The following is a 40,775-nucleotide window of genomic DNA, read 5'->3' as shown; positions in this document are numbered from 1 at the left end:
CCTGGCACTCGCCGTGGCACTGGCGGTGCTGTTACCGCGTAGCCAGTTAAACAGCAGTGTACTGGCCTTGTTGCCTCAGCAAAATCTCGGGCAGGCTCCGGCTGAGATTCAGCAGGGCTTTATGCAGCGCCTTGACCGCCAACTGGTGTGGCTGGTCAGTGCTAAAGCGCAAGACGGTGATGCAGTGGCGGCATGGTGGCAAAGCCAGTTGCAGGCATTGCCGATGCTCAGGCAGGTGAGCGGTGCGCTGGATGATGACCAGATGCAGCGCTGGGGCGCATATGCGTTTCAGCATCGCAATGGATTAATTGATCCCCTGACTCGCGCGCGCTTGCAAAACGGCGGTGGTGTGCAAGCGGACTGGATTTTGGCGCAGCTGTTTTCGGCCTTTGCCGGTGTAGGCAGCAAAGAGATCCACAATGATCCCCTGTTGCTGGTGCGCGGTGCGCAGTTGGCGCTGCAACAAAACGCCAGCAAAATGGTGCTGCATAACGGCTGGTTAACGATGAATGACGCCGAGCCACGCCGCTGGTATTTCCTGCACGGTGAGCTGGCCAGCAACGCCTTTAGCATCCAGCAAAGTCATCAGTTGGTGACGGCGTTGAATCAGATAGAGCAGCAGTTGAAAACCCGCTGGCCGGATGCACGCGTGTTAACACGTGGCACGGTGTTGTTCAGTGATGACGCCAGCCAACGCGCCCAGCACGATGTGGAGACCCTTGGCAGTGTCACGCTGGGCGGTTTACTGGTACTGGTTTGGCTGGTGTTTCGATCGCTACGACCGTTGGCGCTGTGTGCGCTATCGGTGGCGATAGGTGCCATGGCGGGAACGGTACTGACCTTAATCTGTTTTGGTGAGCTGCATCTCACTACGCTGGTGATGAGCCTCAGTATTGTCGGTATCTCTGCCGATTATACGCTGTACTACCTGACGGAGCGGATGGTGCATGGCGAGCAATCTTCGCCGTGGCAAAGTCTGCACAAAGTCCGCGCAACGCTGTTGCTGGCGCTCGGTACCACCGCCATCGCGTGGTTGTTGATGTTATTAGCGCCATTCCCCGGCTTGCGTCAGCTGGCGGTGTTCGCCGCCAGCGGGTTGAGCGCATCTTGCCTGACGGTGATCTGTTTTTATCCTTGGCTGGTGCGAGGGCTTCCAGTGCGTCCGATCCCGGCCATGGTGTGGCTGGCGCGCTGGTTAGCCGCCTGGCGTCGTAATAATTTACTGAAATTTGGTTTGCCGCTGCTGGTGGCCGTTTATGCCATTAGCGGTATGGTCCAGCTACGCATCGATGATGATATTGCCCATTTACAGAGTGCTCCCGCCAGATTACTGGCCCAGGACCGCCATCTGGCGCAACTGACCGGCCAGCAGGCGGATCAAACCTGGTTTGTCGTCTGGGGGGAGAATGAGCAGCAGGCGTTGCAGCGCTTAAGTGCGCTGGCGCCCAAATTACAACAGGCGCAGCAGCAGGGCTGGTTAGCAGGCTACCGTGTTTTGCCGCTGAACTCCCTGAAGCAGCAACAACATGATATGCAACTGTTGCAACAGGCGACGCCTACGATCCTTGAACGCTTAAAGCAGGCGGGGATCACCGCAGCCAATGCTGATCTTAATGCTATGCCAGTAAAAGCCAGTGACTGGTTGGCGAGCCCGCTCAGTGAAGGCTGGCGTTTACTGTGGTTGTCGTTGCCCGATGGGCGCAGCAGCGTACTGGTCCCGGTGAACGGGGTGAAAAACAGTCTGGCGCTGCAAGAGTTGGCGACACAGCAGCCCGGTGTGAGTTGGGTCGATCGTAAGGCCAGCTATGATGAATTGTTCCGTTTTTGGCGCACCTTGTTGAGTGGGTTACTGGCACTGGCGCTGTTACTGATCACGGTCAGTTACACCGTGCGTCTCGGTTTGCAGGCGGGTTTACGCAGTGCTTTGCCGTCATGGTTATCACTGGCGGCGGCACTGGCCACGCTGGGCTGGATCGGTGCCAGCCTGAACTTGTTTGCACTGCTGGCGCTGATCCTGGTGCTCGGGATTGGGATTAATTACACGCTGTTCTTCAGTAACCCGCGCGGGACGCCGCTAACATCGATGCTGGCCGTGACGCTGGCGATGATGACCACGCTGCTCACGTTGGGCATGCTGGTGTTCAGTAGCACGGCGGCAATCAGTGGCTTTGGTACGGTGCTGTGCAGCGGGATTTTTTGTGCATTTTTGCTGGCGCCGATGGCGTTGGCTCCGGGGAAAAGGAAGCAACGATGAAAACGGGTGCCTTATTGCTGGTGTTCAGCCTGCTGTTGAGTGGCTGTGCCCAACAGGATAGCCAATCGAACCGGCCCACTGCATGGCTGAAACCGGGGGTGCGTGTCACTTTGCCTGCTCCGGGGATTTCGCCGGCTTTTCAGCAGCAACAATTGTTGACCGGTCACGCGAAAGGGAAAACCCAGTCTCTGCTGGTGTTGCTGAATGCGGATGCACAGCAGATTAGCCTGGCGGGTTTGTCATCGCTGGGTATTCGCCTGTTCCGCGTGACCTATGATAAAACCGGCATTCATACGCAACAGATGATGGCGCTGCCAGAAATGCCCCCCGCCAGCCAGGTATTGGCGGATGTGATGCTCAGCCACTGGCCGATCAGTGCCTGGCAGCCGCAGTTGCCGCCGGGTTGGCAACTGGTGGACAGCGGCGATCGTCGCGAACTGCGCGATCCTGCTGGTCAGGTCGTGACACTGATTCGTTATCTGCAACGCGGGAACGTGCGCGAGCCGATTAGCATCGATCAACGCGCCTTCGGTTATCAAATCCAAATCCAGCATCTGGATGCTTCTTCATGATGTATATTTCAGCGTTCGGCATGGTGAATGCGCTGGGCAACAGCCTCGCGGAAATTGCTACCCAGCTCACCTTAGGGTGCGCGCCAGGCATGCAGCCGCGAGAAGGGTGGTTGCAGCACGGCAAAGGCTGCTGGCTGGGGGAAGTGCAGGGCACGTTGCCAGCGATCCCCACTGAACTGGCGGCGCATAACACCCGCAATAACCAACTGTTGCTGGCGGCACTGGATCAGATGCGCCCAGCGGTGGAGGCGGCGATTGCGCAGTTTGGCCGTGAGCGGGTTGCCATTGTACTCGGCACCAGCACCTCCGGCGTGGATGAGGGCGATCGTCAGCGAGATATGGGTTTACCCGGTTACGACTATCGCATGCAGGAGTTGGGCGATCCTTCACGCTTTCTCGCGCACTATCTTGGCCTGGATGGTCCGGCTTATACCATTTCAACCGCCTGTTCCTCCAGCGCACGTGCGCTGATCAGCGGCCAACGTTTGATCGATGCTGGCCTGGCCGATGTGGCGCTGGTCGGCGGCGCGGATTCATTGAGCCGTATGCCCATCAATGGCTTTGCCAGTCTGGATTCGTTATCGGAACATCACTGTGCACCGTTCAGCGCCGAGCGTGACGGCATCTCGATAGGCGAAGCCGCTGCGCTGTTATTGCTAACGCGTGAACCCCAGCCGCTGGCGCTACTCGGTTCGGGAGAGTCATCGGATGCCTGGCATATGTCAGCACCTCATCCGGAAGGGGTGGGCGCTGAGCACGCGATGCAGATGGCGTTGCAGCAGGCCGGATTGCAGCCGCAGGATATTGGTTACATTAATCTGCATGGCACCGCGACACCGCTGAACGATCAGGTAGAGGCCGGGGTGATACATCGATTGTTTGGCGATCGCGTGCCCTGCAGTTCGACCAAACATCTTACCGGTCATACTCTGGGCGCAGCGGGTGCTACAGAAGCGGCGCTGGCGGCGCTAATTTTGCAGTACAACTTGCCGTTACCGGCGCAGGATTTTAGCGCGACCACGCTGGATAGTAGCTTGCCTGCGTGTGGAGTACTGACGTCGCCACAACCGCTGTTGCGTCCGATGATTGCGTCAAACTCTTTTGCTTTTGGTGGGAACAATACCTGCCTGATTGTAGGAAGGCCTCATGACTGATTTTCTGCCGGTGAGCCATTATCTGCCGCACCGGGCACCGATGTTGTTACTGGACCGCGTGATTCTGGTCAGCGAAGACAGCGTGGTGTGTGAAGTCACCCTCAATCACTCAGGTGTGCTGGCTCCGTTTCTCAACCCGCAAGGCGAATTACCCGCGTGGTTTGGCGTTGAAATCATGGCGCAAACGGTAGGCGTCTGGTCAGGATTTCATGCGCACCAGCGCGGCGACACGGAGATTCGTCCAGGCATGCTGCTGGGGGGACGCGGTTATCGTGCGACGTCACCGAGCTTTGCAGCGAACAGCACCTTACGTGTTGAGATGCACCTGTTGATGCGTGATGACAAACTCGGCAGTTTTGAAGGCGAAATCCGCTGCAATGACGTAGTGATCGCCAGTGGCCGTCTGAATACCTATCAGCCGGATGAACAAGAATTAACCCAATTAGCACAACAAGGAACTCAGCCATGACACGCAGCGTATTAGTGACCGGTGCCAGTAAAGGGATTGGCCGCGCCATCGCACTGCGTCTGGCGCAGGATGGATTTGAGGTGGTGGTTCACTATCATCGTGATGAGCAGGGCGCAGAACAGACACTGGCGTTGATGGCCGCAGCAGGCGGCAGCGGGCGTAAACTGCAGTTCGATGTCGCACAACGCGATGCCACACGAACCGCCATCGAACAGGATATCGAGGCTCACGGCGCTTATTATGGCGTGGTCAATAACGCGGGAATCACGCGTGACGGCGCTTTCCCGGCGTTAACAGAAGATGAGTGGGACAGCGTGATCCACACCAACCTCGACAGCTTCTATAACGTGATTCATCCGTGCGTGATGCCAATGATTGGCCTGCGCAAAGGCGGCCGCATCATAACCTTGTCATCGGTGTCTGGCCTGATGGGGAATCGTGGGCAGGTCAATTACAGTGCTGCAAAAGCAGGCATTATCGGTGCCACTAAGGCGCTGGCTATCGAACTGGCAAAACGCAAAATCACCGTGAACTGTATCGCGCCGGGTTTGATCGATACCGGCATGACCGATCTTGAACCGCTGGTGATCGATGAAGCGCTGAAAATGATCCCGATGAAGCGGATGGGGGCAGCGGAAGAGGTGGCCGGGCTCGCCAGCTACCTGATGTCAGATATCGCGGGCTACGTGACACGCCAGGTGATTTCAATCAACGGAGGTATGCTGTGATTCAGCGTGTAGTGGTAACCGGCATGGGGGGCGTCACCGCCTTTGGCGAAAACTGGCCAGCCGTGGCGGCTCGTTTGAAACAGGGTCAAAATGCAGTGCGTAAAATGCCTGAATGGCAGATTTATGACGGGCTGCATACACTGCTCGGCGCACCAGTGGATAACTTCGAGCTGCCTGCGCACTACACGCGAAAACGCATTCGCGCCATGGGCCGTGTGTCACTGATGGCCACCCGTGCCACTGAACTGGCGTTAGAACACGCGGGATTGATAGACCATCCAGTGCTGACCAACGGTGAAACCGGCATTGCTTATGGTTCGTCAACCGGCAGTACCGGACCGGTGAGCGAATTCGCCACCATGTTGACCGAAAAGCATACCAACAACATTACCGGCACCACCTATGTACAGATGATGCCACACACCACCGCCGTCAATGCCGGACTGTTTTTTGGCCTGCGCGGCCGCGTCATTCCCACATCAAGCGCTTGTACGTCAGGTAGCCAGGCGATTGGCTATGCATGGGAAGCGATTCGTCACGGTTATCAGACGGTGATGGTGGCGGGCGGCGCCGAAGAGCTGTGTCCATCTGAAGCGGCGGTGTTTGATACGCTGTTTGCCACCAGCCAACGCAACGATGCTCCCCAGACCTCTCCTGCGCCGTTTGACCAGCAGCGCGATGGTTTAGTGATTGGTGAAGGTGCGGGCACCTTGATACTTGAATCACTGGAGCATGCGCAAGCGCGCGGTGCGACGATTTATGCCGAGCTGGTGGGTTTCCACACCAACTGCGATGCGGCACATATCACCCAACCTCAGCGTGAAACCATGCAGATCTGTATCGAGCGGGCATTGAAGAGCGCAGGCGTGACGGCGGATCAGATTGGTTATATTAACGCGCACGGTACCGCTACCGATCGCGGCGATATCGCTGAGAGCCAAGCCACGGCAGCGATTTTCGGCAACAGCACGCCGATTTCGTCATTGAAAAGCTACTTTGGACATACCCTGGGCGCCTGTGGTGCACTTGAAGCCTGGATGAGCATTGAGATGATGCGTGAAGGCTGGTTTGCACCCACGCTGAATTTGACCCAGCCCGCTGCAGAGTGCGGCGATCTGGATTACATCATCGGCGAACCGCGTCATCTTGAAACCGATTATATCCAGTCCAACAATTTCGCGTTTGGCGGCATCAATACCTCATTGGTGTTTAAACGCTGGCGCGATGCCTGATACACCTTTGCGTCACGGCCTCATTCACCGAAGCCGTGACTATTTCAATTTTATCCGGCCTTAAATCCCTACTTAAAATGCGTGAAAATGGCTGAATTGATACGCTATCTCCGCAATCTTTACCCTTTCTTAACGCTTCTCCCTGCCAGACCACTCCTGACTAAGAAAGTTCAGCGATTTTTCTTGCTTTCCTTTTAGCAGAACGCATAATCGCAAACCGCAATAATAATGATTATCACTTTACTTCTTATCAGGGGTTTTCCATGCGCATGACGCCTTTCAATCCCGGACTGAAACCGACGCTGCTCGCTGTTATGGTCAGTGCCGGTTGTTTGCCAGTGATGGCTGCCACCACCAACACCACAACCTCAACGGCTGATGCGAAAAAAGATCAGCCGACCCTCACCGTCACGGCGACACCACAAGCGGATTTCAAGCCAGGCGGCAATGATTTAGTGCCTGCCTATCTTGATGGGCAGATTGCCCACGGTGGTCGCTTAGGCATGCTGGGTGAACAAAATGCCATGGACGTGCCGTTTAACGTCATCGGTTTCACCTCGAAGATGATTCAGGATCAGCAGGCTAAAACCATTGCTGATGTGGTGAAGAATGACGCAGGCGTGCAGAACGTGAAGGGTTACGGTAACTTCGCGGAAGCCTATCGCATTCGCGGGTTTGAACTGGATGGCGACGATATGACATTTGGCGGTTTGCCAGGTGTGGTGCCTCGTCAGGTCATGGATGCCTCACTGATTGACCGTGTTGAGATCTTTAAAGGCGCGAACAGCCTGGTGAACGGTGCGGCATCATCGGGCGTCGGCGGGATGATTAACCTTGAACCTAAACATGCGGAGGATACGCCGATCACTCGCGTGGGTGTGGATTATACGTCCTCTTCTCAGGTGGGCGGCACGCTGGATGTCGGACGTCGTTTCGGTGATAACAATCAATTTGGCGTACGCTTTAATGCCGTGCATCGTGAGGGTGAAACCGGTGTCGATGGTGAGAAGAAACGCACCACGGCCGCCTCGCTGGGCCTCGATTATCGCGGCGATCGTCTGCGTACATCGCTGGATGTTGGCTACCAGAAAAAGACCTATCACGATGCGCTGCAAGGCGTGAAATTCGGTAGCTTCATCCCAGAAGTCCCTTCCAATTCGCACAACTACAGCCAGAAATGGGTGTACAGCGATATGGAGTCGGAATTCGGTATCGCAAAAGCCGAATATGACATCACCGATAGCTGGACCGCCTATGCGGGTTTGGGTGCGCAGCACGCGCATGAAACCGGTAACTATGGTTCACCAACGGTCACTGACACCAACGGTGATGGCACCATTAGTAGCTTCTACTCCAACCGTATTCAGGACAACATGAGCGGCATGGTGGGGCTGCGTGGTGACTTCCATACGGGCTTTGTCAGCCATAAAGTGAATGTGGGCTATTCAGCATTAACCACCAATGCGAAGAACGCCTATAACATGTCGCTGGTGGGCACGCCGTTCAATATTTACAACAGTGGTGACGTTACTGAACCTGCTGCGACCTTCGCAGGCGGTAAGTTCTCAGACCCTCTGACCACGGCACGCACCCGTACTCAGGGTTATTTGCTCAGTGATACCCTGGGCGTATTTGACGATACGCTGCTGTTTACCGTAGGTGCCCGTCATCAGAAAGTGGTGGTGCGTAACTATGCTTATGGCACAGGTGCAGAGGACGTCAGCTCTCGTTACACCAATGACCGTTGGATGCCAACCTACGGCGTGGTGTATAAGCCGTGGAAAGAGGTTTCCTTCTACGCAAACCATACCGAAGCGTTGCAACCCGGCGATGTAGCACCGAATACTGCCACCAACTACGGTAGCGTGACGGGCGTTGCACACTCTAAACAGAACGAAATTGGCGTGAAGACCGACTTTGGTCGTGTTGGCGGGTCACTGGGGCTGTTTGAAATCAAGAAACCATCCGGTTTGCTGAATAGCGACGGCGCGTATGTGATGGACGGAGAACAACGCCATCGCGGTCTGGAAGCGAACGTCTTTGGTGAACCTGTACTGGGCCTGCGTTTGAACGCCAGTGCCACCTGGATCGATCCAGTCATGGTGAAAACCTCGGGTGGGACTTACGATGGCAAACAGGCGATTGGGGTGCCGCGTTACAACTATGTGCTGGGTGCGGAATACGACATCAAACCTGTTGAGGGTCTGACTGCTACGGCGATGTTGAATCACTCCGGTTCACAGTATGCCAACTCTGCCAATACGCTGAAGCTGGACAGCTACACTACCCTGGATTTGGGTGTGCGCTACCGCATGAAGGTGAGCCAGAACGATTTGGTATGGCGTGTCGGTGTGGATAACGTGACGAATGAGAAGTACTGGGCCAACGTCGATGGTACCGGCACTTATCTGGTGCAGGGCGACCCACGTACCCTGAAAGTCTCTATGAGCTACGATTTCTAATCTGCTGTTTACGGGGCGCAATCGCGCCCCGTTGTCATTTCATGCTGAAATAATCCTGTACCTTATCCTGCATTTCATTACACTCAGTGCGGCAATCCTGCGCTTAAAACGTCTTCTTGTTATTGAGTCAACATGAGTTCACCCGCGCCACCTGACGATCACGATGAACCGTTAAGACAGTCGCTCGACGACGCACACTTCGCCATTGTGGTACTTGCAGTGACCTCTGTTACCCTTATAATCTTCGTCCTGATGGTGACGTTATGGATGAGCTAAGGTCAGCAACGGTTCATGGAAGCCTGCAAGGAGATGTCGATGGAAGCCCGAGATGACAAACTGATCGCCATAATTGGCCTGCTTTCCGCCTGTTTAATTGGCGTGGTATTCCTGTTCACCATGACCTGGCTGACTGATGTACGCCATCCCGCCGATCCCACACTCGATGTGCAAACCTGCCCGCCCAAGACCGTGCCAACGCAACACTCTTAAGGCTGCTTTTCCCGGTTTTGCCATTTAATCTGTTGACTGCGTAATTCCAGCGCCAGCGCTTCATGCAGCGTGCGATTGCCATTCGGATCCCCCAAGCCAAACAGGGCGCCCGGTGAACGACGGTCGTCGGCCCATGCTGGATACTCCACCACCGGATAGAGCGATATCCCTTCCAGCGCGACCCCTTCATCCAGTGCTAACCGTGCCTCTTCTGTGACATGCCGCAGCCAGGATGCGCGTGCATCGCCCTCCGCTCCGGTTTCTGCCAGCAGCAACGGCCGCTGGTAGCGTTGCCAGCATTGCAACATCAAACGATGCAGCGGCTGATACGCGCTATGATCGGCCGGGATGGTGTCTCCTGAGAAGAACCAGTGATTGTCGGGATAGTAGTTCAGCCCAAGGATATCGAGAAAATCCTCGCGTCCGCCCAGTTCCGGCGCATCCCGTCCGGCGATCCAATCCCAGGCTTCAAATTGCGCCTGATGCTGTGCATCGGCGTAAGGTTTGCTGTCAGGGTTCTCAGGATCGGTCGCGATCTGTACCAGCGGATCGGTCAACACAAAACGTGCATCGGGATAGACATCACGGATGGCGTGCATGGCCGCTAACGAGGCGCGCACCAGTTGCCGTTTAAGTTCACGCCCGCGCTCACTGGCGTAAGGATCGAGCCAGGAAACGTCCGCGCCCGCCCATGACCAAAAGGAAATCTGGTTGATGGGGGTAAAAAAGGGGTGCTGTACGCCCTCATCGCGCATCAGTTGTGCCATCGCGCGCGCAAAACGCTCGAAGTGGTCGATAAAGGAGGCGCGCCAGATATCCAGATGGTCGGGATAGCCAAAGTGCGCCAGTTCCCAGATGACCTGTATATCATTGCGCGCCGCCGCGTGAACCATGGGCAAGAAGCTGCGCCAGTCGTACTCATTGGGCGTAGCTTCGATAAGGTGCCAGCGCGCGCCGTCACGGGCGGTGAGCAAACCTTCCTGTGCCAGCGAGGCGTAATCTTTTTCCAGTAGCATGTCATGCCCGCTGCTGATCACCATATCCATGCGGCGCCCGCCGCTGCGACGGGCGGTAGAGCAGGGGAAGCTTCCCTGGAAGAAACTGCGGAAAAGTTGCGGGTGATGGCGCGGGGATTGCTGAGTCATAATCCTCTCCTCACGGTAAACGCCGGATGCAGAACGCAAGCCTAAGTCTAGACTTTAAATGCATGTCGCGTTAGCGGGCGGATGCAGAAGCCTCTGATTGCCGTGAGGCGCGGTCATACCAACAATAATAGATCCAGCGAATTCAGGGATTCGATATGAGTGAAGCAGCACCTGTGCAATACCCATCGCCGGCAGGAGAGGGGTTACGAGAAATTATTGATGCGCGCTGTGCGCTGCATCCGGATATGAGCGGTATTCATCCGCTCAACGATGGGCTGGATGCTTTTGCTGCGCGATACCTGGTGATGGGCATGGCGCAGCACACTATCGATGTGCAGTACTACATCTGGCACAACGATATGTCGGGTCGATTGCTGTTTAGCGCATTGTTGGATGCCGCTGAACGTGGCGTTAAAGTACGTTTGCTGCTGGATGATAACAACACGCCAGGCCTCGATAACACGCTGGCCGAGCTTGATCGCCATCCCAATATTGCCGTGCGGCTATTCAACCCCTTTTCCTTTCGCACATTGCGTGCGCTGGGTTATTTAACCGATTTCGCTCGTCTTAATCGCCGTATGCATAATAAGAGCCTGACGGTAGATGGCGCGGTGACGCTGGTGGGGGGCCGCAATATCGGCGATGAATATTTTGGTACCGGTGACGAGCCGCTGTTCACTGACCTGGACGTGCTGGCAATAGGGCCGGTGGTGCAACAGGTGGCGCACGATTTTGAGCGGTACTGGAACAGTAAAGCGGTTTCGCCATTGCGCAGCGTGGTCGATGTCTCTGGCGATGCGCATCAAGCGGTGCGTTTGCCGGCGGAATGGCAGCAGAGCGAGGCAGTGCAGCGCTATCTTGCCAGGCTGGAACACTCATCTTTTGTCAGCCAGATGGAGCAGGGCTCTATGCAGATGACCTGGGCGGAATCGCGGTTGTTAAGCGACGACCCGCGCAAAGGGTTAGGTAAGGCCAAGCGCTCCAGCCTGCTACCGCAGCGTATGCTGGAGGTGATCGGCACTCCACAGCAGCAATTCGACATTATTTCAGCCTATTTTGTGCCGACGCGCGCGGGTGTGGCTCAATTGCTCGCCTTAAAAAGGCGTGGTGTAAAAATTGCAGTCCTGACCAACTCGCTGGCGGCAAACGATGTCTCGGTCGTCCACGCCGGTTATGCGCGCTGGCGCAAAAAATTACTGCGCCACGGCATTGCGCTGTATGAGATGAAGCCTCAAGACAATGCCAGCGAAGCGCCGCACGACCGCGGTTTGACCGGTAACTCAGGTTCAAGTTTGCACGCCAAAACGTTCACCGTGGATAACCGAAAGGTGTTTATTGGCTCGTTTAATTTTGATCCGCGATCGGCGGTGTTAAATACCGAAATGGGGTTGGTGATTGAAAGTGAAACCTTGGCGCAGCAAACCCATCAGCGCTTTATTGCCGGGATGCGCGATCGTGCCTGGACTCTTCGGCTGGATAGCTGGGGGCGCGTGAACTGGGTGGAGTACGAAGGGGAGTCGGGCGAAGTGGTGCACAAACACGAACCACAGTGCACCTTGATGCAACGACTGTTGGTGCGATTGGTCTGGCGCTTACCGGTAGAGTGGTTGCTGTAGCGGCGAGATTCTTCGCGCATCACTCATGTACTGCGTAATGCTCGTCAGTTAAGAACTCAGGCTGCTTATTGATAAGTGGCCTTTCTTTTCAGTGCGGGCTCTGCCGCCACTACTGCCCCCTCAGCGCTGCGGATAGCCCTGAGGGGGCAGCAGAGGCGTCAGAGCTTCAGGCAATGTGCCCTTTTTTACAACTCGCACTGAAGCTCATGAGCAGGCTGGGCAGTGGGTGATTTAACTCACCAAGTCACTATTTACGTTGCGGCTTACCCGAAAACAGGAAGCGCAGTAGCGGGATACGTAGATGGATTTCGTACAGGCTAAAGGCGATACCAAACACCATAGCCAAACCGACAAAGAAGCCCAGCGTGTTGCTGCTGATGTGCGGCACAACGTAAATACCGTACAAAATGGTCAGTGGATGGTGCACCAGGTAGATAAACAGCGAGGCATTGACCAGATACATAATGCGCGGTGAATGGCTGTTCAGCAGCTTGTGACCAAAGCAAAAACAGACATTCAACATGCACAACCCCATAAGGGTTGAGACAATGGCATCAATTTCATATAACCAACCGTCGCCGCTGCTGTAGCGCTGATTCAAGCTGTAAGCAATAAACACGGCGATAGCACCAAAGCACATCACCGGGTTGAAACGTACAAACAGCGCTTTCAGTGCCTGATGCTTCCAGGCCAATGCACCCAGCATAAAGAACGGCAAGAACGTCAGAGTTTGCATCACGGCTACGCTAAACAAACCGTCGGCGAAAACCGCGGGTACGGTATAAAACAGGGCGCGGCGGAACAGGCACCATAGCAGCGCATAAGCCAAAAAGGCCAGCGTCAATTTCCCCCAGCCAACCTGCTGATAATCAATGCGGCGTTGCTGGGTACGTAACCAACGGAACGTCAACATTCCCAATGCTGTCAGGATCACCAGTACCAGCAAAAACCACAGGTGAGAAATCAGTTCCCAGGCCAGGGTGTTGTACTTGTCATACAGCGAAAAGCTATCCCAATTCCCTACCTTATCCGTGAGGTTTTTTAGCATAAAAAACTGCGGCAACGTAATCAGCGGAATGGCGGTCAAAAGGGGGATGCCAACACGCTCCATGCGCACCTTCAACCAGCGTTGCGGCTTATAGCGCAGATAGAGCATGTAAGAAAAATAACCGGATATAACGAAGAAGACCTGCATGCGGAACGCGTGAATAAAATCATTCAACACCGTCAACCACATAGAGGCATCCTGGCTGTTAACAGCCCAGCGCTGAGTGGAGTAAATCAGAGAGACGTGAAAGGGTACGCCTAATAACATCAAATATGCTCGGATGGAGTCGAGAAAATATTCGCGTTCGGGTTTTGCTGAACTCATAAGCTTCCAATTTGTCAGTTTACTTGCCGGTTTCGCCCTGAAACCAGATTATGCTGGATGAAAATTCTACCGCCTGTAAACAGCGTATACTATCAGGTGATTCTGTATCTTAACCTGAAGGGTTTAATTATCCGAAAAGCACGCTTTTAGCTTACAAATCAGCGGAACAATCTTATGCATATGCTGTCGGAAAACCGAATAATCCTTTAAGATAAACAGGTTTGATTTGAGCGCACGAAAGGGGGGGATGTGCTAAATAAAGTGAATAATAAAGTGGGACTGGTAAAAATGCGCTGGGTAGGCGCGGCAGTTCTGCTGGCGTTGTACGCCAACAATAGCTGGGCGTTCAACATTGATGATGTGGCAAAACAAGCCAAGGCGTTGGCAGGGAAAGGTTACGAAGCGCCGAAGAGCAATTTACCCTCTCAGTTTCGTGATATGAAATTTGCGGATTATCAGCAAATCCAGTTTAACCACGACAAAGCATACTGGGGCAAACTGCGTACGCCGTTTAAGCTCGAATTTTATCATCAGGGCATGTATTTCGATACGCCAGTGAAAATTAATGAAGTCACGGCGTCTTCTGTTCGCGAAATCAAATACAACCCCGACTATTTCAACTTCGGCAACGTGAAACACGATGCTGATTCGGTTAAAAATCTCGGCTTTGCCGGTTTCAAGGTGCTGTACCCGCTGAACAAAAAGGGTAAAGACGACGAGATTGCCAGTTTCCTCGGCGCCAGCTACTTCCGTGTGATTGGTGAAGGCCAGGTTTATGGTCTTTCAGCGCGTGGTTTAGCCATTGATACGGCGTTGCCGTCAGGTGAAGAGTTCCCGCGCTTTAAAGAGTTCTGGATTGAACGTCCAAAACCGCAGGACAAACAGCTGGTGATCTATGCACTGCTGGATTCACCGCGTGCCGCCGGTGCCTATCGCTTTATCATCAAGCCGGGCAAAGAATCGACGGTTGATGTGCAGTCGAAAGTCTACCTGCGTGACAACGTCGGCAAACTGGGTGTAGCACCGCTGACCAGCATGTTCCTGTTTGGCGCTAATCAGCCATCGCCAGTCACCAATTTCCGTAATGAATTGCATGACTCCAATGGCCTGTCGATTCACGCGGGTAACGGTGAGTGGATTTGGCGCCCGCTGAATAACCCGAAACATTTAGCGGTGAGCACCTTCACCATCGAAAACCCGAAAGGTTTCGGTCTGCTGCAACGTGGTCGTGACTTCAGCCACTATCAGGATCTCGACGATCGCTACGACCTGCGCCCAAGTGGCTGGGTTGAGCCAATGGGTGACTGGGGCAAAGGCCGTGTTGAGCTGGTTGAAATCCCGACCGCCGATGAAACCAACGACAACATCGTTGCGTTCTGGACGCCGGAAAAACTGCCTGATCCAGGCAAAGAGATGAACTTCCAGTATCGCCTGCACTTCACGCGTGATGAAAACCTGTTGCATCAAGATGATGTGGCATGGGTGAAAAACACGCTGCGTTCAGCAGGTGATGTTAAACAGTCTAATCTGGTGCGTCAGCCAGATGGCTCCATCGCCTTTACCATCGATTTCGTCGGTAAAGCGATGAGCAAGCTGCCTGACAATACGCAAGTCGCGCCGCAGGTCAGTGTGGGCAATAACGCCGATGTGGTTGAGCAAAGCGTACGCTACAACCCGGTCACCAAAGGCTGGCGTTTAGTGTTGCGTCTGCGCGTGAAAGATAACAAGCAGCCGACCGAAATGCGTGCGGCGCTGGTGAGCGGCGACAAGACATTGACGGAAACCTGGAGCTATCAGTTACCTGCCAATGAATAAATCGATATTTCTACCTCAATCTTACGTGGAAGCTCTGCCGCTAGATGCGGCAGGGCGGGCTCGTCTGAGCGATTCGCTTCAGCATGCTCAGGCGTTCCACGCTATTCATACGTCGCTAGGGCAGGATAACGCCGCCAGCGAGCGCCCGGACGATGCGCCGCTCAAATCGGTGTCATCCCGCGTGCAAATGGCCTGGCCGGATTCGCTGGCAGATGGCCAACAGCTCAGCAAGGATTATCTTGACCGCACCACACTGAAGGCGATGCCAAAAGTGAAGCGATCGCTGATGTTCCCGGAAATCTGGCGGACTAACCCGATTGCCCGCGCCTGGGATTCACTGCGTGGTCAGAAATCCACCCCGCGCTATGCCACGGCAGAAGAACAGAAGACGGAAGACAAATGGCGCCATGTGGGTTCTATGCGTCGTTACGTGCTGCTGATCCTGACGCTGTTGCAGACTGTGGTTGCCACCTGGTACATGAAGACCATTCTGCCTTATCAGGGCTGGACACTGCTCGATCCGATCGAGTTGTTTAACCAGAACTGGTTGCAGTCGGTTGAGCTGATCCTGCCGTACATATTACAAACCGGAATCTTGTTCCTGTTTGCGATTCTGTTCTGCTGGGTCTCCGCCGGTTTCTGGACTGCCTTAATGGGGTTCCTGCAACTGCTGATTGGCCGCGATAAGTACAGCATCTCCTATTCCACCACCGGTGATGAACCACTCAATCCTGAACACCGTACTGCGTTGATCATGCCTATCTGTAATGAGGATGTTGAGCGTGTGTTCGCCGGACTGCGTGCCACCTGGGAATCGGTGCAGCGTACCGGTAATGCCGAGCACTTCGATGTTTATATCCTGAGCGACAGCTACGATGCCGATATTGCCATCGCCGAGCAGAAAGCGTGGATGGAGCTGGTGCGTGATGTCGGTGGGGCAGGGAAGATTTTCTACCGCCGTCGCCGTCGCCGTGTGAAGCGTAAAAGTGGCAACATCGATGACTTCTGCCGTCGCTGGGGAAGCAACTACAGCTACATGGTGGTGCTGGATGCCGATAGCGTAATGAGCGGTGAGTGCCTGTGCGGTCTGGTGCGCATGATGGAAGCGAACCCGAACGCCGGTATCATCCAGTCGTCACCTAAAGCGTCCGGTATGGATACCCTGTATGCTCGCTGTCAGCAGTTTGCCACGCGTGTATATGGTCCGCTGTTTACGGCCGGTCTGCACTTCTGGCAGTTAGGGGAGTCGCACTACTGGGGCCATAACGCCATCATCCGTGTTCAGCCGTTTATCGAACACTGTGCGCTGGCACCGCTACCGGGTGAAGGTTCCTTCGCGGGCTCGATCCTGTCGCATGACTTCGTTGAAGCGGCCTTAATGCGCCGTGCCGGTTGGGGAGTGTGGATCGCCTATGATCTGCCTGGCTCTTATGAAGAGTTGCCGCCGAACTTGCTGGATGAACTGAAGCGTGACCGTCGCTGGTGTCACGGTAACCTGATGAACTTCCGCCTGTTCCTGGTGAAAGGTATGCACCCGGTGCACCGTGCGGTGTTCCTGACCGGGGTGATGTCTTACCTGTCAGCGCCGTTGTGGTTTATGTTCCTCGCCTTGTCCACCGCTTTGCAGGTGGTGCATACGCTCATGGAGCCGACCTACTTCCTGCAACCGCGCCAGCTGTTCCCGGTGTGGCCGCAGTGGCGTCCTGATCTGGCAATTGCGCTGTTCTCTACCACTTTGGTGCTGCTGTTCCTGCCGAAACTGCTCAGTGTCGTGCTGATCTGGTGTAAAGGGGCAAAACCTTATGGTGGCGCCATCCGCTTATTCTGCTCACTGATACTGGAAATGTTGTTCTCGGTGCTGTTAGCGCCGGTGCGTATGCTGTTCCACACGGTGTTTGTGGTCAGCGCCTTCCTGGGTTGGGAAGTGGTCTGGAACTCACCGCAGCGTGACGACGATGCCACGCCATGGGGTGAAGCTTTCCGTCGCCATGGTTCGCAAATGCTGTTAGGTATTGTCTGGGCAGTGGGGATGGGCGTGCTGGATCTCAATTTCCTGTGGTGGTTGGCGCCGATTGTGTTCTCACTGATTCTGTCACCCTTTGTCTCGGTGATGTCGAGCCGTGCCACTGTGGGGCAGAAAAGTAAGAACGCCAAACTGTTCCTGATTCCGGAAGAGTATGAGCCGCCGAAAGAGCTGGTCGATACCGATCACTACTTACAGGTGAACCGCCAGCGCGCGCTGAAGAATGGCTTTATGCATGCACTGTTTAACCCGGCGTTTAACGCGCTGGCGACAGCCATGGCGACCTCACGTCATAAGCAAAGTACCTTGCTGGATCATGCACGTGATCGTCGCGTCGATCAGGCCTTGAGCGATGCACCAGAAAAACTGAACCGCGAGCAACGCTTGCAGTTAATCAGTGACCCGGTGGTGCTGGCACGCGTGCATTCACGTTTGTGGGAAAGTGCGGATAAATACCATCAGTGGGTGGAGAGCTATCAAAAGCTGAAACTCAATCCTGAGGCATTGCCTCAGCGTTAAGATGGGAAATCGAAAAAGCGGCAGAAATGCCGCTTTTTTTGGTCATGATTCTGACTAACGTAATCTTTACGCATTGAGATATAGTTGTTTGCCTATGCAGGCGGTTAAACTGGCGTCAGTTCATTGTGAGTAAATGTTGTGAAAGATTTCCTGAAAATAACCGCGCTCAGTGCCGCCATTCTGCTGTTGAGCGGTTGCGGCAGTATTATCAGCCGCACCATTCCTGGCCAAGGGCACGGTAGCCAATATTATCCCGGCGTACAGTGGGATGTCCGTGACGGGCCCTGGCGCGTACTGACCATATTAGACTTGCCGCTGTCGCTGGTGATGGACACCCTGCTATTACCGGTTGATGCCCATCATGGCCCGTACGAATAAGCTTAGGCCCAGTTGTCTGAGGGGCTATCATCATCTTCCCACTCTTCCGCGGCAGCCTCGCCTTCTTCGAGGTCACGCGGAGGTTCAAGCTGGAACTCGCCTTCATCCCACTCATGCAAGGTATTTTCTGACTGCCACTCCTGTCGCAGTTCAACCTCGTCGAAATCACCGTCAAACACCGCCTGTGCTGCATCGCCGTTGCAGATGGGCAGGCATTCTCCCTGGCCTTCTTCGTCGGCAAAAAACTCGGCCTGCCACATAGTGTCGCCATCTTGCATGACATACTTTTGCAGCGCGAACTGACTCAAACTGGCATCGTCTGCTGTGATATCAGATTGGCTGGCAAGAAACTCTTCACGTGCAGCTTCAATGGCTTCTTCGAGGGTGCTAAACAGATTCATGGTGAACTCCTTGTCGCTTGAAAGAGGATTTCACAGAAGAATAGACAAAAAAATGGCAGCGTGCAGAGCGGCGAGAAAATAACGGTGGGTGGTTGAGGAAAATTCAACCACCCATACCGTTTATATCATCTTTTGCGGGAAGTGCAGTACAGGACGTACAGACTCGCGAATAATTGGGGCAGAATAACGGATGCAGCATTTAATACAGGGTTTCACCTTTTTAAAATTAATTCTCGCGGTCGATAAAGCCTGATTTAAATTATAGAGCGTACCGATAAAAACCATATCCTCCTTTACGGGTAGACGTTTACACTCTTTCCGATGCAGAAGGTGATAGCCTTCCTGATCGGTACTGATCGTTACGTAGTAATAGATGCCTTTATTCATATTATAAGTACCTGCGATATATTTGCTGTGTGTAATCTTTTTATATTTTTAGAAGGGCAGTTATTGAACTAACTGTCACGGTTGAAACTAACTGGAATCGATTTCGCGGACAAATTCCAGAATGGAATAAGGATAGTTATAAATGCATCAAAGTGGCATATAGTGGCCAGGCACTAAGACAATACCTTGTTAAGTAAGTTAATTTTACTGCATTGATAAGCGGAGCCAAAGCATTCAGCAATATTAAATAGGAATAGGCCTGGAATTGATGAAAATCAGATCCGTGCGAGCATATTTCAATCAGTAAATGGCGTTGATGCTGATAGAGCTAATTTCAATAAGTTGCGTGGTTGGATGTTCACATTTTGTTAACAAAGATTAAGATTCTGCATCGCTACTGATGCTTTATCACATCGAATAAAGTTAAAACTGGTACCAACGAAACATTCAGCCTGAGTTCCGACTGGTCCAGTTTTACCTAATTTGAGCGGATATCATCGTGATATAAGGCAAATTCACACGGAAAACAGTGGAACACAAAGTGTGCTCCACATCACATTAATACAGAGATGGTTGACCTTCGGGGCGGGTTTTGAAACGACGATGCAGCCACATGTATTGTTCTGGTGCGAGTAGAACGGACTCTTCCACCACTTTATTCATCACAACTGCTGTATCAAGCTCGCTTTCCAGTGAGAACTTCGCACGAATGTCGGGCATCATCTTTAATTCATAGCCGCGTCCATTGGGCAGGCGGCGCGCCAGAAAAGGCACCACGCTGGGATTGCCCAGGCGAATCAGCATATGCGTGCCAGTGGTGGTTGCGGCATCCTGCACGGCGAAGAACGGCGCAAACACGCTGCTGCGTGGACCATAATCATGGTCGGGTGCATACCAGATGATGTCATTGTTCTTCATGGCGCGAATCATGCCTTTAAGATCCTTACGATCAAGCATGCTTTTATTGGAGCGCATTCTTCCCCACGTCTGCAGCCAGTCAATCAACTTGTTGTCGTTAGGGCGGTAAACACCGATGCCCGGATTGTGCATGCCAAACACGCGCGCGCCCAGTTCAAGGGTGAGAAAATGCATGCCAATCAGTAAAATGCCGCGCTTCTCGGCCAAGGCATTAGCCACATGCTCAAGCCCAGTGGTCTTCACCCATTTCTGGATGCGCCAGTCTGGCCAGAACCACGCCATACCTGTTTCAATCAGCCCCATTCCCACCGATTCAAAATTATGCTTTACCATCGCCTCACGTTCGTTGGTGGGCATGTCAGGGAAACAGAGTTCAAGGTTACGTTGCGCTACTTCAACACGCCGTTTCATGAAGCGCATCGCTACACGACCCAGACCACAGCCAAACGCGTGCAAAACCGGGTAGGGGAGTAATACCAACAGGTAGAGGAAACCAATGCCAATCCAGGTAAACCAGTAACGTGGATGAAGAAGCTCACGAGTAAATTGGGGAAGTTGAGTCATTGAAATGTCAGTATCCTGCGTCTTGTGCCAGAGAGTCCGGTTTCTGTTATTTGCCGCGATTATGCCATTTTTTCTTGCTGACTGAAATCAAGCATAGCTTGCACGTTGGTGAAAGGCAGCAGCTTTGCGCATTAAATAGCAATGGCAGCGCAGAACTGCGCCCGTAATCACGGCTATCAGGATAATCCTTCCTGGGGCTTTGCTTCAGGGTGAATTCAGGTATCATGTGCGCGCTAAATTTCTCTGATTGCTAACAGGAAGAACACCATGCCAGTGTTACACAACCTCGTTTCCAATAAAGAGCTGAAAGAACGTATGTTGGCGGAAACCGAACCACGTACCACAGTCTCTTTTTATAAATACTTCCAGATTGCCGACCCTAAAGCATTCCGTGACGCCCTCTATGTTGAGATGACCAGGCTCAAGGTGTTTGGCCGCGTGTACGTGGCGCACGAAGGGATCAACGCGCAAATCAGTGTGCCCGCCAGCCAGTATGAAGCTATGAAGGCTGCGCTGTATGCGTTTGACCCGGCGTTCAACAATCTGCGTATGAACATTGCGTTAGACGATGACGGTAAATCATTCTGGGTGTTACGTCTTAAAGTGCGCGAACGTATTGTCGCGGACGGGATAGAAGACACGAGTTTTGATGCCAGCGATGTCGGCGCCTATTTGAAAGCCGCGGACGTGAATGCCTTGCTCGACGACCCGGAAGTGGTTTTTGTCGATATGCGTAATCACTACGAATTTGAAGTGGGGCATTTCGATAATGCCATTGAAGTCCCGGCTGATACGTTCCGCGATCAACTGCCGATGGCAGTGGATATGCTGCAAGACCAGAAAGACAAAAAAATTGTCATGTACTGCACCGGCGGCATTCGCTGTGAAAAAGCCAGCGCGTGGATGAAACACAACGGCTTCAACGATGTGTCACACATTGAGGGCGGCATTATTGAATATACCCGTCGTGCCCGTGAGCAAGGGTTACCGGTGCGTTTCAAAGGCAAAAACTTTGTCTTTGATGAACGCATGGGGGAGCGTATTTCCGACGATATTCTTTCCAGCTGCCACCAGTGTGGCGCGCCTTGCGATAGCCATACTAACTGCGTCAATGACGGCTGCCATCTGCTGTTTATTCAGTGCCCAAGCTGCGCAGAGAAGTACCATAACTGCTGCAGCCCTATCTGCATGGAAGAGTCAAAACTGGAACCTGAAGAGCAGCGCGCACGCCGTGCTGGTCGGGAAAATGGCAATAAAGTGTTCAATAAATCTCGCGGATTACTGAACATGACCATGGCCATCCCTGTACCCGAGAAGAAGTAATCGCTTAACAGCCTGAGGTCACCTGACTTCAGGCTATATACCCGTCATACTTCAAGCCGCAGGTGCGTTGGCTGCCTTCACTCACCCCAGTCACATACTGGTGTATGCTCCCGGGGATTCGTTCAGTTGCTGCCTTCCTGCACCAAGAGTAGGCCCCATGAGGGGACTCGAAGTATTTAGGGTATATATATGTTACTGACGCACGCCTTCCACCGAAATGATCAGTTCTGCCGTTTGCGATGCGGGTCCGAGATCTTTACTGATATTAAACTCTTTCAGGACGACATTGCCGCTGGCTTCAAATCCTGCACGATAACCGCCCCATGGATCTTTGCCCTCGCCGATTAATTTGGCATCCAGCGTGATCGGTTTCGTCACGCCATTCAGCGTGAGATCGCCGGTGATCTTATAATCCTGCCCCTCTTTTTTCACCGCTGTAGAGGCAAAAGTGGCCTGCGGGAATTTTGCGGTATTCAGGAAGTCGGCACTGCGGAGGTGTTTGTCACGTTCAGCATGATTGGTATCAAGGCTGGCAGTATTGAGGGTGACATTAACTTTATCTGCGGCTGGATTCGCTTCGTCAAAGGTAAAAGTACCGTCAAAGTCTTTAAAGCTGCCGTACAACCAACTGTAACCCAGGTGCTGGATGCGGAACTGCACAAAGGCATGCTGGCCTTCTTTATCAAATTTATACTCCGCAGCGTTAGCCATAAAACCGGTGCTCAGTAAACCGGCGGCGCTCAACGCCAATATCGTTTTCTTTAACATGTTACTTTTCCTTTTCAGAGGTTAAGGGGATGCGGTAACCCAGCATCCTTTTTAGGGTCACATCTCGATCGATAAAATGGTGTTTCAATGCGGCAAGCGCATGCAGAGTGGAAAGCAGCACCAAACTCCATGCCAGCCATAAATGCACATCCCCCGCCAGGTCAGCTTGAACACCGGCTCCACTGAACAGGGCAGGGACATTGAACCAGCCAAAAACAGAAATAGGTTTGCCATCGGCCGTAGAGATGAGGTAGCCGCTCAATAAGAGAACCAGCAACAGCCCATACAGCAGCCAGTGCGCGGCGCTGGCGGCACGGCGCACCTGCGGTGAGTACTGTTTGAGCGGCGCAGGAGGAGGGGAGATCACACGCCAGCACAGGCGCAGCAGGAGTGCGGCAAACAACAGGATACCGATGCCTTTGTGTATTTCCGGAGCGTTGTGGTACCAGCCATCGTAATACCCTAAGCCAACCATCCATAAACCCAATGCAAACATGCCGTAAATAGCCAGCGCCATTAGCCAGTGGAATAGAATGGAGACGAGCCCGAAGTGTCGGGATGAATTACGCCACATGTTCGTGAACCAGAGATGGAAATAAGTAGCAATGAGCATCCACATTTTGAAATGTGAAAGCAATCAGGCTTACTCTTCTATAACTTATGAAAAGATCTTCGGAATAAATGAGTGATTATTTAAAAGTTAATCAGGATTATTGAATGCAGAGTGTTATCGGTGAGGATAAAAATGAATAAAGGAGCAATTACTACACCAAATGCGTCATCGCTTGCGGCAAAGCTTAATGAAATAACAATTAACGTCAGTTTATGTCAATCAGGCTGGCGCGTCACTGCGCCAGCACCAGGAAAATTTACGCGAATCGATCCAATGAAAATGGAGTAAGGTCGAAAGAGAACGGTTTTTCCTGCGCAAATTCGCTGGCAAGCTCACCCAGCACGCTGGCAAATTTAAAACCGTGTCCACTCAACCCGGTGATGATCAAACGATTGGGTTCGCCCGGCAGCGTATCAATAATGAAGTCTTCATCGGGCGTGTTGTCATAGCTGCACGCTTCACCATGTAAACAAACTCCCACACCGGGCAGGAACTGGCGCAGGAAACTAAAGGCTTCATTACCATCCGCCGCGATGCTGCCAAAAGGCTTGCGGTCCTCAGGTTTTTGCATTGGCTGCCCGCCATCATGGCGACCCACTTTTAAGGCGTTGTTATCCGCAGGGAAGCCATAAAAATGAGTACCGTCTGGCATCTCAACGGTGAAACCAGGGAATTGGTTGTTCTCACTGTAACGACCGTCAGCCTGATACCAGGCGAAGACTTTACGCACCGGTGTGACTGGCAAATCTTTCACTAACTGGCTGACCCAGGTTCCGGCGCTGATAAGCAGCTTACGTGCGCGAAACACGCCGTCACGCGTCGTGACCTGCTGAAGATCACCATCGCGGCCAATTTCACTCACTGGACAGTTAAACAGCTGGGCACAGCCAGCATGCTCAGCCAATTGCACCCAACTGCGCACGGCCTGTTCACATTTGAGGAAGCCGGAATGAGGTTCAAATACGCCAATGTATCCGTCTGGTACGCTAACCTGCGGCCAGCGCTTGCGCACCTCATCAGCCTGCAACACTTTCACGTCCAGTTGAAACGCTTTTGCGCTGTCGATGACGTTCTGGATAAACGAAGAAGTGATGGGCGCGAGGTTAAGAATACCGCTGCGATGCATAATGCGTTCACCGCTCTGCTGTTCCAGCTCGTCCCACAAGGTTTGTGCACGTAACACCAAGGGTACATAACGTTCACCTTCACCATATGCATGACGGATCAAGCGGGTTTCACCATGGTGCGTGCCTTGGTTGTGTGGCGGGTGGGCACTATCAATCATCAATACGGATAAGCCAGCCTGGGTGGCATAAAAACCGGCGGCTGCCCCGACCGATCCACTGCCCACCACAATCAGATCATAAACCATAACCCCATCACTCCTGCAAAACGGCGAAAATTTTCAACAGCATACCAAAAGAGAGCGCCCATGAAAAAGGCACCCTGTTGGGTGCCCTTTCACGCGAAGATAAGAAGTTAGTGCTTTTGATTATCGCGTAGGTATTGCTCTGTGGACTCTATCTTTGCAATGCCAGCTTCGAGTATCGAGATGAACTGTCTGGCTACATCGGTAGTCAGCCAGTAGGTGGGTCCCACGTCAGCTTCTTCTTCTTTCTGATCCTGCGATGATAGCGAGTGCAGGCGGATCATCATGGCGTCATAACTGTCTACAGTACTGATGTCCCATCCTACCAGCGGATGAGTCTGAATGACGTCTTTATTTCTGTCCATTATAACCTCCATATTACTCGTTAAACGAAGTGCTTCTTGAGGTTCAATGCGGCTTTTCTTGCACTAGCGGGACAATTATAACATGAAACAGGCGGTACAATAGTTAAAAAGTGGGGTGTTCTAAATCTGAGCTAAAATAATTGCGTTTAGAATGCGACTTTCGTCGAATAATAGCATGCCCAGTGAGACGGGCGTTTATTCGATAAACTTAGGCGAATCAGTAACAGCATTATCGGCGAACCTAACCAGAAACTTTAGGCTCTCTCAGCACGAGAGAAAGTGCTGGTCTCAGGCGTGAGGTTCTGCGGGCGACTGGCCATTGCGCTTCTGAATCTCTTCCGCTAACCGGGTAAAATGCTGCTGTAACTGTGCGTCATGGTTCTGGTTTTGTGCTTCGAGCGACAGATTGTGCACCAGTAACTGACTGGCACGATCGTCAAGACAGAACGTTAAACTGGCGAATGCGTTTTCCAGCACGGTTAAACGGCGCTGTTGTTCGGCAATTAAAGCCAGCAACTCACCAAAGGTCATCGCCTCTTCTGGTTTTTCAGTAGTCATGTAAAACACCTCCTGTAAGCATGACGAGGCAAGAATAGGGGATCGTTTGATCAGAGTCTAGATGCAGCGAGTTTATCTGGCGAGGGGGAAATAAAAACAAAAAAACCGGGTGGCGAAACCCGGTAAAACGGCACTGCGGCAGTTAATCAGTAATAAACCAGTCGTCTGCACTTTCCCACGTTTCTTGTAAAATATCGCTAATACGCTCCCGCGTGTCTTTGCCGCCGCCGAATACGCTGAGCTGGTTGCCACCGGCATAGCGGACTTTGACATGGTGATCGTCATCGGGGAAATCACGAGAAATACGGCGGGTCAGTTCTGCACTGAGTGCATCCAGTGCGCCTGGGGGAAGGGGCTGAGTTTTCGCAACGGTAATTTCAACACGCATAAAAGCCTCCGGGATAATATACTGTTTATTTGTACAGTATAATTATGCCGAAGGCAACAGATGCAACGTTATTCTTTTATGCGCCAGTTGAGGGTCTCACCGGCCAGGAAGGGGACCAGTGTATCGTCGGCGACCTGAACGCTTTCCTGCACTACCCAGGATTCACGCACCAGGGTTAAGGTGCCTTCGTTAAGTGGCAAGCCATAGAAGTTGGGACCATTCTCTGAACAGAACGCCTCAAAGTGTTCCAGCGCATTCAAATCTTCAAACACCGTGGCGTAGGCCGGCAGAGAGGTCGGTGCGTTAAACACGCCCGCGCAGCCGCAGCTGGCTTCTTTCAAATGGCGCAAATGTGGTGCGGTATCCGTGCCAAGGAACACGCGACGGTTGCCACTGGCGACCAATTTACGCAGCGCTTCCTGATGGATATTTCGTTTTAGAATCGGCAGGCAATAAAGATGCGGGCGCACGCCGCCCACCAGCATGTGGTTCCGGTTGAACATCAGGTGTTGAGGCGTGATGGTGGCACCAAGCAATTCGTTACCTGCCGCGAGGTACTCCGCAGCTTCTTTGGTCGTAATGTGTTCCATGACGACTTTTAATGCCGGGAAGCGCTGACGCAGCGGCTCCAGCACGGTTTCAATAAAGCGTGCTTCGCGGTCAAAAATATCGATATGGGAATCCGTGACTTCACCATGAACCAGCATCGGCATACCGAGCTGCTGCATACGCTCTAACACCTTGGCAATGGAATCAATATTGGTGACGCCATGGCTGGAGTTCGTGGTGGCATGAGCGGGATAAAGCTTAGCGGCGGTGAACGTGCCGTTGCGGAAGCCGCGTTCAATTTCATCCGGATCTAATGAATCCGTGAGGTAGCAGGTCATCAGCGGCGTGAAAGCGTGTTCTGCTGGCAGCGCGGCAAGAATGCGTTCGCGATAAGCAACAGCGGCTTCAACGCTGGTGACTGGCGGAACCAGGTTTGGCATGACAATCGCACGACCGTTCACCGCACTGGTATAAGGCAGTACTGCATTGAGCATCGCGCCATCGCGCAGATGGATGTGCCAGTCGTCAGGGCGGCGAATGGTGATTTTCTGAGGTTGGGCTGTCATTCAAAAGGCTCCGGCTAAGAAAAAAACGAAAGGGCACGTTTAGGCCGGGGAGTAATCATAAGGGTGTGAGCAACCGTTTGCACGGGATTTTGTTGCCGCCATGAAAAACCGCACCAGAAGGTGCGGTTTTGCCGGTTAATCCGTAAACGGAATCACCAGTTGTCCGGGTTTTACCTCAATGCCTTTGGCAAATTTCTTCGCCAAAGCTTCACCTTTACTGCGATCTTCACTCAGCACATAGGCCGGTTTTTCATTGAAATAGCGCTTCAGCGACTCATTCAGGTAGGGGGTCAAGGTCTTCATTATTGAGGCCATTTTTTCCGGCTGCACCTGGGCATCGACGATCTCCATGTCATGCAGGTAAATTGCCCCTTCCTGCGCATTGAACACCGGCTGTGCCTTCATCTTCAGCTGCATTTCTGCTTGCTGTGGGCCAAACAGTGAGCTGACATTGATGTTGGCTTTACCGGAAAGGGTGATCTTGCCCGGTTCTTCGCGGCCAATCTGGCTATTCAGATCGCTTAGCACAATATGCGCATTCACCAGCCCGGAAACGCCGACGTCTTTTTCGAAGTTATTGCGCTTTTGCAGCGCCTGATTCACTTCTTGTTCGCTGATGGTGTATTGCGTCAATTGGTTACAGCCGCTCAATAGCACGGCTAAAAACAGGGCCAGTAGCCCGTACATCGCCTTTTTCATCTTTCCTCTTCCTGAATGATATGGCAAACCCGGCATAGCCTGCCTGAAAGCGGGCCAGGAGTCACCAGGAGAGGGACGAGAAACGCGGATGCGTTTCTCGTAAAGCACAGATTATGCAGCGATAGAAGAGAGCAGGTTAATCTGCGTTTGCTTTGCCATGTTGTCACGATAATCGGCGACGCGGCTGGGCCAGTCGATACCGGCAACCAGCGTCAGGGAGCGTAACAGCGGGAAGAGATTGATGTCGTCTTCAGACAGTTCGCCATTAACCGCATTGGGTTTGACGATCAACTTATCGAGCTGGCGCAAATCATCACTGATATTTTTAATCAGTCCCGGCGCGTGTTTGCGCAGTTCGCCAAAGTCACCGAGGCTGGCTTGCTTTTTATCACGGAAATAGTTGCGCGCTTCAGGCGTGGCAAACTCGGCAAAGGCGGCGTCAGCAATACGGGGAATCAGCAGTTTATTAATGTAGCCGTTGACACGGCGCAGCCAGTCACTGATAGCCGGGTTATTTTTGCCGTTAAGCAGCGGCTCGCGGTCTTGCTTATCCACCAGTCGCACAATATCCATGCTTTCCGGCATCGCACTGCCATCGGCCTTTTGCAGTATCGGGGCCATCTTCTGACCAATCAGTTTCTTTGGCATCTGCTCGTCGTCATTGAGCATGACGATCAGCTCGACCGGCAGATTTTTTAAACCAAAAATCATGCGCGCTTTGACGCAGAAAGGGCAGTGATCGTAGATGTAGAGTTTCATCCCGCTTCTCCTGTGATGATAAGGGTGACAAGCGTCACCCTTTTTCCGGACGTGCGGGAAGTATGGAAGAGATTATCAACAGGGGCAAACTAGCTGCTGAAGATGGCCGGTGCCACCGGGCGTGGCTGGAACTGCCACCACAAGGCCAAAAGCGTGACCATGCCAACGCTGCTCAATAACATCCATGGCAGTTCAGGCAGTGCCATCTGCTGCCCAACATCAAACATCCAGCCGCCACCGGAGTAGCCAATCAACCCTCCAATGGCGAGCCCTAAGCGGCTAAAGCCCATGTAACTTCCGCGAGCGCGTGAACTGGCCAGCGAAGCGCTGAGCGTTTCTCGCGCCGGTTCGGCAATAATGGAACCGAGATAAAACACGCCAATGAGCATAAACAGAGAGGGCAATGAATCGGTCATGCCTACTGGCAGCAGGCTGAAGGTCATCAGGAACAAACCGGCCATCAGACGCGTTTCTAAACGAAAACGTTTTTCGCTCCAGCGTGCCAGCGGATAGAGCAGGCTCAATGACAACATGGCTTCGATGGCATACATCCATTTCACCGCAGCCGGCGCGCCAGCCACCTGGTTGACCATCACGGGCAGCATCAGCATCACTTGCACCGCCAGGATGTAATAGCCGGTCAGCGTCAGCACATAGAGGCGAAAACGCTTATCTTGCCAGACCCGCTGCATGCCTTCGCGCATGGCAATCCGTTCGGTCGAAATGCGCCATGCCGGTAACCATACGGCATTAAAGATGGCCGCCGCGACAAACACCGCTGCACCCACCCAGCACACCAGACGGAAATCCCACGCCAGCAGCCAACTGCCGACCAGCGCGCCCAATACCGCACCGGCACTGTCTTGCATCATCAGAAGGGAGAAAAAACGTCCGCGCTCGCGAGCACGCACCAGCTTAACCACCATGGCACTGCGGGGGGGATCAAACAAGGTGCCTCCCAGCCCCGAGAGCAGGCAGGCCAGCCACAGCAGCCAGGGTTGGTGTGCCAGCGCCATGCAGGCAAACCCGGCGGCGCGCATCAACATGCCTGTCACAATCAAAGGACGCGCACCAAAGCGGTCAGCAATAGCACCGCCAAAAATGCCCAATCCTTGCTGCACAAATTGACGCAGACCCAGCGCGATGCCGACCATTAATGCCGCCCAGCCGAGTTGCTCAACAAAGTGAATGGAAATCAGGGGGAATACCACGAAAAACCCTAACACCACCAGCATGTTATCCACTAACAAAAATGTTTTACCGAGGCGTCGTGCCCGCGCTACCCGAGACATGCTTTATCCTGAGCAAGAGAGAAGAGAAAGAGACCAGTTGGTCTATTTTCCGCCTGCCAACAGGGGAAAAACAGGGTTATCAGGATGATATTTTTTAATCGCATGAGCAGGAATATTAATCCTGAATCGGGAAGAATCACTTTGCCCTATGGCAAGGGTTTTACCGCAGCCAAGGTGGCGGTTATAGTGAGAAGTATCGCCGCTGGCGTACATCTTTCTTAAAGTTATGGATTTCAGGAGTCATGATGTTTGGCTATCGTTCTGCTGGCCCACGCGTGCGCCTCACGACCGACCGTTTAGTGGTTCGTTTAGTGCACGAACGCGATGCCTGGCGACTGGCGGATTATTACGCCGAAAATCGCGTTTTTCTCAAACCCTGGGAGCCGGTGCGTGATGAAAGCCACTGCTATCCCTCCGGCTGGCAGGCGCGTTTAGGATTGATCGCTGATATGCATAAACAGGGGTCTGCCTACTATTTTGTGTTGATGGACCAGGAAGAACATGAAATACGCGGCGTCGCGAATTTCAGTAATGTGCTGCGTGGTTCCTTTCACGCCTGTTATCTCGGCTATTCGCTGGGCGAAAAGTGGCAGGGGCAGGGCATGATGTTTGAAGCGCTGCAGTCGGCAATTCGTTACATGCAGCGCCAGCAACGTATCCATCGCATCATGGCCAACTATATGCCGCATAATCAGCGCAGTGGCGATCTGCTGGCACGACTCGGTTTTGAGAAAGAGGGTTATGCGAAAGACTATTTGCTGATTGATGGACGCTGGCAGGATCATGTCCTCACGGCGCTCACCTGGCGCGACTGGACCCCGGATCGTCGTGGACAATAATAAGGACTTGAAAATGAAGATGGCACTCTCTGCTCAGGCGCTGCGCGTTATTGGCTGCCTGCTGGAAAAGCAGGTCACTACGCCCGAACAGTATCCACTCTCCCTCAATGGCGTGGTCACCGCCTGCAATCAAAAATCCAACCGCGAACCGGTGATGAACCTCAGCGAAATGGAGGTGCAGTCACAGCTTGATGAGCTGGTGAAGAAGCATCTGGTGACTTCCAATAGCGGTTTTGGTCAGCGCGTGAGTAAATATGAGCAGCGCTTCTGCAACTCGGCGTTTGGCAACCTGCAACTCAGCAGTGCTGAAGTGGCGGTATTGACCTTGCTGTTTTTACGCGGTGCTCAGACGCCAGGCGAATTGCGTACCCGCAGTGGCCGCCTGCATGAATTTAGCGACATGAACGAAGTGGAGCAGACGCTCAACGGCTTAATTACGCGGGATGATGGCCCGATGGTGGTGCGACTTGCACGTGAGCCGGGAAAACGCGAAAGCCGCTACATGCACCTTTTCGGTGGTGATGTGCTGGAAGAAGCATCCGAAAACGTCAGTGCAGTTAACCACGATGACCTTGCTACACGCGTTGCACAGTTAGAAGCCCGCGTGGCGCAGCTGGAACAATTGCTGCAACAGGAGCATTAAGATGACGCTGCGTATTGGTATGGTGGGATTAGGCGGCATCGCGCAGAAAGCCTGGTTGCCGGAGTTGTCTCAGGCGACAGGCTGGCAGTTAGCCGGGGCTTTTTCGCCCAATCAGGCAAAAGCGCAGCCGATCTGCGACAGCTATCGTATGCCTTATTTTAGCCGGCTCGATGCACTGGCCGCGGCCAGTGACGCGGTATTTGTGCACAGCAGTACCGCCAGCCATTTTGAGGTGGTGCAAGCACTGCTGCTGGCGGGTAAAGATGTCTGTGTCGATAAACCCTTAGCGGAAACCTTGCAGCAAGCTGAAACCCTGGTGGCGTTGGCGGAGAAGCGGAAACGTAAATTGATGGTGGCGTTCAATCGCCGTTTTGCGCCACGCTATCAGCAGTTGAAAAGTGAAATGCCGCGTGCAGCCTCTTTGCGTATTGAGAAACATCGTGCGGATAGCGTTGGCCCTCATGATCTGCGTTTTACCCTGCTGGATGATTATCTGCATGTGGTTGATACCGCACTGTGGCTGGCAGGAGGCAAGTTGACGCGCGAGCAAGGCCACATTGAGACTAATGACGAGGGTGCGATGCTGTACGCGGAGCATCACTTCTCGGCAGGTGCGCTGCAAATCACCACCTGCATGCATCGGCGTGCCGGCACACAGCGTGAAGTGGTCAGTGCTATCTGTGACGGGGACTATATCGAAATCAACGACATGCGGGACTGGCAGCAAGAGAACAGCAGCGGTTTGTATCGCAGTGCGCCGCCAGCCTGGCAAGACCACCTCACGCAGCGTGGTTTTTGCGGCGCGGCACACCATTTTATTCAATGCGTAGAAAATCAGACGATGCCTGAAACCAGTGGCGAACAGGCGCTGGCAGCGCAGCGTTGGATAGAAAAACTGTGGCGAGATGCTGAACAGGAATAACCCCTTGTAACACTCAATGCTGGTCATTTCCCGCTGTGGCAGTAGACTATCGCCGGACATCAGTGGATGTCCGCGCTAAGTTGCTCATTTATCCGAAACTTTTCAGGATGCGCCACACACTATGAATTTGTTGAAATCGCTGGCCGCGGTCAGTTCGATGACGCTGTTTTCCCGCGTGCTGGGTTTTGCCCGTGATGCCATTGTGGCCCGCGTTTTCGGTGCCGGGATGGCCACCGATGCCTTCTTCGTTGCCTTCAAGCTGCCGAATCTGTTGCGCCGTATTTTTGCCGAAGGCGCATTTTCACAGGCGTTCGTGCCCATTCTCGCTGAGTACAAGAGTAAACAGGGTGAAGACGCCACGCGCGTGTTTGTCGCCTATGTCTCGGGTTTGCTGACGCTGGTGTTGGCGGTGGTGACGGTGCTGGGCATGATTGCCGCACCTTGGGTGATTATCGTGACGGCGCCAGGATTTGCCGATACAGCGGATAAATTTGCCCTGACCAGTTCGCTGTTACGCGTGACCTTTCCTTATATTCTGCTGATCTCCCTCGCGTCCCTGGCGGGGGCGATTCTGAACACCTGGAATCGCTTTTCGGTGCCCGCGTTTGCTCCTACGCTGCTGAACATCAGCATGATTGGTTTTGCCGTGTTTGCCGCGCCACACTTCCATCCGCCGGTAATGGCACTGGCATGGGCCGTGGTGGTGGGGGGCGTTCTGCAGCTCTTCTACCAGCTGCCGCATCTGAAGAAAATTGGCATGCTGGTGCTGCCTCGCGTTAATCTGCGTGATGCGGGCGTATGGCGTGTGATGCGTCAGATGGGGCCAGCCATTCTCGGTGTGTCGGTGAGTCAGATTTCGTTGATCATCAACACCATTTTTGCCTCCTTCCTCGTCTCCGGTTCGGTATCCTGGATGTACTATGCGGACCGACTGATGGAATTCCCTTCCGGCGTACTGGGTGTGGCATTAGGCACCATTTTGTTGCCGTCACTGGCGAAGAGTTTTGCTAGCGGTAATCATGACGAATATTCGCGTTTAATGGATTGGGGTTTGCGTTTGTGCTTCCTGCTGGCGCTGCCTAGCGCGGTGGCATTGGGCATTCTTTCCGGGCCGTTGACAGTGGCCTTGTTCCAGTACGGTAAGTTCACGGCGTTTGATGCCGCCATGACGCAACGCGCGCTGGTCGCGTATTCGGTGGGCTTGATGGGGCTGATTGTGGTGAAGGTGCTGGCACCCGGTTTCTATTCCCGTCAGGACATCAAAACGCCGGTTAAAATTGCTATCGTCACGCTAATCATGACACAGCTGATGAACCTGGCCTTTATTGGCCCGCTTAAGCATGCTGGGCTGTCATTATCGATTGGTCTGGCGGCCTGTCTTAATGCCGCGCTGCTTTACTGGCAATTACGTAAGCAAGATATCTTCCAGCCGCAGCCTGGCTGGCTCAGCTTCCTTGTGCGGTTGTTTATTGCGGTGGTGGTGATGGCCGCTGCACTGCTCGGCATTCTGTACGTGATGCCGGCGTGGGAAGAGGGGCAGATGTGGTGGCGTTTGCTGCGTCTGGCGGCGGTGTGCGCCATCGGTGGCGGCGCCTACTTTGTCATGCTGGGCTTGCTCGGCTTCCGACCCAAAGATTTTGCCCGCCGCACGTTGGCATAAAAAAAATCCCGCCTCGGCGGGATTTTCTTTTACCCTTTGTCGACTCAAAGTCGCCTGACCCTTGCCTAATCCATCTGGGCCGTAAAACGCCTGCGTCTGGTGCGGTTTAAGCACGGCCAGCGCATCATGGGTATAGCGGATTTGATGCTGCAGCAGAATCCCATTGTGCGTATTGGTATCACGCAAACGACGGGTATGCTGCTGAATGCTCTGCCAGCGGCGTTCACGATCGCTGTGACCACCATATGGCGCCTGAGTACCGAGCGATTTTTCGGTATTACGGCGCATTTCGTCCAGATAATTCAACGTGGTCAGCAGCGCGCTTTTGTCTTCTGATATGCGCTGTAACAGGTTGCCATTAACCTGGCCGGCAGAAAGTTGCTGTTGCTCTTCATCCATCACTACGGTGAGTGAAGCCAGCACGTCCTGCATTTTTTCTAAGGTGGTCAGCAGATTGTCCATTGGGATCAGTTACCCTCTAAATACGCCTTGGTATCGGCGATCAGCGCATCGGCGATCTTACCGGTATCCATTTTCAGTTCACCATTACGAATGGCGGTTTTCAGTTGTTCAACACGTGCGGTGTTGATGTCTTTACTGCCAGGCTGCATCAGCTGCGCCTGAGCGGCACTCAACTTCACTTCCGCACCGCTTTCGCTAGTGGTGGTTGTGGTGGCAGACGTGGCGGTTTGACGCACTTTGCCGCTGTTGTCGTTGGTGTCGCGAGACTGTACAGTGCTCACCGGGTTTAATGGTTGCGTTCTTTCGATGCTCATGGTCTTGCTCCTGTAAGGTCAGTTGGGGGTCAGCCAACTGAGTCAGCATAGGGTAATGTCTTTGTTGATATCTCTATCGGCAGAACAGCAGGGTTCTTTAACGCTTTATAGCGATATCAGAATATTCCCATCCGCGTCGACGCGACCACTGACCACCTGCCCATTTCCCATGCGTACACGCACCATTTGAGCTGCACTGGCGTTGTTCAGCGCACGTCCTTCGCTGCTGGCATTAAACCCGTTTCCACTCGCCACTACCATCACATTTTGACCCGCTTTAACACGCCATGGCTGACGCAACATGGAAGCGGTTACCGCCTGTCCAGGGGGGATATCGCGCAGCGCAATCGCATCGGCCACGCTGTTGTGATCAAACAGGGCGCGTGGCGGTAATTCATCCAGACGACCGGTTTCCATGCGGAAGTCATTTGGGTCGAGCGTTGTACCGCGCATCACCTGACGACTGGCCACCAGATATTGCCCCGTGACCTGCACCTGCACCTGCAAAAAGCGACGATTCTGCGCACAGTTAGCTGAAATGCTGAGATTACCCCACTGGCGGCTGTTGCCCGGGAGCTGCAGCTCCGGCGTATCACACGTCGGCCACTGTTCTTGTGGCGTACGAATCACCACGGTCATACCCGCCGCGTGCTGCGGATCGCGCGCTTTAAAAAACTGGGTTAACTGAGCGGTCAAATCCGCTGAATAGCCGGGCAGCGCGATGGCCAACAAAAGGGTGGCCAGCAAGGGTGAAAATCTGCGCATAAACGCCTCCTGTCGAGAAGATGGCCTGAGTCTACTCTTCGCGCGAAAAATTCAATGTCAAAAATAGCCGTTATTTTTGCTGCTATTCAGACGATCACCCTTGCTTTTGTCCACTTAAGCTGTCAGCTCAAAATTCTCATTCGCGGAGGAAGCATGCTCGACAAACTCGATGCCGCGCTGCGATTTGGTACAGAAGCGTTAAACCTGCGTGCTCAGCGTCAGGAAATCCTGGCGTCAAACATTGCCAACGCTGATACCCCGGGCTACCAGGCGCGGGATATCGACTTTGCCAGCCAACTGAGCAAGGTAATGGAGAACGGTCGCGCCGAAGGCAGCAGCATGGCGCTGAAGGTGACCTCTTCTCGTCACATTGCGGCTGAGACCAATTCTCAGCCGTCAATGGACCTGATGTATCGCATACCCGATCAACCTGCCGCGGATGGCAACACCGTGGATATGGATCGGGAACGTACGCAGTTTGCTGATAACAGCCTGAAATACCAAACCGATCTCACCCTCATCAGTAGCCAGATCAAAGGCATGATGAACGTACTGCAGGGGCAATAATCATGGCATTGCTGAATATCTTTGATATCGCCGGTTCTGCAATGACGGCGCAGTCTCAGCGCCTTAACGTCAGCGCCAGTAACCTGGCCAACGCCGACAGCGTCACCGGACCGGATGGCCAGCCTTACGTGGCGAAGCAGGTGATTTTCCAGACCGATGCGGCACCGGGTGCGGCAACGGGCGGTGTCAAAGTGGCTGGCGTGGTCAACGACCCAACGCCCGCCAAATTGGTGTATGACCCGGGCAATCCGATGGCGGATGAAAAGGGCTACGTCAAGATGCCGAATGTGGATGTTGTCTCAGAAACCGTTAACACCATGTCAGCGTCGCGCAGCTATCAGGCCAACGTCGAAGTGCTGAACACGGTGAAGTCAATGATGATGAAAACCCTGACCATGGGTCAATAACGGAGCACGATCATGAGTGTAGCAGTAGGCGTTAACGCCAATCTTGACCCAACGGTCCTCAGTTCTTCCAGTTCTACTGGCACCGGCAACAGTGCGCAGGACTTGCAGAACCAGTTCCTGACCATGCTGGTAACGCAGTTGCAGAACCAGGACCCCACCAATCCGATGGATAACAGCCAGCTCACCACCCAGCTGGCACAGATCAACACCCTGAGTGGTATTGAGAAGTTGAATACCACCCTGGGATCCATTTCCGGTCAGCTGACCACCAGCCAGTCCTTACAAAGCACCACGCTGATTGGTCATGGCGTGATGATTAATGGCAGCCAGGTTCTGGTCGGCAGCGGCACCACCACGCCATTCGGCGTAGAACTGACTACCGCTTCCACTGCCACTACCGCCACCATCAAAGATGCCAGCGGTACCGTGGTGCGCACTATCGATTTGGGCGCATTGACGTCAGGTGTGCATGCCTTCTCGTGGGATGGCACTGATGCCAACGGCGCAACCGTGGCCGACGGCAAATACTCGGTATCGATCGCCGCCAGTAATGGCAGCACACAACTGGTGGCCCAGCCGCTCAACTATGCCTACGTCAATGGCGTGAGTACGGTCGATGACACCGCAAAACTGGATCTCGGCACCATGGGCTCCGCCACGCTTGATCAGGTTCGTCAGATTCTCTAATTCAATTTAAGCAGGAGACACGCTATGTCTTTTTCTCAAGCTGTAAGTGGTATGAATGCGGCCTCCAGTAACCTGGATGTCATCGGTAACAACATCGCCAACTCCGCCACTGCAGGTTTCAAATCCAGCACCATCTCTTTCGCGGATATGTTTGCCGGATCCAACATTGGTATGGGTACCAAAGTGGCGGCGGTAATCCAGAACTTCAACGACGGTACCACCACCTCAACCAGCCGTGGCCTGGATGTGGCACTGAGCGGCAACGGATTCTTCCGTATGACCGATGCAGCGGGCAGCGTGTATTACTCACGTAACGGCCAGTTCACGTTGGACGAAAACCGTAACCTGGTGAACACCCAGGGTATGAGCGTGACAGGCTACCCGGCAACCGGTACACCGCCTACCATTCAAACCGGTGCTAACCCAGTGGCGTTAAGCGTCCCGACCACGCAGATGGCTGCGCGCGCCACTACTACTGCAGGCCTGGTCTCAAACCTGAACTCTACCGATACTGTGCCAACCGTAACCACCTTCAGTGCGTCTGACGTGGATAGCTATAACGCGAAAAGTACCGTGACGGTGTATGACTCACAGGGTAACGATCACGCGCTGGACCTGTACTACGTCAAAGATTCTGCGAGCAACAGCTGGACCGTTCACGCGCTTGACTCGACCACTGGCGATGACCTGGGCAGCTTCAACATGCAGTTCAGCACCAACGGCCAGCTGACCGGTGTGACGGACAGCAATAATAATACGACTACCAGTACTGTTTCCCTCACCTTGAACCCATCAGCTACCGCAACGGCCGCAAACGGCGCAGCCGCTAACCAGGTGATCAGCCTGAGCCTGTTGGGCAGTGCACAACAAAACACCGGCACCACCTCATTCGGTAACCCGACTCAGGATGGTTATGCACCAGGCGATTTGACCAGCTATGCCATCAACGATGACGGCACCATCACCGGTACCTACTCCAACCAGAAGACTCAGTTGCTGGGTCAAATCGTGCTGGCCAGCTTCTCTAACCCAGAGGGCTTGCAGTCAGAAGGCGATAACGTCTGGTCGGCAACCAACTCTTCAGGTCAGGCAGCGATTGGTCTGGCGAACACCGGCACTTACGGTTCACTGACCTCAGGCGCTCTGGAAGCTTCCAACGTTGATCTGAGTAAAGAACTGGTCAACATGATCGTTGCGCAGCGTAACTATCAGGCGAACAGCCAGACCATCAAAACGCAGGATCAGATCCTCAACACCCTGATCAACTTACGTTAATACGCTAACGGGATTGCACTATGGATCACGCAATATATACCGCGATGGGCGCGGCCAGTCAGACGATGGAACAGCAGTCGGTGACCGCCAGCAACCTCGCCAACGCCTCAACGCCGGGTTTTCGTGCCCAGCTCAACGCGTTGCGCGCGGTGCCGGTGAATGGCTGGTCGCTGCCAACGCGTACTCTGGTGGCGGCTTCCACGCCGGGCGCGGACATGACGCCCGGCGCGATGGACAACACCGGGCGCCCGCTGGATGTGGCGGTACAGCAAGATGGCTGGCTGGCGGTGCGTACTGCTGACGGCTCAGAAGCTTATACCCGCAACGGCAACATGCAGATCAGCTCGACCGGTATTTTGACCATTCAAGGCAATCCCGTGATGGGCGATGGCGGTCCAATCGCCATTCCACAGGGCTCCGAACTGACTATCGCCGCTGACGGTACCATCACTTCGCGTAATGCGGGTGATGCGCCAAATGCCACGGTACAAATCGGCAAGCTGAAGTTGGTTCGCGCCACGGGGAAAGAGCTGCAGCGTGGCGACGACGGCATGTTCCGTCCGACCCAAGCCACGCAGGCTACACGCGGTGCGGCACTGGCCAATGATGCGACTGTTGCCGTGATGCCGGGCGTGCTGGAGGGCAGCAACGTCAAGCCGGTGGAAACCATGGTCGATATGATCGCCAACGCCCGACGTTTTGAGATGCAGATGAAAGTCATCACTAACGTCGATGAAAACGAACAGAAAGCCAATCAACTGCTCAACATGAGCAGCTAAGGCGTAAGGAAAACAGCATGATTCGTTCTTTGTGGATCGCGAAAACCGGTCTTGATGCCCAGCAAACCAATATGGACGTCATCTCGAACAACCTCGCCAACGTGTCGACCAACGGGTTTAAACGTTCACGTGCGGTGTTTGAAGATCTGATGTACCAAACGCTGCGTCAGCCGGGTACTCAGTCCTCTGAACAAACAACGCTGCCATCGGGTTTGCAGATTGGTACCGGTGTACGTCCCGTGACCACCGAACGCCTGCATACCCAGGGCAACCTGTCGCAGACCAGCAACTCGAAAGATGTGGCGATCAACGGTCAGGGTTATTTCGAAGTGCAGATGCCAGATGGCACCTCTTCTTACACCCGCGACGGCTCATTCCAGGTCGATCAGAATGGCCAGTTGGTGACCAACGCCGGTTATCCGGTGCAGCCAGGGATTACCATTCCTGCTAACGCCACCAGCATCACCATCTCGCGTGACGGTGTGGTGAGCGTGACGCAGCAGGGGCAGACGAACCCGGCACAGGTGGGTCAGCTGACGCTGAGCACCTTTATGAACGATGCCGGTCTGGATAGCCTGGGGGAAAACCTTTACCAGGAAACTCAGGCATCCGGTGCGGCCACACAAAGTACGCCGGGCCAGAACGGCGCGGGCTTGCTGTATCAGGGTTATGTCGAAACCTCAAACGTCAACGTGGCGGAAGAGTTGGTGACGATGATCCAGACGCAGCGCGCTTATGAAATCAACAGCAAAGCGATCACAACTTCTGATCAGATGCTGCAGAAATTAACCCAGATCTAATCTGGTGTCTTTGGGCCAGCTTAGCTGGCCCGATTAAGAACATGAATAAGGTCAGAACTCCGTGGCGAAGCAAGTGATTCTCAAGCCTGGGCATTGGTTAGTAGCCACGCTGCTACTGACACTTAACGGTTGTGCGCTGGTACCGCGCACGCCACTGGTACAAGGCGCGACCACGGCGGAACCGACGCCGTCTGCACCACCGGTGGTTAACGGTTCTATTTTCCAGGGCGTGGCGCCGCTGAACTACGGCTACCAGCCACTGTTTGAGGATCGTCGTCCTCGCAACATTGGCGATACCCTGACCATCACGCTGCAAGAAAATGTCAGCGCCAGCAAAAGTTCTTCCGCCAACGCCAGCCGCGATGGCAGCAACAGCTTTGGCGTGACCGGCGTGCCGACGGGGCTGAATGGACTGGTCGGTGCCAGCGGCGAGAAAGTGGGCGTCGATGCAACCGGCAAAAATGACTTCGCTGGCAAAGGTGGCGCTACCGCCAATAACACCTTTACCGGCACCATCACCGTCACGGTTAATCAGGTGTTGTCGAACGGCAACCTGCGCGTCGTCGGTGAAAAACAGATTGAAATCAACCAGGGCACCGAATTTATTCGCTTCTCTGGTGTGGTTAACCCACGCACCATCAGCGCCAGCAACGCCGTGTTGTCAACGCAGGTGGCCGATGCACGTATTGAGTACGTCGGAAATGGCTATATCAATGAGGCGCAGACCATGGGCTGGTTCCAGCGTTTCTTCCTGAACGTCTCGCCGATGTAATCGAGGTAATAATGAAAATAAACACTCTGCTGCGTCTGGGCCTGAGCTTACTGCTTGGCATCAGCCTGGTTGCTCATGCTGACCGCATCCGCGATCTGACTTCCGTGCAGGGCGTGCGCGATAACCAGCTGATCGG

At 53.7% G+C, this 40,775-nt stretch carries 41 protein-coding genes and 2 pseudogenes; 25 read left to right on the top strand and 18 right to left on the bottom strand.

Annotated elements, in window-relative coordinates:
* The first annotated feature begins 1 nt into the window (after position 1).
* The 8 genes from PSSD_RS16605 (at position 2) to PSSD_RS27790 (ending at position 9,360) form a co-directional block, all read left to right on the top strand.
* Positions 2-2,254, top strand: a complete 2,253-nt coding sequence (locus PSSD_RS16605; RefSeq protein ID WP_082672325.1) for an MMPL family transporter — start codon at positions 2-4, stop codon at positions 2,252-2,254.
* On the top strand, positions 2,251-2,826 hold the full coding sequence (locus tag PSSD_RS16600; protein WP_058972984.1) for a DUF3261 domain-containing protein: 576 nt from the start codon (positions 2,251-2,253) through the stop codon (positions 2,824-2,826). The genes PSSD_RS16605 and PSSD_RS16600 overlap by 4 nt, the downstream gene beginning before the upstream one ends.
* Positions 2,823-3,980, top strand: coding sequence for a beta-ketoacyl-[acyl-carrier-protein] synthase family protein (locus tag PSSD_RS16595; protein WP_058972983.1), 1,158 nt, complete (start codon positions 2,823-2,825; stop codon positions 3,978-3,980). Before PSSD_RS16600 ends, PSSD_RS16595 begins: the two co-directional genes overlap by 4 nt.
* A complete protein-coding gene (locus tag PSSD_RS16590; protein ID WP_058972982.1) occupies positions 3,973-4,449 on the top strand; it encodes a hotdog family protein in 477 nt (158 codons plus the stop codon). Before PSSD_RS16595 ends, PSSD_RS16590 begins: the two co-directional genes overlap by 8 nt.
* Positions 4,446-5,177: a 3-ketoacyl-ACP reductase FabG2 gene (locus PSSD_RS16585; RefSeq protein WP_039328894.1), complete on the top strand. Its 732-nt coding sequence runs from the start codon at positions 4,446-4,448 to the stop codon at positions 5,175-5,177. Before PSSD_RS16590 ends, PSSD_RS16585 begins: the two co-directional genes overlap by 4 nt.
* Complete coding sequence (locus PSSD_RS16580; RefSeq protein WP_201023825.1) at positions 5,174-6,409, top strand: beta-ketoacyl-ACP synthase; 1,236 nt, start codon at positions 5,174-5,176, stop codon at positions 6,407-6,409. The genes PSSD_RS16585 and PSSD_RS16580 overlap by 4 nt, the downstream gene beginning before the upstream one ends.
* Before the next feature lie 263 nt (positions 6,410-6,672).
* Positions 6,673-8,871, top strand: a complete 2,199-nt coding sequence (locus tag PSSD_RS16575; protein WP_058972981.1) for a TonB-dependent receptor — start codon at positions 6,673-6,675, stop codon at positions 8,869-8,871.
* 315 nt (positions 8,872-9,186) lie between these two features.
* Positions 9,187-9,360 (top strand): hypothetical protein, encoded by a 174-nt coding sequence (locus PSSD_RS27790; RefSeq protein WP_167347682.1) that lies wholly within the window; start codon positions 9,187-9,189, stop codon positions 9,358-9,360.
* Here the strand turns inward: PSSD_RS27790 and PSSD_RS16570 are convergent.
* The gene (locus PSSD_RS16570) at positions 9,357-10,505 is read right to left on the bottom strand and encodes a glycoside hydrolase family protein (protein ID WP_058972980.1); all 1,149 of its coding nucleotides are present in this window, start codon (positions 10,503-10,505) and stop codon (positions 9,357-9,359) included. The two genes, PSSD_RS27790 and PSSD_RS16570, sit on opposite strands and share 4 nt — an antisense overlap.
* 155 nt (positions 10,506-10,660) lie before the next feature.
* On the opposite strand from PSSD_RS16570, the gene PSSD_RS16565 reads away from it, so the two are divergent.
* The gene (locus tag PSSD_RS16565; RefSeq protein ID WP_058972979.1) at positions 10,661-12,121 is read left to right on the top strand and encodes a phospholipase D-like domain-containing protein; all 1,461 of its coding nucleotides are present in this window, start codon (positions 10,661-10,663) and stop codon (positions 12,119-12,121) included.
* A gap of 247 nt (positions 12,122-12,368) precedes the next feature.
* On the opposite strand, the gene mdoC is transcribed toward PSSD_RS16565, so the two are convergent.
* The gene (gene mdoC / locus PSSD_RS16560) at positions 12,369-13,493 is read right to left on the bottom strand and encodes a glucans biosynthesis protein MdoC (protein ID WP_058972978.1); all 1,125 of its coding nucleotides are present in this window, start codon (positions 13,491-13,493) and stop codon (positions 12,369-12,371) included.
* A gap of 279 nt (positions 13,494-13,772) precedes the next feature.
* On the opposite strand from mdoC, the gene PSSD_RS16555 reads away from it, so the two are divergent.
* The 3 genes from PSSD_RS16555 (at position 13,773) to PSSD_RS16545 (ending at position 18,228) form a co-directional block, all read left to right on the top strand.
* Positions 13,773-15,308 (top strand): glucan biosynthesis protein G, encoded by a 1,536-nt coding sequence (locus tag PSSD_RS16555; protein WP_201023826.1) that lies wholly within the window; start codon positions 13,773-13,775, stop codon positions 15,306-15,308.
* Positions 15,301-17,850 (top strand): glucans biosynthesis glucosyltransferase MdoH, encoded by a 2,550-nt coding sequence (gene mdoH / locus PSSD_RS16550; protein WP_039337092.1) that lies wholly within the window; start codon positions 15,301-15,303, stop codon positions 17,848-17,850. The genes PSSD_RS16555 and mdoH overlap by 8 nt, the downstream gene beginning before the upstream one ends.
* 138 nt (positions 17,851-17,988) lie before the next feature.
* Complete coding sequence (locus PSSD_RS16545; RefSeq protein ID WP_039337093.1) at positions 17,989-18,228, top strand: YceK/YidQ family lipoprotein; 240 nt, start codon at positions 17,989-17,991, stop codon at positions 18,226-18,228.
* Between the two features lie 2 nt (positions 18,229-18,230).
* Here PSSD_RS16545 and PSSD_RS16540 read toward each other — a convergent pair whose 3' ends face one another.
* The 3 genes from PSSD_RS16540 to PSSD_RS16530 form a co-directional block, all read right to left on the bottom strand.
* Positions 18,231-18,629 carry a MysB family protein gene (locus tag PSSD_RS16540; RefSeq protein WP_058972976.1) on the bottom strand — a complete coding sequence of 133 codons (399 nt, stop codon included), beginning with the start codon at positions 18,627-18,629 and terminating at the stop codon, positions 18,231-18,233.
* Between the two features lie 120 nt (positions 18,630-18,749).
* Positions 18,750-19,016: a hypothetical protein gene (locus tag PSSD_RS28145; protein WP_034820172.1), complete on the bottom strand. Its 267-nt coding sequence runs from the start codon at positions 19,014-19,016 to the stop codon at positions 18,750-18,752.
* 558 nt (positions 19,017-19,574) lie between these two features.
* The gene (locus PSSD_RS16530) at positions 19,575-20,498 is read right to left on the bottom strand and encodes a Kdo(2)-lipid IV(A) acyltransferase (RefSeq protein ID WP_039337097.1); all 924 of its coding nucleotides are present in this window, start codon (positions 20,496-20,498) and stop codon (positions 19,575-19,577) included.
* Positions 20,499-20,765: 267 nt separating this feature from the next.
* Between PSSD_RS16530 and trhO the strand changes: the two genes are divergently transcribed.
* A complete protein-coding gene (gene trhO, locus PSSD_RS16525) occupies positions 20,766-21,821 on the top strand; it encodes an oxygen-dependent tRNA uridine(34) hydroxylase TrhO (RefSeq protein WP_039337098.1) in 1,056 nt (351 codons plus the stop codon).
* A gap of 192 nt (positions 21,822-22,013) precedes the next feature.
* Here the strand turns inward: trhO and PSSD_RS16520 are convergent, their stop codons facing one another.
* From PSSD_RS16520 to mdtH, 10 genes are all read right to left on the bottom strand, one after another.
* Positions 22,014-22,589 (bottom strand): YceI family protein, encoded by a 576-nt coding sequence (locus PSSD_RS16520; protein WP_058972975.1) that lies wholly within the window; start codon positions 22,587-22,589, stop codon positions 22,014-22,016.
* Between the two features lies 1 nt (position 22,590).
* Positions 22,591-23,163 carry a cytochrome b gene (locus PSSD_RS16515; RefSeq protein WP_058972986.1) on the bottom strand — a complete coding sequence of 191 codons (573 nt, stop codon included), beginning with the start codon at positions 23,161-23,163 and terminating at the stop codon, positions 22,591-22,593.
* A 295-nt stretch (positions 23,164-23,458) separates the two neighbouring features.
* Positions 23,459-24,574 carry an N-methyl-L-tryptophan oxidase gene (gene solA, locus PSSD_RS16510; protein WP_058972974.1) on the bottom strand — a complete coding sequence of 372 codons (1,116 nt, stop codon included), beginning with the start codon at positions 24,572-24,574 and terminating at the stop codon, positions 23,459-23,461.
* A 107-nt stretch (positions 24,575-24,681) separates the two neighbouring features.
* Positions 24,682-24,936: a biofilm formation regulator BssS gene (bssS, locus tag PSSD_RS16505; RefSeq protein ID WP_013508627.1), complete on the bottom strand. Its 255-nt coding sequence runs from the start codon at positions 24,934-24,936 to the stop codon at positions 24,682-24,684.
* A gap of 288 nt (positions 24,937-25,224) precedes the next feature.
* Positions 25,225-25,494, bottom strand: a complete 270-nt coding sequence (locus PSSD_RS16500; RefSeq protein ID WP_058972973.1) for a hypothetical protein — start codon at positions 25,492-25,494, stop codon at positions 25,225-25,227.
* A 142-nt stretch (positions 25,495-25,636) separates the two neighbouring features.
* Entirely contained in the window at positions 25,637-25,882 is a 246-nt protein-coding gene (gene dinI / locus PSSD_RS16495) for a DNA damage-inducible protein I (RefSeq protein ID WP_039337104.1), read from the bottom strand.
* A gap of 68 nt (positions 25,883-25,950) precedes the next feature.
* On the bottom strand, positions 25,951-26,997 hold the full coding sequence (gene pyrC / locus PSSD_RS16490) for a dihydroorotase (protein ID WP_058972972.1): 1,047 nt from the start codon (positions 26,995-26,997) through the stop codon (positions 25,951-25,953).
* Positions 26,998-27,132: 135 nt separating this feature from the next.
* Positions 27,133-27,696: a lipoprotein gene (locus PSSD_RS16485; RefSeq protein WP_039333614.1), complete on the bottom strand. Its 564-nt coding sequence runs from the start codon at positions 27,694-27,696 to the stop codon at positions 27,133-27,135.
* 111 nt (positions 27,697-27,807) lie between these two features.
* Positions 27,808-28,455, bottom strand: coding sequence for a glutaredoxin 2 (gene grxB, locus PSSD_RS16480; RefSeq protein WP_039333616.1), 648 nt, complete (start codon positions 28,453-28,455; stop codon positions 27,808-27,810).
* Between the two features lie 89 nt (positions 28,456-28,544).
* Positions 28,545-29,747: a multidrug efflux MFS transporter MdtH gene (mdtH, locus tag PSSD_RS16475; RefSeq protein ID WP_058972971.1), complete on the bottom strand. Its 1,203-nt coding sequence runs from the start codon at positions 29,745-29,747 to the stop codon at positions 28,545-28,547.
* A gap of 245 nt (positions 29,748-29,992) precedes the next feature.
* Here mdtH and rimJ point away from each other — a divergent pair, with 245 nt between their 5' ends.
* The 4 genes from rimJ (at position 29,993) to murJ (ending at position 33,811) form a co-directional block, all read left to right on the top strand.
* Entirely contained in the window at positions 29,993-30,586 is a 594-nt protein-coding gene (gene rimJ / locus PSSD_RS16470) for a ribosomal protein S5-alanine N-acetyltransferase (protein WP_039333620.1), read from the top strand.
* Between the two features lie 13 nt (positions 30,587-30,599).
* Positions 30,600-31,229 (top strand): DUF480 domain-containing protein, encoded by a 630-nt coding sequence (locus PSSD_RS16465; RefSeq protein ID WP_058972970.1) that lies wholly within the window; start codon positions 30,600-30,602, stop codon positions 31,227-31,229.
* 1 nt (position 31,230) lies between these two features.
* A complete protein-coding gene (locus PSSD_RS16460; RefSeq protein ID WP_058972969.1) occupies positions 31,231-32,151 on the top strand; it encodes a Gfo/Idh/MocA family protein in 921 nt (306 codons plus the stop codon).
* A gap of 121 nt (positions 32,152-32,272) precedes the next feature.
* Positions 32,273-33,811 carry a murein biosynthesis integral membrane protein MurJ gene (gene murJ, locus PSSD_RS16455; RefSeq protein ID WP_039333626.1) on the top strand — a complete coding sequence of 513 codons (1,539 nt, stop codon included), beginning with the start codon at positions 32,273-32,275 and terminating at the stop codon, positions 33,809-33,811.
* A gap of 36 nt (positions 33,812-33,847) precedes the next feature.
* On the opposite strand, the pseudogene flgN reads toward murJ, so the two are convergent.
* From flgN to flgA, 3 genes and pseudogenes are all read right to left on the bottom strand, one after another.
* Positions 33,848-34,273 (bottom strand): annotated as a pseudogene (flgN, locus tag PSSD_RS26655) (flagellar export chaperone FlgN); the annotation flags it as partial.
* Positions 34,274-34,278: 5 nt separating this feature from the next.
* Positions 34,279-34,587: a flagellar biosynthesis anti-sigma factor FlgM gene (gene flgM, locus PSSD_RS16445; RefSeq protein ID WP_058972967.1), complete on the bottom strand. Its 309-nt coding sequence runs from the start codon at positions 34,585-34,587 to the stop codon at positions 34,279-34,281.
* Positions 34,588-34,692: 105 nt separating this feature from the next.
* On the bottom strand, positions 34,693-35,352 hold the full coding sequence (gene flgA, locus PSSD_RS16440) for a flagellar basal body P-ring formation chaperone FlgA (protein WP_058972966.1): 660 nt from the start codon (positions 35,350-35,352) through the stop codon (positions 34,693-34,695).
* Between the two features lie 153 nt (positions 35,353-35,505).
* On the opposite strand from flgA, the gene flgB reads away from it, so the two are divergent.
* The 8 genes and pseudogenes from flgB to flgI form a co-directional block, all read left to right on the top strand.
* Entirely contained in the window at positions 35,506-35,919 is a 414-nt protein-coding gene (gene flgB, locus PSSD_RS16435; protein ID WP_039333634.1) for a flagellar basal body rod protein FlgB, read from the top strand.
* Between the two features lie 2 nt (positions 35,920-35,921).
* Complete coding sequence (gene flgC / locus PSSD_RS16430) at positions 35,922-36,326, top strand: flagellar basal body rod protein FlgC (RefSeq protein ID WP_034830669.1); 405 nt, start codon at positions 35,922-35,924, stop codon at positions 36,324-36,326.
* A gap of 12 nt (positions 36,327-36,338) precedes the next feature.
* Positions 36,339-37,013 (top strand): flagellar hook assembly protein FlgD, encoded by a 675-nt coding sequence (gene flgD / locus PSSD_RS16425; protein WP_058972965.1) that lies wholly within the window; start codon positions 36,339-36,341, stop codon positions 37,011-37,013.
* A gap of 24 nt (positions 37,014-37,037) precedes the next feature.
* Positions 37,038-38,288 carry a flagellar hook protein FlgE gene (flgE, locus tag PSSD_RS16420; protein WP_058972964.1) on the top strand — a complete coding sequence of 417 codons (1,251 nt, stop codon included), beginning with the start codon at positions 37,038-37,040 and terminating at the stop codon, positions 38,286-38,288.
* A gap of 20 nt (positions 38,289-38,308) precedes the next feature.
* Positions 38,309-39,067, top strand: a complete 759-nt coding sequence (locus tag PSSD_RS16415; RefSeq protein ID WP_039333640.1) for a flagellar basal body rod protein FlgF — start codon at positions 38,309-38,311, stop codon at positions 39,065-39,067.
* Between the two features lie 17 nt (positions 39,068-39,084).
* Positions 39,085-39,867, top strand: a complete 783-nt coding sequence (gene flgG / locus PSSD_RS16410) for a flagellar basal-body rod protein FlgG (RefSeq protein ID WP_039333642.1) — start codon at positions 39,085-39,087, stop codon at positions 39,865-39,867.
* A gap of 61 nt (positions 39,868-39,928) precedes the next feature.
* Entirely contained in the window at positions 39,929-40,639 is a 711-nt protein-coding gene (locus PSSD_RS16405; protein WP_039333644.1) for a flagellar basal body L-ring protein FlgH, read from the top strand.
* An 11-nt stretch (positions 40,640-40,650) separates the two neighbouring features.
* Positions 40,651-40,775 (top strand): annotated as a pseudogene (flgI, locus tag PSSD_RS27500) (flagellar basal body P-ring protein FlgI); the annotation flags it as partial.

Origin of the sequence: Type-D symbiont of Plautia stali (assembly GCF_001485335.1) — a bacterium.
Classification (GTDB): domain Bacteria; phylum Pseudomonadota; class Gammaproteobacteria; order Enterobacterales; family Enterobacteriaceae; genus Pantoea; species Pantoea vagans_C.
The sequence above is the reverse complement of the archived record's forward strand: the minus strand, read 5'-3'. Positions and strand labels throughout refer to the sequence as shown.

Excerpts from the sequence above, each read along its gene's own strand:
- solA (WP_058972974.1), bottom strand. The coding sequence starts at position 24,574 with ATGGTTTATGATCTGATTGTGGTGGGCAGTGGATCGGTCGGGGCAGCC.
- mdoC (WP_058972978.1), bottom strand. The coding sequence starts at position 13,493 with ATGAGTTCAGCAAAACCCGAACGCGAATATTTTCTCGACTCCATCCGA.
- flgM (WP_058972967.1), bottom strand. The coding sequence starts at position 34,587 with ATGAGCATCGAAAGAACGCAACCATTAAACCCGGTGAGCACTGTACAG.
- PSSD_RS16520 (WP_058972975.1), bottom strand. The coding sequence starts at position 22,589 with ATGTTAAAGAAAACGATATTGGCGTTGAGCGCCGCCGGTTTACTGAGC.
- grxB (WP_039333616.1), bottom strand. The coding sequence starts at position 28,455 with ATGAAACTCTACATCTACGATCACTGCCCTTTCTGCGTCAAAGCGCGC.
- flgB (WP_039333634.1), top strand. The coding sequence starts at position 35,506 with ATGCTCGACAAACTCGATGCCGCGCTGCGATTTGGTACAGAAGCGTTA.
- PSSD_RS16515 (WP_058972986.1), bottom strand. The coding sequence starts at position 23,163 with ATGTGGCGTAATTCATCCCGACACTTCGGGCTCGTCTCCATTCTATTC.
- PSSD_RS16530 (WP_039337097.1), bottom strand. The coding sequence starts at position 20,498 with ATGACTCAACTTCCCCAATTTACTCGTGAGCTTCTTCATCCACGTTAC.
- bssS (WP_013508627.1), bottom strand. The coding sequence starts at position 24,936 with ATGGACAGAAATAAAGACGTCATTCAGACTCATCCGCTGGTAGGATGG.
- flgC (WP_034830669.1), top strand. The coding sequence starts at position 35,922 with ATGGCATTGCTGAATATCTTTGATATCGCCGGTTCTGCAATGACGGCG.
- PSSD_RS16465 (WP_058972970.1), top strand. The coding sequence starts at position 30,600 with ATGAAGATGGCACTCTCTGCTCAGGCGCTGCGCGTTATTGGCTGCCTG.
- trhO (WP_039337098.1), top strand. The coding sequence starts at position 20,766 with ATGCCAGTGTTACACAACCTCGTTTCCAATAAAGAGCTGAAAGAACGT.
- PSSD_RS16575 (WP_058972981.1), top strand. The coding sequence starts at position 6,673 with ATGCGCATGACGCCTTTCAATCCCGGACTGAAACCGACGCTGCTCGCT.
- PSSD_RS16540 (WP_058972976.1), bottom strand. The coding sequence starts at position 18,629 with ATGAATCTGTTTAGCACCCTCGAAGAAGCCATTGAAGCTGCACGTGAA.
- PSSD_RS16460 (WP_058972969.1), top strand. The coding sequence starts at position 31,231 with ATGACGCTGCGTATTGGTATGGTGGGATTAGGCGGCATCGCGCAGAAA.
- PSSD_RS16590 (WP_058972982.1), top strand. The coding sequence starts at position 3,973 with ATGACTGATTTTCTGCCGGTGAGCCATTATCTGCCGCACCGGGCACCG.
- flgD (WP_058972965.1), top strand. The coding sequence starts at position 36,339 with ATGAGTGTAGCAGTAGGCGTTAACGCCAATCTTGACCCAACGGTCCTC.
- mdtH (WP_058972971.1), bottom strand. The coding sequence starts at position 29,747 with ATGTCTCGGGTAGCGCGGGCACGACGCCTCGGTAAAACATTTTTGTTA.
- mdoH (WP_039337092.1), top strand. The coding sequence starts at position 15,301 with ATGAATAAATCGATATTTCTACCTCAATCTTACGTGGAAGCTCTGCCG.
- PSSD_RS16570 (WP_058972980.1), bottom strand. The coding sequence starts at position 10,505 with ATGACTCAGCAATCCCCGCGCCATCACCCGCAACTTTTCCGCAGTTTC.
- PSSD_RS16415 (WP_039333640.1), top strand. The coding sequence starts at position 38,309 with ATGGATCACGCAATATATACCGCGATGGGCGCGGCCAGTCAGACGATG.
- flgE (WP_058972964.1), top strand. The coding sequence starts at position 37,038 with ATGTCTTTTTCTCAAGCTGTAAGTGGTATGAATGCGGCCTCCAGTAAC.
- PSSD_RS16600 (WP_058972984.1), top strand. The coding sequence starts at position 2,251 with ATGAAAACGGGTGCCTTATTGCTGGTGTTCAGCCTGCTGTTGAGTGGC.
- PSSD_RS28145 (WP_034820172.1), bottom strand. The coding sequence starts at position 19,016 with ATGAATAAAGGCATCTATTACTACGTAACGATCAGTACCGATCAGGAA.
- PSSD_RS16585 (WP_039328894.1), top strand. The coding sequence starts at position 4,446 with ATGACACGCAGCGTATTAGTGACCGGTGCCAGTAAAGGGATTGGCCGC.
- rimJ (WP_039333620.1), top strand. The coding sequence starts at position 29,993 with ATGTTTGGCTATCGTTCTGCTGGCCCACGCGTGCGCCTCACGACCGAC.
- flgA (WP_058972966.1), bottom strand. The coding sequence starts at position 35,352 with ATGCGCAGATTTTCACCCTTGCTGGCCACCCTTTTGTTGGCCATCGCG.
- pyrC (WP_058972972.1), bottom strand. The coding sequence starts at position 26,997 with ATGACAGCCCAACCTCAGAAAATCACCATTCGCCGCCCTGACGACTGG.
- PSSD_RS16565 (WP_058972979.1), top strand. The coding sequence starts at position 10,661 with ATGAGTGAAGCAGCACCTGTGCAATACCCATCGCCGGCAGGAGAGGGG.
- PSSD_RS16485 (WP_039333614.1), bottom strand. The coding sequence starts at position 27,696 with ATGAAAAAGGCGATGTACGGGCTACTGGCCCTGTTTTTAGCCGTGCTA.
- dinI (WP_039337104.1), bottom strand. The coding sequence starts at position 25,882 with ATGCGTGTTGAAATTACCGTTGCGAAAACTCAGCCCCTTCCCCCAGGC.
- PSSD_RS16500 (WP_058972973.1), bottom strand. The coding sequence starts at position 25,494 with ATGACTACTGAAAAACCAGAAGAGGCGATGACCTTTGGTGAGTTGCTG.
- PSSD_RS27790 (WP_167347682.1), top strand. The coding sequence starts at position 9,187 with ATGGAAGCCCGAGATGACAAACTGATCGCCATAATTGGCCTGCTTTCC.
- flgG (WP_039333642.1), top strand. The coding sequence starts at position 39,085 with ATGATTCGTTCTTTGTGGATCGCGAAAACCGGTCTTGATGCCCAGCAA.
- PSSD_RS16595 (WP_058972983.1), top strand. The coding sequence starts at position 2,823 with ATGATGTATATTTCAGCGTTCGGCATGGTGAATGCGCTGGGCAACAGC.
- murJ (WP_039333626.1), top strand. The coding sequence starts at position 32,273 with ATGAATTTGTTGAAATCGCTGGCCGCGGTCAGTTCGATGACGCTGTTT.